52 protein-coding genes and 1 pseudogene (2 of these 53 cut by a window edge) are annotated in these 57,671 nt (G+C 53.3%); 17 read left to right on the top strand and 36 right to left on the bottom strand.

The features are described 5' to 3' along the window. The 5 genes in view from nrfF to nrfA are tightly spaced (at most 44 nt apart) and all read right to left on the bottom strand, a layout consistent with a single transcriptional unit that may run on beyond the window. On the bottom strand, positions 1-255 hold the beginning of the coding sequence (nrfF, locus tag OGX96_RS00320) for a heme lyase NrfEFG subunit NrfF (protein ID WP_008786936.1). 1,959 nt of this gene lie to the left of the window's left edge; the window shows 255 of its 2,214 coding nt (coding positions 1-255); the start codon lies at positions 253-255; its stop codon lies off the left edge, out of view. Positions 256-263: 8 nt separating this feature from the next. After that, positions 264-1,220, bottom strand: coding sequence for a cytochrome c nitrite reductase subunit NrfD (nrfD, locus tag OGX96_RS00325; protein ID WP_048236342.1), 957 nt, complete (start codon positions 1,218-1,220; stop codon positions 264-266). Then, positions 1,217-1,888 carry a cytochrome c nitrite reductase Fe-S protein gene (gene nrfC, locus OGX96_RS00330; protein ID WP_286581972.1) on the bottom strand — a complete coding sequence of 224 codons (672 nt, stop codon included), beginning with the start codon at positions 1,886-1,888 and terminating at the stop codon, positions 1,217-1,219. The genes nrfD and nrfC overlap by 4 nt, the downstream gene beginning before the upstream one ends. Then, positions 1,885-2,451: a cytochrome c nitrite reductase pentaheme subunit gene (nrfB, locus tag OGX96_RS00335; protein ID WP_003826649.1), complete on the bottom strand. Its 567-nt coding sequence runs from the start codon at positions 2,449-2,451 to the stop codon at positions 1,885-1,887. The genes nrfC and nrfB overlap by 4 nt, the downstream gene beginning before the upstream one ends. 44 nt (positions 2,452-2,495) lie before the next feature. Next, the gene (nrfA, locus tag OGX96_RS00340) at positions 2,496-3,932 is read right to left on the bottom strand and encodes an ammonia-forming nitrite reductase cytochrome c552 subunit (RefSeq protein ID WP_003826647.1); all 1,437 of its coding nucleotides are present in this window, start codon (positions 3,930-3,932) and stop codon (positions 2,496-2,498) included. Between the two features lie 434 nt (positions 3,933-4,366). Between nrfA and acs the strand changes: the two genes are divergently transcribed. The 3 genes from acs (at position 4,367) to actP (ending at position 8,528) form a co-directional block, all read left to right on the top strand. Then, positions 4,367-6,325: an acetate--CoA ligase gene (gene acs / locus OGX96_RS00345; protein WP_057068915.1), complete on the top strand. Its 1,959-nt coding sequence runs from the start codon at positions 4,367-4,369 to the stop codon at positions 6,323-6,325. A gap of 242 nt (positions 6,326-6,567) precedes the next feature. Beyond that, positions 6,568-6,882 (top strand): DUF485 domain-containing protein, encoded by a 315-nt coding sequence (locus OGX96_RS00350; protein ID WP_003031750.1) that lies wholly within the window; start codon positions 6,568-6,570, stop codon positions 6,880-6,882. After that, a complete protein-coding gene (actP, locus tag OGX96_RS00355) occupies positions 6,879-8,528 on the top strand; it encodes a cation/acetate symporter ActP (RefSeq protein ID WP_008786931.1) in 1,650 nt (549 codons plus the stop codon). Before OGX96_RS00350 ends, actP begins: the two co-directional genes overlap by 4 nt. A 45-nt stretch (positions 8,529-8,573) precedes the next feature. Here the strand turns inward: actP and OGX96_RS00360 are convergent, their stop codons facing one another. Next, a complete protein-coding gene (locus tag OGX96_RS00360) occupies positions 8,574-9,263 on the bottom strand; it encodes an LrgB family protein (protein WP_003031745.1) in 690 nt (229 codons plus the stop codon). After that, positions 9,256-9,666, bottom strand: a complete 411-nt coding sequence (locus OGX96_RS00365; protein WP_003826638.1) for a CidA/LrgA family protein — start codon at positions 9,664-9,666, stop codon at positions 9,256-9,258. Before OGX96_RS00365 ends, OGX96_RS00360 begins: the two co-directional genes overlap by 8 nt. A 101-nt stretch (positions 9,667-9,767) precedes the next feature. Here OGX96_RS00365 and OGX96_RS00370 point away from each other — a divergent pair, with 101 nt between their 5' ends. Beyond that, complete coding sequence (locus tag OGX96_RS00370; RefSeq protein WP_003826636.1) at positions 9,768-10,658, top strand: LysR family transcriptional regulator; 891 nt, start codon at positions 9,768-9,770, stop codon at positions 10,656-10,658. 75 nt (positions 10,659-10,733) lie between these two features. Here OGX96_RS00370 and OGX96_RS00375 read toward each other — a convergent pair whose 3' ends face one another. The 4 genes from OGX96_RS00375 to soxR form a co-directional block, all read right to left on the bottom strand. Then, positions 10,734-11,225: an REP-associated tyrosine transposase gene (locus tag OGX96_RS00375; RefSeq protein WP_234691936.1), complete on the bottom strand. Its 492-nt coding sequence runs from the start codon at positions 11,223-11,225 to the stop codon at positions 10,734-10,736. A 222-nt stretch (positions 11,226-11,447) separates the two neighbouring features. After that, positions 11,448-13,094, bottom strand: a complete 1,647-nt coding sequence (locus tag OGX96_RS00380) for a Na+/H+ antiporter (RefSeq protein WP_003826634.1) — start codon at positions 13,092-13,094, stop codon at positions 11,448-11,450. A 157-nt stretch (positions 13,095-13,251) separates the two neighbouring features. Further along, positions 13,252-14,601, bottom strand: a complete 1,350-nt coding sequence (gene ghxP, locus OGX96_RS00385; RefSeq protein ID WP_003826632.1) for a guanine/hypoxanthine transporter GhxP — start codon at positions 14,599-14,601, stop codon at positions 13,252-13,254. 608 nt (positions 14,602-15,209) lie between these two features. Continuing rightward, positions 15,210-15,668 (bottom strand): redox-sensitive transcriptional activator SoxR, encoded by a 459-nt coding sequence (gene soxR, locus OGX96_RS00390; protein ID WP_003826630.1) that lies wholly within the window; start codon positions 15,666-15,668, stop codon positions 15,210-15,212. A gap of 86 nt (positions 15,669-15,754) precedes the next feature. Here soxR and soxS point away from each other — a divergent pair, with 86 nt between their 5' ends. Next, positions 15,755-16,078: a superoxide response transcriptional regulator SoxS gene (gene soxS, locus OGX96_RS00395; protein ID WP_003031731.1), complete on the top strand. Its 324-nt coding sequence runs from the start codon at positions 15,755-15,757 to the stop codon at positions 16,076-16,078. A 2-nt stretch (positions 16,079-16,080) separates the two neighbouring features. On the opposite strand, the gene pdeC is transcribed toward soxS, so the two are convergent. Beyond that, a complete protein-coding gene (gene pdeC / locus OGX96_RS00400; RefSeq protein ID WP_252431278.1) occupies positions 16,081-17,667 on the bottom strand; it encodes a cyclic di-3',5'-guanosine monophosphate phosphodiesterase PdeC in 1,587 nt (528 codons plus the stop codon). Between the two features lie 552 nt (positions 17,668-18,219). On the opposite strand from pdeC, the gene OGX96_RS00405 reads away from it, so the two are divergent. Next, positions 18,220-18,501, top strand: a complete 282-nt coding sequence (locus OGX96_RS00405) for a YjcB family protein (protein ID WP_003826625.1) — start codon at positions 18,220-18,222, stop codon at positions 18,499-18,501. Between the two features lie 66 nt (positions 18,502-18,567). Here the strand turns inward: OGX96_RS00405 and ssb1 are convergent, their stop codons facing one another. Then, positions 18,568-19,092 (bottom strand): single-stranded DNA-binding protein SSB1, encoded by a 525-nt coding sequence (gene ssb1, locus OGX96_RS00410; RefSeq protein ID WP_003826621.1) that lies wholly within the window; start codon positions 19,090-19,092, stop codon positions 18,568-18,570. 251 nt (positions 19,093-19,343) lie between these two features. Here ssb1 and uvrA point away from each other — a divergent pair, with 251 nt between their 5' ends. Further along, the gene (uvrA, locus tag OGX96_RS00415) at positions 19,344-22,166 is read left to right on the top strand and encodes an excinuclease ABC subunit UvrA (protein ID WP_003826619.1); all 2,823 of its coding nucleotides are present in this window, start codon (positions 19,344-19,346) and stop codon (positions 22,164-22,166) included. 339 nt (positions 22,167-22,505) lie between these two features. On the opposite strand, the pseudogene OGX96_RS00420 reads toward uvrA, so the two are convergent. The 5 genes and pseudogenes from OGX96_RS00420 to dnaB all read right to left on the bottom strand — a co-directional run. Then, a pseudogene (locus tag OGX96_RS00420) lies at positions 22,506-22,712 on the bottom strand (MmcQ/YjbR family DNA-binding protein); the annotation flags it as partial. A 127-nt stretch (positions 22,713-22,839) separates the two neighbouring features. Beyond that, the gene (gene aphA / locus OGX96_RS00425; protein ID WP_003826615.1) at positions 22,840-23,553 is read right to left on the bottom strand and encodes an acid phosphatase AphA; all 714 of its coding nucleotides are present in this window, start codon (positions 23,551-23,553) and stop codon (positions 22,840-22,842) included. Between the two features lie 184 nt (positions 23,554-23,737). Further along, positions 23,738-24,931: an aromatic amino acid transaminase gene (gene tyrB, locus OGX96_RS00430; protein WP_048227486.1), complete on the bottom strand. Its 1,194-nt coding sequence runs from the start codon at positions 24,929-24,931 to the stop codon at positions 23,738-23,740. A gap of 128 nt (positions 24,932-25,059) precedes the next feature. Continuing rightward, on the bottom strand, positions 25,060-26,139 hold the full coding sequence (gene alr / locus OGX96_RS00435) for an alanine racemase (RefSeq protein ID WP_198803135.1): 1,080 nt from the start codon (positions 26,137-26,139) through the stop codon (positions 25,060-25,062). Between the two features lie 214 nt (positions 26,140-26,353). Then, the gene (gene dnaB, locus OGX96_RS00440) at positions 26,354-27,769 is read right to left on the bottom strand and encodes a replicative DNA helicase (protein ID WP_003826610.1); all 1,416 of its coding nucleotides are present in this window, start codon (positions 27,767-27,769) and stop codon (positions 26,354-26,356) included. A 64-nt stretch (positions 27,770-27,833) separates the two neighbouring features. On the opposite strand from dnaB, the gene OGX96_RS00445 reads away from it, so the two are divergent. Further along, positions 27,834-28,817, top strand: a complete 984-nt coding sequence (locus tag OGX96_RS00445) for a quinone oxidoreductase (RefSeq protein WP_198803133.1) — start codon at positions 27,834-27,836, stop codon at positions 28,815-28,817. Between the two features lie 179 nt (positions 28,818-28,996). Here the strand turns inward: OGX96_RS00445 and pspG are convergent, their stop codons facing one another. The 3 genes from pspG to OGX96_RS00460 form a co-directional block, all read right to left on the bottom strand. After that, a complete protein-coding gene (pspG, locus tag OGX96_RS00450) occupies positions 28,997-29,239 on the bottom strand; it encodes an envelope stress response protein PspG (RefSeq protein ID WP_003031713.1) in 243 nt (80 codons plus the stop codon). A 133-nt stretch (positions 29,240-29,372) separates the two neighbouring features. Beyond that, a complete protein-coding gene (dusA, locus tag OGX96_RS00455) occupies positions 29,373-30,371 on the bottom strand; it encodes a tRNA dihydrouridine(20/20a) synthase DusA (RefSeq protein ID WP_048236349.1) in 999 nt (332 codons plus the stop codon). A 107-nt stretch (positions 30,372-30,478) separates the two neighbouring features. Next, the gene (locus OGX96_RS00460) at positions 30,479-30,967 is read right to left on the bottom strand and encodes a cupin domain-containing protein (RefSeq protein WP_003031710.1); all 489 of its coding nucleotides are present in this window, start codon (positions 30,965-30,967) and stop codon (positions 30,479-30,481) included. Between the two features lie 115 nt (positions 30,968-31,082). Here OGX96_RS00460 and zur point away from each other — a divergent pair, with 115 nt between their 5' ends. Beyond that, a complete protein-coding gene (zur, locus tag OGX96_RS00465; RefSeq protein ID WP_003031709.1) occupies positions 31,083-31,601 on the top strand; it encodes a zinc uptake transcriptional repressor Zur in 519 nt (172 codons plus the stop codon). A gap of 49 nt (positions 31,602-31,650) precedes the next feature. On the opposite strand, the gene OGX96_RS00470 is transcribed toward zur, so the two are convergent. The 4 genes from OGX96_RS00470 to OGX96_RS00485 form a co-directional block, all read right to left on the bottom strand. Beyond that, positions 31,651-31,860 (bottom strand): CsbD family protein, encoded by a 210-nt coding sequence (locus OGX96_RS00470; RefSeq protein ID WP_003031706.1) that lies wholly within the window; start codon positions 31,858-31,860, stop codon positions 31,651-31,653. Positions 31,861-31,996: 136 nt separating this feature from the next. After that, entirely contained in the window at positions 31,997-33,316 is a 1,320-nt protein-coding gene (gene dinF, locus OGX96_RS00475; protein ID WP_191226531.1) for an MATE family efflux transporter DinF, read from the bottom strand. A gap of 131 nt (positions 33,317-33,447) precedes the next feature. Then, positions 33,448-34,056 carry a transcriptional repressor LexA gene (gene lexA, locus OGX96_RS00480; protein WP_286581976.1) on the bottom strand — a complete coding sequence of 203 codons (609 nt, stop codon included), beginning with the start codon at positions 34,054-34,056 and terminating at the stop codon, positions 33,448-33,450. Positions 34,057-34,165: 109 nt separating this feature from the next. Continuing rightward, a complete protein-coding gene (locus OGX96_RS00485; RefSeq protein ID WP_003826594.1) occupies positions 34,166-34,534 on the bottom strand; it encodes a diacylglycerol kinase in 369 nt (122 codons plus the stop codon). A gap of 170 nt (positions 34,535-34,704) precedes the next feature. On the opposite strand from OGX96_RS00485, the gene plsB reads away from it, so the two are divergent. Continuing rightward, positions 34,705-37,125, top strand: a complete 2,421-nt coding sequence (gene plsB / locus OGX96_RS00490; RefSeq protein WP_008786919.1) for a glycerol-3-phosphate 1-O-acyltransferase PlsB — start codon at positions 34,705-34,707, stop codon at positions 37,123-37,125. Positions 37,126-37,180: 55 nt separating this feature from the next. On the opposite strand, the gene ubiA is transcribed toward plsB, so the two are convergent. From ubiA to malK, 5 genes are all read right to left on the bottom strand, one after another. Beyond that, a complete protein-coding gene (ubiA, locus tag OGX96_RS00495) occupies positions 37,181-38,053 on the bottom strand; it encodes a 4-hydroxybenzoate octaprenyltransferase (RefSeq protein WP_003826589.1) in 873 nt (290 codons plus the stop codon). 13 nt (positions 38,054-38,066) lie between these two features. Continuing rightward, on the bottom strand, positions 38,067-38,564 hold the full coding sequence (ubiC, locus tag OGX96_RS00500; RefSeq protein ID WP_003826587.1) for a chorismate lyase: 498 nt from the start codon (positions 38,562-38,564) through the stop codon (positions 38,067-38,069). A 180-nt stretch (positions 38,565-38,744) separates the two neighbouring features. Beyond that, positions 38,745-39,692, bottom strand: a complete 948-nt coding sequence (gene malM, locus OGX96_RS00505; protein ID WP_220394532.1) for a maltose operon protein MalM — start codon at positions 39,690-39,692, stop codon at positions 38,745-38,747. A gap of 113 nt (positions 39,693-39,805) precedes the next feature. Further along, entirely contained in the window at positions 39,806-41,146 is a 1,341-nt protein-coding gene (locus OGX96_RS00510; protein ID WP_048215133.1) for a maltoporin, read from the bottom strand. 91 nt (positions 41,147-41,237) lie between these two features. Beyond that, a complete protein-coding gene (gene malK, locus OGX96_RS00515; protein WP_048215134.1) occupies positions 41,238-42,347 on the bottom strand; it encodes a maltose/maltodextrin ABC transporter ATP-binding protein MalK in 1,110 nt (369 codons plus the stop codon). Positions 42,348-42,707: 360 nt separating this feature from the next. Here malK and malE point away from each other — a divergent pair, with 360 nt between their 5' ends. The 4 genes from malE (at position 42,708) to xylE (ending at position 48,278) form a co-directional block, all read left to right on the top strand. Further along, complete coding sequence (malE, locus tag OGX96_RS00520; protein ID WP_286581981.1) at positions 42,708-43,898, top strand: maltose/maltodextrin ABC transporter substrate-binding protein MalE; 1,191 nt, start codon at positions 42,708-42,710, stop codon at positions 43,896-43,898. A 130-nt stretch (positions 43,899-44,028) separates the two neighbouring features. Continuing rightward, positions 44,029-45,573: a maltose ABC transporter permease MalF gene (gene malF, locus OGX96_RS00525; RefSeq protein ID WP_100271648.1), complete on the top strand. Its 1,545-nt coding sequence runs from the start codon at positions 44,029-44,031 to the stop codon at positions 45,571-45,573. A 14-nt stretch (positions 45,574-45,587) separates the two neighbouring features. Then, entirely contained in the window at positions 45,588-46,478 is an 891-nt protein-coding gene (malG, locus tag OGX96_RS00530; protein WP_003826575.1) for a maltose ABC transporter permease MalG, read from the top strand. A gap of 324 nt (positions 46,479-46,802) precedes the next feature. Then, a complete protein-coding gene (xylE, locus tag OGX96_RS00535) occupies positions 46,803-48,278 on the top strand; it encodes a D-xylose transporter XylE (RefSeq protein ID WP_286581984.1) in 1,476 nt (491 codons plus the stop codon). Between the two features lie 45 nt (positions 48,279-48,323). On the opposite strand, the gene psiE is transcribed toward xylE, so the two are convergent. Beyond that, positions 48,324-48,734: a phosphate-starvation-inducible protein PsiE gene (psiE, locus tag OGX96_RS00540; protein WP_003031674.1), complete on the bottom strand. Its 411-nt coding sequence runs from the start codon at positions 48,732-48,734 to the stop codon at positions 48,324-48,326. 138 nt (positions 48,735-48,872) lie between these two features. Between psiE and OGX96_RS00545 the strand changes: the two genes are divergently transcribed. Further along, complete coding sequence (locus OGX96_RS00545) at positions 48,873-49,325, top strand: acyltransferase (RefSeq protein WP_008786912.1); 453 nt, start codon at positions 48,873-48,875, stop codon at positions 49,323-49,325. A 97-nt stretch (positions 49,326-49,422) separates the two neighbouring features. Here the strand turns inward: OGX96_RS00545 and OGX96_RS00550 are convergent, their stop codons facing one another. The 5 genes from OGX96_RS00550 to pgi form a co-directional block, all read right to left on the bottom strand. Next, the gene (locus tag OGX96_RS00550; protein ID WP_153686841.1) at positions 49,423-51,519 is read right to left on the bottom strand and encodes a YjbH domain-containing protein; all 2,097 of its coding nucleotides are present in this window, start codon (positions 51,517-51,519) and stop codon (positions 49,423-49,425) included. Then, entirely contained in the window at positions 51,519-52,256 is a 738-nt protein-coding gene (locus OGX96_RS00555; protein WP_286581986.1) for a capsule biosynthesis GfcC family protein, read from the bottom strand. The genes OGX96_RS00550 and OGX96_RS00555 overlap by 1 nt, the downstream gene beginning before the upstream one ends. Then, entirely contained in the window at positions 52,253-52,891 is a 639-nt protein-coding gene (locus OGX96_RS00560) for a YjbF family lipoprotein (protein ID WP_286581988.1), read from the bottom strand. Before OGX96_RS00560 ends, OGX96_RS00555 begins: the two co-directional genes overlap by 4 nt. Before the next feature lie 118 nt (positions 52,892-53,009). Continuing rightward, positions 53,010-53,252, bottom strand: a complete 243-nt coding sequence (gene yjbE, locus OGX96_RS00565; RefSeq protein WP_003826562.1) for an exopolysaccharide production protein YjbE — start codon at positions 53,250-53,252, stop codon at positions 53,010-53,012. Positions 53,253-53,643: 391 nt separating this feature from the next. Further along, a complete protein-coding gene (gene pgi, locus OGX96_RS00570) occupies positions 53,644-55,293 on the bottom strand; it encodes a glucose-6-phosphate isomerase (protein ID WP_103285897.1) in 1,650 nt (549 codons plus the stop codon). 314 nt (positions 55,294-55,607) lie between these two features. Here pgi and lysC point away from each other — a divergent pair, with 314 nt between their 5' ends. Together lysC and panS are read left to right on the top strand one after the other, a co-directional pair. After that, positions 55,608-56,957 (top strand): lysine-sensitive aspartokinase 3, encoded by a 1,350-nt coding sequence (gene lysC / locus OGX96_RS00575; RefSeq protein WP_032942084.1) that lies wholly within the window; start codon positions 55,608-55,610, stop codon positions 56,955-56,957. A gap of 87 nt (positions 56,958-57,044) precedes the next feature. After that, positions 57,045-57,671 carry the 5' portion of a ketopantoate/pantoate/pantothenate transporter PanS gene (gene panS, locus OGX96_RS00580; RefSeq protein ID WP_032942083.1) on the top strand. Its footprint extends 312 nt past the window's final position, so only the first 627 of its 939 coding nucleotides appear in the window; it begins with the start codon at positions 57,045-57,047; the stop codon falls past the right edge of the window.

Here is a 57,671-nt window from a genome sequence, read left to right on the forward strand (position 1 = left end):
TCCCCACGGCAGTAGACTGTAGCTGTGCTGAGCAACGTAGACCACCGAAAAGTCGCTGGTCAAAAAGCAGAATACCAGAATGGCAAAAGCCAGCAGTAGCAGGGTAAATTGCGCCCACACGCCCACCGTTGCAAGGCGCATCACCCCTTGCCAGCGCTGGCGGACACCCACCAACACGGCAAGCGGGGTCAACACGTTGACCCCAAGGCTTAATAACAGCGCCAGAAAACCGGCTTCAGGAAGGAGAACGTCCAGATATCACCTTACGCAACGGTTAGCTGACCCGCATAGAGTATAAAAAAACGCAGCAGCAGTACGCCGGTCAGGCTGGCGCCGCAGACTGCCAGCACGCCATGAAACGTCGAACTGCGGTTGGCCCAGGGTTTTAGCAGCATCGGCAGTATCAGCCCAAGCCCAGCCACGCCAAGCCAGAACCACCAGGTCCAGAATCCACCGCCCAGTGCCGCCGCCAGCGCGCGCATTTTGCCGTCATCGCCCAGCGCCAGACCGACGAAGAACGCCGCCAGCAGGAAGATCTCCAGCCATACCACCGGGACTTCCATACGATGCACAAAGTGCGCTTCGGTACTGTGCGGGTTGCTACGATGGCGTAACGCCATGGCGATCAGCGCCACCGCGGCGCCGGAGGAGATCCCAGAGAACAGGAACAGCACCGGCAGGATCGGGTTATTCAGGAACGGGTAAGATTTCAGCGCCGACAGCAGAAAACCGGTGTACGCCCCGAGCAGGACCGCCAGCACCAGCATTAACGTCTCAAGCGCGCGATGAAACGGCGCGACCAGCGTCAATACTTTCTGCACGATACCTAACCGCGGCAGCCAGCGCTGTTGCAGAGCAATTACCTCTTTTTCAAAGATTTTTGCCAGCCACAGCACTAACACCACCATGTACAACTGGAACAGCATGACCCCCATCGACATCACCGAAGTGAAGCTGTAGTGGAACATCAGTTTCCAGAAGGTCCATGGACGCGTCAGGTGGAACACCAGAATTAACAGACCGAGGATAATCGCCCCCGGCCCTAACACCAGCGTAGTGCGCAGCAGCGTGCTGTCCGAACCGCCCGCCTCCGGATGGAAGCGACGCAGCAGAATCGCCAGCGTGACCAGTCCGGCAGAGATACCTATCAGGAACAGATAGATGGCAATGGGCCAGTCCCACACCAGTGATTCAAAATGAAATGCAGAAGCGGATGTCATTGGCTCACCTCCCCAAATTTAAAGGGAACGCGGTAGACCTTCGGTTTTGTACCCAACGCCAGCTTGTAACGGTAGGTCGTTTTCTGCTGCAACAAACGGGATACATCGCTGTTGGGATCGTCCAGATTACCAAACGTCAGCGCCTTCGTCGGACATGACTCAACGCAGGCGGGCTGTTTGCCCGCTTTCAGGTTGGTTTTCCGGCAGAAATCGCATTTATCCGCCGTTTTGCTCACCGGATGGATAAAGCGCACGCGATAAGGACACGCGGCAATGCAGTACTGGCAGCCAACGCAAAGGTCCGGGTTCACATCCACAATGCCGCTGGCGGCATCGCGATACGATGCCCCCGTCGGGCAGACGTCAACGCAGGGAGCGTGGTCGCAGTGCTGGCACGAGTGACGGAAGAAGCGATACTTCACATCAGGAAACGTTCCTTGCGGCTCACTGCGAATAATCGTCAGACGCGATACGCCTTCCGGCACGTTGTTGACTTCGCGACAAGCATCCATACAGGCCGTACAGCCGATGCATAATGACTCATCATGTACCATACCGTAACGCACGCCGTTGATGTTCAGCGTCTTCGCCACAACGCGCCCCGCCGTCCCGCTCACTGCCACCAGCGCGCCGACGCCGGTGATAAACTGGCGACGAGAGCAACTCATGGATGCTCCTTAAGCAACGGAATCGACGCCGGGTTAAAGTTCGGATTGTTACGCTGATCGCTATGGCAATCGACGCAAATCTTGATCCGTCCTTTATCGCTCAGCGTTTGCATCGTGTCTTGCTTCGGATGCAGTGAGTGACAGCTGGCACACGCCACTTTGGTTACGTGGACATCGTGCGGCCAGAACGCTTTTTGCAGCTGCTCAGGCAGGTGACAGGACATACAGACGCTGTTCTGCTGCTCCACGTTGTACATTGGCTCATTAAAGCGCATCACATCTTTCACCCCTTCACGGTGGTTCGGTGACGGCTGGCCGTGACAGTTGGTGCAGGTGACCGGCAGTTTGTTATTCGGGTTGATGACTTCCGCATGCTTACCATGCATGCCTTCGGTATCCGGCTTGTGACAGTCCAGACAGGCGGCATCCGGATTACGCTGTTGGGTAACCGTCCAGCGTTGATCCGACTCCTGCGGCGTTGGCGTGGCAGTGATTCCACTCAGGCTCCATAACAAGCCTGACGCCAGCACCCCAGCAGTTAATAACGAACGTAATACGCTCATATTCACTCCGTTGAGTTATCCGCCCCTTGCGGGGCGAAATGGGGTTATTGGCTTAACAGACCGTTTTTACGCGCCTGATCTTCCCACTGCGGAATCACCGTTTTGATGAAGTCCTGCTTCTCAGCATTGATTTGCTGCATGTTCAGACCAATCGCCGCCTGGGCTTTCTCTTTGGTCGAGATATCCGGCAACGGAATTTCATGCGTGATGCCTTTGGTCGCCAGCAGACGGACCAGTTTGGTACGCGCGTCGGCGGCTTTATCCATTGCGCTACCCAGCATCCGCAGGCCTTCTTCCGGGGCGTGCATATGAATGCCGTGTGAGGCGATAGACAGGTCCCAGCGCCATTGTGCGTGACGGATATCTTCCAGAATCGGCTTCATTTCCGCTTCAGTCGCGCCCGCATCCCATGCGGCTTTCGCTTCGAAGTGCGCACGAACCAGCTGATCTTCAACTTTGATTTTCAGGTCATGAATAGCCTGTTTACGCTCGGCGACCACTTTTTGCAGGGACGCTTTGTCCTGGGTGTGGCAGTTCGCGCAGGTCTGAGGGAAGTTGTCGAACGGGTTACCAATCTTATGGTCGGTATAGATCTTGCCTTCCGCGTTTTGCACTTTCGGCATGTGACAGTCGATACAGGTCACGTTGTTCTTGCCGTGAATGCCCGCGCTCCAGGTTTCATACTCCGGGTGCTGCGCTTTCAGCATCGGCGTTTTAGACAGGGAGTTGGTCCAGTCAGAGAAAGCAATGTTGTCGTAGTATTTCTCCATGTTCTCGACTTTCATGCCGTCGTCCCACGGGAACTTAACGGCTTTGTTTTTACCGTCGAAGTAGTATTCCACGTGACACTGGCCGCAGACCATGGATTGCTGGTCAAAGCGACCGGCTTTCTCAAACGGTTTGCCGATCGCTTCCATCGCGCGTTCTGCATAAGGACGCGACAGGGTCAGTTCTGGCTTGCCTTTGGCGAAGTCTGGTGACGCGGTATTATGGCAATCCGCACAACCGAGGTTGTTAACAATTTCCGGACCGCCGCGCGCCCATTTACCGTGGAAGTAGCCATCTTCACCGTCTTTCTGGATAAGACGCGCTACGTCCGGGCTTTTACAGCTCCAGCAGGCCATCGGCAACGGACCATCTTCTGCCGTTTTTGGTGCGCCGGTACGTAAGGTTTCACGGACATCGGTCACGGCATACGCGTGTCCCCGCGGTTTGTTGTAATCGCGCGAGAATGGGTATCCCGCCCACAGGATCACCAGACGCGGATCTTCTGCCAGTGCATCTTCACGGGCTGATTGCTCAGACGTGGCTTTCCAGGAGAGATATTGATCGGGATGCTGAGGTGCGAAGGTTTCATTCTTCGCTTCAACGGTGACGGTTTTTGCAGGTACAGAAGTTTGTTCAGCGTGAACAGCAGAAATAAATAATAAAGGTAATAACAGGCTGAAGAAACGGCGTACGCGTGATTTTATCCTTGCCATAGGGGTCTCATCCAGATGACGCCATTATCTGCAATGGCGGTTCTTTTATTGTTTTCCACAACAGCAACCACACGAATACTGTCATGACATTGCTCCACCCTATTTGTAACAAGAAACCACACTGAAAATGTTGTTTTTAATCAATTGTAAGTGTATGTAAAATACCACTTTAGAGTTATAACACCCCTCTAATCTCTCACTCTTTTGTCTAATTCAGAGACAGATCACCTTTTCAACAATCCTTTAGATAACTGCATGTTATCGCGAGATTTAATCAATTTTTGCTAGTTCCCTTCAAAATTCAGTTTGTCGCTAATTTGCACAATTCGTTTATTGCGTGATCTGCCGCGCAAATACTAAACAAAACTCTCAAAGCCCCTACATTTAACGTTTATGAGACATATTATTAACATCCTACAAGGAGAACAAAAGCCATGAGCCAAATACATAAACACGCTATTCCCGCAAACATTGCGGATCGTTGCCTGATAAATCCGGAGCAGTACGCAGAGAAATACCAGCAATCCGTTAACGAACCCGACACATTTTGGGGCGAGCAGGGAAAGATTCTTGATTGGATCAAGCCGTACAGCCAGGTGAAGAACACCTCCTTCGCACCAGGCAACGTGTCTATTAAATGGTACGAAGACGGCACCCTGAACCTGGCCGCAAACTGCCTTGACCGCCATCTGCAGGTAAACGGCGATCGTACCGCCATTATCTGGGAAGGCGATGACGCTACCCAAAGCAAAAACATTACCTATCGCGAGTTGCATCGCGATGTCTGCCGTTTCGCCAATACGCTACTGGATTTAGGCATTAAAAAAGGTGACGTGGTGGCCATTTATATGCCGATGGTGCCAGAGGCTGCGGTTGCCATGCTGGCCTGTGCCCGCATAGGGGCCGTGCATTCTGTCATCTTCGGTGGTTTCTCACCGGAAGCCGTCGCCGGACGTATCATCGACTCTAATTCACGCCTGGTGATCACCGCCGATGAAGGCGTACGCGCCGGGCGCGCTATCCCGTTGAAAAAGAACGTCGATGATGCGCTGAAAAACCCGAACGTGAAAACCGTTGAACATGTGGTCGTCCTCAAACGTACCGGTGGTAAAACGGAGTGGCAGGAAGGCCGTGACCTGTGGTGGTCCGATCTTATCGAGAAAGCCAGCTCAGAACACCAACCGGAAGAGATGAACGCGGAAGATCCGCTGTTTATCCTGTATACCTCCGGTTCAACCGGCAAGCCGAAAGGCGTGCTGCACACTACCGGCGGGTATCTGGTCTACGCTGCAACCACCTTTAAGTACGTGTTTGATTACCATCAAGGCGATATCTATTGGTGCACCGCTGACGTGGGTTGGGTAACCGGACACAGCTACCTGCTGTACGGTCCGCTGGCCTGCGGCGCAACCACGCTGATGTTCGAAGGCGTACCAAACTGGCCAACGCCTGCGCGTATGTCGCAGGTTGTGGACAAGCACCAGGTCAATATTCTGTATACCGCACCGACCGCCATTCGCGCACTGATGGCAGAAGGCGACAAAGCGATTGAAGGTACTGACCGTTCGTCGCTGCGTATCCTGGGTTCCGTTGGCGAGCCGATCAACCCGGAAGCGTGGGAGTGGTACTGGAAGAAGATCGGCAACGAAAAATGCCCGGTCGTCGATACCTGGTGGCAGACCGAAACCGGGGGATTCATGATCACCCCACTGCCGGGCGCTACCGAGCTGAAAGCTGGTTCTGCAACCCGTCCATTCTTTGGCGTACAGCCTGCGATTGTCGATAACGAAGGTAATCCACTGGAAGGCGCGACGGAAGGTAACCTGGTGATTACCGACTCATGGCCAGGCCAGGCGAGAACGCTGTTTGGCGATCACGAACGCTTTGAGCAAACCTACTTCTCTACCTTCAAGAATATGTACTTCAGCGGCGACGGCGCGCGCCGTGACGAAGATGGCTATTACTGGATCACCGGACGTGTGGACGATGTGCTGAACGTCTCTGGCCACCGTCTGGGAACGGCTGAAATCGAATCAGCGCTGGTGTCGCATCCGAAGATTGCCGAAGCCGCGGTGGTGGGAATTCCGCATAATATTAAAGGCCAGGCGATCTACGCCTACGTCACGCTGAATCACGGTGAAGAGCCGTCACCTGAGTTGTACGCCGAAGTTCGCAACTGGGTGCGTAAAGAAATTGGCCCGCTGGCAACGCCAGACGTGCTGCACTGGACCGACTCACTGCCGAAAACCCGCTCCGGCAAAATCATGCGCCGCATCCTGCGCAAAATCGCGGCGGGCGATACCAGCAATCTGGGCGATACCTCGACCCTCGCCGATCCTGGCGTCGTGGAGAAACTGCTCGAAGAGAAGCAGGCCATCGCGATGCCATCATAACAAAGTCCTGAAAATGCCGGATGGCGACGCGAAAGCATCTTATCCGGCCTACAAATCTGACCCTACCCTCTCTTCACCGGGAGGGAAATATAAAAAACCTCCCCCAAAGGATTTCGTGTTACAGGAAGGCGGCAAGCGAGCACATCCCCAGGAGCATAGTTCACTATGTGACTGGGGTGGGCGAGTGCGGCCAACGAACCTGTAGCACGAAAGACGCAGGGGGACCTCTGGAGAGCTCTGTGATGAATGACCAAATTTATCAGCGGATAGAAGACAGTGCGCGTTTCAGGGAGTTAGTAGAAAAACGGCAACGGTTTGCCACCATTCTGTCCATCATCATGCTGGCAGTTTATATCAGCTTTATTTTATTGATTGCCTTTGCGCCGGGCTGGCTGGGTACTCCGCTACACGCTGGAACCAGCGTCACCCGCGGTATTCCGATTGGAGTCGGAGTGATCCTCATCTCCTTCATCCTGACCGGGATCTACATCTGGCGGGCAAACGGTGAATTCGATCGCCTGAACAATGCGGTTCTGCACGAGGTTAAAGCATCATGAAGAGAGTCCTGACGGCGCTTGCCGCCACGCTGCCCTTCGCCGCAAACGCGGCGGATGCTATTAGCGGTGCAGTCCAACGCCAGCCAACCAACTGGCAGGCGATTATCATGTTCCTGATTTTCGTCATCTTTACGCTCGGCATTACCTACTGGGCATCTAAGCGCGTACGTTCGCGTAATGACTACTACACCGCCGGCGGTAACATCACCGGTTTCCAGAACGGGCTGGCGATTGCAGGCGACTATATGTCGGCGGCATCGTTCCTCGGGATTTCCGCGCTGGTCTTTACCTCCGGTTATGACGGGCTGATCTATTCACTCGGCTTCCTGGTCGGCTGGCCAATTATTCTGTTCCTGATTGCTGAGCGTTTGCGTAACCTGGGTCGTTACACCTTTGCAGACGTTGCGTCTTATCGTCTGAAGCAAGGGCCAATCCGTATTCTGTCCGCCTGTGGTTCCCTGGTGGTGGTTGCGCTGTATCTGATCGCGCAGATGGTTGGTGCAGGTAAGCTGATTGAGCTGCTGTTTGGTCTGAACTATCACATCGCTGTCGTACTGGTTGGCGTGCTGATGATGATGTACGTTTTGTTTGGCGGCATGTTGGCGACCACCTGGGTACAGATCATCAAAGCCGTACTGTTGCTGTTCGGTGCCAGCTTTATGGCCTTTATGGTGATGAAGCACGTCGGCTTTAGCTTCAATAATCTGTTCACCGAAGCGATGGCGGTACACCCGAAAGGTTCAGCCATTATGAGCCCGGGCGGGTTGGTAAAAGACCCAATCTCCGCACTGTCGTTAGGTCTCGGCCTGATGTTTGGTACGGCGGGCTTGCCGCACATCCTGATGCGCTTCTTCACGGTTAGCGATGCCCGTGAAGCACGTAAGAGCGTGTTCTACGCCACCGGTTTTATGGGTTATTTCTATATCCTGACCTTTATCATCGGCTTTGGCGCAATCATGCTGGTAGGTGCAAATCCGGCGTACAAAGATGCTGCGGGTGCGCTGATTGGCGGTAATAACATGGCGGCGGTTCACCTGGCGAATGCGGTGGGCGGTAACCTGTTCCTCGGCTTCATCTCAGCCGTGGCGTTTGCCACCATTCTGGCGGTGGTTGCCGGTCTGACGCTGGCGGGCGCATCGGCAGTGTCTCACGACCTGTACGCCAACGTGTTCCGCAAAGGCGCCACCGAACGTGAAGAGCTGCGGGTTTCGAAAATCACCGTGCTGGTGCTGGGCGTGATTGCCATCGTGCTCGGCGTGCTGTTCGAAAACCAGAACATCGCCTTCATGGTCGGCCTGGCGTTCGCCATCGCGGCGAGCTGTAACTTCCCCATCATTCTGCTCTCTATGTACTGGTCGAAACTGACCACGCGTGGCGCAATGTTGGGTGGCTGGTTAGGCCTGCTGACGGCAGTGGTGCTGATGATTCTTGGTCCAACGATTTGGGTCCAGATCCTGGGTCACGAAAAAGCCATTTTCCCGTATGAGTATCCGGCGCTGTTCTCCATCAGCGTAGCATTCCTCGGGATCTGGTTCTTCTCTGCCACCGACAACTCAGAAGAAGGCAACCGCGAACGCGAGCAGTTCCGTGCTCAGTTCATCCGTTCCCAGACCGGGTACGGCGTAGAACAAGGTCGCGCGCACTAACTTCCCTTCTCCTCCGGCTTTCGGGCCGGAGGAATATATCTTTCCTCAGAACATCAGCCTCGCCACCAGCGGTGCCACCAGCACCATCACCACGCCGGAAAGCATCATCACCAGGCTGGCAACGACACCCTCCTGCTGACCGAGTTCATAAGAGCGTGCCGTGCCCGCACCGTGCGATGCTGCACCAAATCCTGCGCCTTTCGCCATCCCTTCACGAATAGAAAGCCGTAAAAACAGCACATCGCCGACCGCCATACCAAATACGCCAGTCACCACCACGAACAATGCCACCAGGTCCGGCTGCCCCCCCAACGGTTCTGCCGCCGCCAGCGCAAACGGTGTGGTGACGGAGCGCACCGCCAGACTACGTTGGATCTCATCAGGCAACATAAACAGGCGCGCCAGCCATACGGAACTGGTGACGGCCACTAGCGTTGCCGTTACCACGCCCGCCGTCAGCGACATCCAGTGACGCTTAATCACGGCAAGGTTGTCATACACCGGAACGGCAAAGGCGATGGTCGCCGGGCCTAACAGCCACAGCAACCAGTGCGATTCACCAATATAGTTTTGCCAGGAGATATGGCCGAAAACCAGCATCAGCACCAGCAGGGCCGGGGTGAGAACTAATGGCATTAGGGGTAATTTACGAAAACGGCGATACAGGCGCTTATTGGCAAAGTAGATACCCAGCGTAATCACCAGACACAACACGCTTAACTGGAAATTACTCACGGTTTAGCCTGCGCATTTCATAGCGATACACTTTATCCACCACCCACGCCGTTGCGCCGAGCACCATCAGCGTACTGATCGCAATCACGGCAAATATACGCCAGCCATCAACCAGCAACAGCTGCGTGTAGTTCACAACGGCGACCACCGCCGGGACAAAAAACAGCAGCATTTCAGCCAGTAACCAGCGAGCACCTGCGCGAATCCAGTTCAGCGGGATAACCCGACAGACAATTAACGCCAGCATCAGCACCATCCCGACCAGGTTGGCAGGAAGCGGCAGATGCAGCCAGGAGACAAGATATTGAGCAAATACAAAAAGACCTGCGTACAACAGAACCTGAACAGGAATCTGGAGTCGATGAATAACGGCAGGCGTCACGCGGCTTATCGCCACAGCCATGAGGGTATGTCCTTAAAAAATAGAGAGCGCCAGTATAGAGAGCCCCCGTCCAGGACTGAAATGAATTAAACTCATTGCAGGCATAGTCTTAAGGAATAATCATGGATATCAGAACGCTGCGATATTTTGTTGAGGTGGTTCGTCAGCAGAGCTTTACCCGCGCAGCGGAGAAGCTTTTTGTCACCCAGCCCACCATCAGCAAGATGTTGAAGAACCTTGAAGACGAGCTTAACTGCACGCTGTTAATCCGCGACGGTCGGCGACTGCTGTTAACCGATACCGGGCAGGTCGTTTTCGAACGCGGCCTGGCGATCCTTGCCGAGTTTCGCCAGCTTGAAGCGGAACTCAGTGACATAAATCACCTCAACAAGGGCGTGCTGCGCCTCGGTATCCCGCCCATGGTGGGGATGTTGATGGCCGGGCCGATCGGCCTGTTTCGCCAGCGCTATCCCGGCGTTGAGCTGAAGGTCTCTGAATTTGGCGGCTTAACCGTTCAGCAGGCGGTAATGAACGGTGACCTGGATGTCGCGATGACCGCGCTGCCGGTTGAAGAAGAGAGCGGTCTGGCAACCTTACCGCTTTTTAGCCATCCACTCTGCGTGTTGGTTCCTCGCTCCGGCCAGTGGACAACGTGCGAATCCATTCCCCCCGAGGCGCTGGCGGAACATCCGCTGCTTATCTACAACGAAGATTTCGCGTTGAGCCGCCAATTGCTTGAGCTGTTTAGCCAACACAACGTCAAACCCCGCATCGCGGTGCGCAGCGGGCAGTGGGATTTTCTGGCGGCAATGGTACAAGCCGGAGTCGGGATTGCCATTTTACCGGAGCCGATTTGCCAGCGGCTGGATAAGCAAACGTTGCGCTGGATCCCTCTGGAGAGTGACTTACGCTGGCAGTTGGGCATGATTTGGCGCGAAGGCGTGTATCTGTCGCACAGCGCTCAGGCGTGGCTCAAATGCTGTGAAGGGTTTTGGCTACCGCAAGCGTCGTAAAATGCCGGATGCGGCTAACGCCTTATCCGGCCTACATCGGTATGCCGGTGTTGTAGGCCTGATAAGCATAGCGCATCAGGCACGTTCACCCGCATTAAAATCCATGATTTCACCTGCCCAATCTTGCGGGTACAAACCGTGCCTCACATCACGATGAAATGTTGAAAAAGGCCAGTCCTGTACCTGTTTTACCCAGCCGTGCTTCACAGGGTTAATGTAAATATAATCAACATGCTGGCGATAATCATGTTCATCACGGATGGTGTGCTCCCAAAAGCGAGATTGCCAGATATGTCGGGAAGACAATGAGTGGGTGAAATGCTTCTTAATTTCCCGCCAGCGAGAGGAATAATCCGCATCATTGCCAGGTAACGTCCATATACAATGCATATGCTCGGGTAAAACGCCCCACGCATTGATGCGAAAAGGCCTAACCTTTTTGACCGCAGCGATTGCACACCGAAGCGCGTGAATGTTGTCTGTCAGAAGATGGCTTCGACGGTCCTGCAGATTTACCGTAAAAAACCAGGTTCCCCCATTGATGTAATTTCGTCGATAGTTGGACATGTTTCCCCCTTTCCTCAACCGTATGGAGAAAAGAGGGAATCGACAAGAGGGATGGATTCGTTCAGGAAAGCCGCTCGCAAATTACACGATGAATAATTTCTTGCAGCCAGTTGCGCGGCATTTGGCACACCCTTCGCCGGATGCGGCTAGCGCCTTATCTGGCCTACATCGCTGTTGCCGGTCTTGTAGGCCTGATAAGCGTAGCGCATCAGGCGCTATCGTTTACTGATTCTCAATCAACAGCGCTTCCAGCAAATCCAGGTCGTGCAGTAGTTTTTGCAGCGTTTCATTGCTGATTTCACGCGTGGCGCGCAGGTGATAAAGCTCTGCGCGTTCTGAACGCAGCGCTGCCAGGCGGAAACGTCGCTCGAGGTTTTCTTCCTGCATCGAGCTTTCCACATCGTTGCGCCCGTCGGCGCGTCGGCGCAGGTTACCAATCACGCGTGAACTCACCTCGGTGAGCAACTGGTTATCGATGTTCTCTTCGGTGTCCGCGGCCAGTCGCTCCTCCATTTTCTGGATCGCGACAATCGCCACTTCTGCCGTGGCGGCGCGGGCAATACGTTCCTCTTTCTGCTGCTGCGAGTGGTCTGCCACTTCCAGATGTTGTAGCAGAATCGGCAGCATCACCACGCCAACAAACAGCGAGAACAGGATCACGCCTGCGGCAAGGAAGATCAGCTCATATCGCGCCGGGAAGCCGCTACCGTCCGGTAACAACAGTGGAATGGAGAGCACACCGGCGAGGGTAATGGCCCCGCGTACACCGGCAAAAGAGGCGATCATGATTTCACGCGTCGTCCAGGATCCAAACTCCATCGGTTTTTTCTTCAGGAAGCGCAGACTGAACTTTTTCATGGTCCACAGCCAGCCAAAACGCACCAGCATTAGCGCCACGTAAATCAGCACGACATCGGTAAACAGCATCCAGATTTCAACATTCGGATCGGCCTCGGCCGCCGCCAAAGAAGACTCCAGAATTCCCGGTAACTGTAGCCCTAACAGCAAGAAGACCATGCCGTTAAACACAAACTCCAGCATCGCCCAGGTACTGTTAGCACGTAAACGCATCGCCAGCGGCGCGCGGCGCATCACCCCGGAACGGGTGATCGTCATCCCGGCAGCGACCGCTGCGAGGATACCGGAAACGCCGATATGTTCCGCAATCAGGTAAGACGCAAACGGCAGCAGGAACAGCAGGACGATTTGCGTTGCCGGCTCGTCACCGCCCCAGCGGCTGAGGAAGCGCAGGGAGCGGCCGTACAGCCAACTGACGACAAAACCAGCCAGGATGCCGCCAATCGCCACTTTGAAGAACTCAAGCGTTGCGCCACCAACGGTGAATACCATTGTGCCCATCGCCACGGCGACGGCAAACTTCAGAGAGACCAGACCGGAGGCGTCGTTCATCAACGCTTCGCCCTGCAGGATACCCATGATTTTCTTCGGTATACGTCCCTCTCCCACAATGCCGGAAAGTGCGACGGCATCGGTTGGCGATAGCACAGCAGCCAGCGCAAAGGCTGGGATGAGAGGGATCCCCGGCACCAGCCAGTAAATCATAAATCCAATGCCGACCACCGTGACCAGCACCAGCGCCAGTGCCAGGCCGAAAATCTCTCGCCCGTGCTCGAGAAACTCACGCGTTGGCGTCTTCCAGCCATCGGCAAAGAGCAGCGGTGGGATGAACAGAACCAGGAACAGCTCAGGATCGAATTCCACATGCAAACCAAACGTCGGCCACGCCAGCAAGGCGCCGATGGCGATCTGCATAAGGGGTAAAGGAAGTTGGAAGGGCAATACGCGAGTAAATACCCCCGACAGCGAGACCACAAGGGTCATGATGAGTATGGTGAAAAAGATTTCCATGCGTTCCCTGTTTGCGATGTTTCTTATGATTGCTAATGAGAGGCGTCGTGCCTCAATTCTATCTAATTGAGAGTAACGCAAAAGACAACGAGTGTGTTCTGAAAATGAAAACGGGCGGCCAAAGCCACCCGTTTTTAGGATTGTCAGGAAATCAGAATCAGATAGCCCAACCGCCGGCGTAGAAGGCCACCAGCGCGATGGCGATCACCACGGTGCCGATGTTCAGTTTGCGCCATTCACCAGAAACGATGCGGCCAATTACCAGGGTAGCAAAGCCAATCATGATGCCGGTAACGATGTTACAGGTCAGCACGATAAATACGGCCGTAACCAGTCCTGCCATTGCGTCGACAAAGTCAGCGAAATCGATTTTCGCAACATTGCTCAGCATCAACAGACCCACATACATCAGCGCAGGTGCCGTTGCGTACACAGGTACAAGATAAGAGAGCGGAGAGAGGAACAGAATCAGCAGGAACAACACGCCAACGGTGATCGCTGTCAGGCCAGTTTTACCGCCTGCCGCCGTACCCGCTGCGGATTCAATGTAAACCGCCGCCGGAGCTGCACCCACCAGACCAGAGAACACACTGCTCAGGGAGTCAGTGGTCAGCGCCTTGCCACCGTCGATAATCTGTCCGTCTTTATCCAGCAGATTCGCCTGTCCGGCTACCGCGCGGATGGTTCCGGTTGCATCGAAGACAGCGGTCATGACCAGCGCCAGCACGCTCGGCAGGACAATCGGGTTCAGTGCCCCCATGATATCCAGGCTGCCGATCAGCGAGTTGCCGTTTTCATCACTCAGAGACGGCATGGCAAAAATGCCGGAGAAATGCACTGCCGGGTCGAAAATCAGACCAACCACTGAAATACCGATAATGGTCAGCAGAATGCCACCCGGTACTTTCAGTTTTTCGAGGCCAATAATCACCGCCAGACCAATTAACGACATAATGACCGGGAAGGTATCGAAGTCACCCAGCGCAACCGGCAGGCCGTCCAGCGGGTTCTTAATTACCAGACCGACACCGTTTGCCGCAATCAGCAGCAGGAACAGGCCGATACCAATCCCCGTACCATGCGCAACGCCCTGCGGCAGATTGCGCAGGATCCAGCTACGGATACCGGTCGCGGAAATGATGGTAAACAGGACACCCATCAGGAACACCGCACCCAGCGCAACGGGCACGCTAATATGTTGGCCCAGCACCAGGCTGAATGCGGTAAATGCGGTCAGAGAAATGGCGCAACCAATTGCCAGCGGCAGGTTTGCCCACAGGCCCATCACAATAGAACCGACGCCCGCGACCAGACAGGTCGCCACAAATACAGCAGCAGGTGGGAACCCGGCTTTACCCAGCATCCCCGGAACCACGATAACGGAGTAGACCATGGCCAGGAAGGTCGTTAATCCGGCAACGACTTCCTGACGAACGGTACTGCCGCGGAGCGAAATTTTAAACCAGGCGTCGAGTGAACCGCCGGTACGCGCTGAAGGCGTAGACATAGAAAACATCCCCTGAGAGTTTATTTTTTCGTCATTATGCGTGCTGGACAATCCACTGCCTGCTAAACGTTTTCTCCATGTGCCAGGTTTGCGTCAATAGGGGTGTCGCAAAAAAGCAAACGTTTAGCTCCGCGCATAAAAAACGGGTGGTAAAAAAAAGCAAACGATTATCTAGCGATCATACGCTGGTTTTCAACTGAACTTTGCCGCTTTTTACTCATTTCTTCTTATAACGCGCAAGAAATAACCAGTCGATGCGCAAACGTTATCGTCAATGCGCAATTTGGCAACAAATTTCGCGGAGTTATTACATCATCGGCGTGTTTATTTCGCGCAACTCGCGCAAGAAAACAGGTGAAGATGCGTAAAATTTTTTGGCTAAAAAATCACCATTTCACTGGCAAATGGAGGGAGGTGGCTTACACTTACATTATCAACACAGGCCGGAACCTCCCCTAATGTGCTCGACTGAGGGGTGTTGATGTCGGGGGAAACCCTCCCGTGAACCAGCGGGATAGAGTGAAAGACAAAGACCGGAACCAAACTAAAGCGCCCTCTGTGGCGCTTTAGTTTTATATCCTTCATACCCGTCACATATTTTAAACCAATTAATCATCTTCCAGCAGGCGCGCTCCGGTCCCCTGCTCGCCAAGCTGATCGCCAGGGTTACGCAACGGGCAATCGCTACGTGACAAGCATCCGCAACCAATACACCCATCCAGCTCATCGCGTAGCGCCACCAAAGTATGGATGCGTCGGTCCAGTTCTTCACGCCATTGCGAAGAGAGCTGCTTCCACTCTTTGGCACTAAGCGAATGCCCCTCAGGTAATACACCTAACGCGTCACCGATCGTGGCCAGCGGGATCCCGATGCGTTGAGCAATCTTGATTATCGCGACGTAACGCAACACATCACGTTTGTATCGCCGCTGATTGCCGCTGTTGCGCATGCTACTGATTAACCCTTTGCTTTCATAGAAATGCAGGGTCGATACCGCCACGCCGCTACGTTTGGCGACTTCACCTGGTGTGAGCAGCGCTTTTATCCGGGGTAATTTCTTTTCCATAAATCGCTTTACCTCAAGTTAACTTGAGGAATTATACTCGCCCACAGACAAAACGACGAATCGAATACTGAGAAAGAGGCAGCCCTATGTCCCATCAGCAGATTATTCAGACCCTTATTGAATGGATTGATGAACATATCGATCAACCGCTGAACATTGAGGCGGTGGCGAAAAAATCAGGTTACTCGAAGTGGTATTTACAAAGAATGTTCCGCACGGTGACGCGCCAGACCTTGGGTGACTACATCCGCCAGCGTCGACTTTTGCTGGCCGCCGTTGAACTACGGACAACTGAGCGACCTATTTTTGATATCGCGATGGATCTTGGTTATGTGTCGCAACAAACCTTCTCGCGTGTGTTTCGCCGCGAATTTGATCGTACTCCCAGCGACTACCGCCATCGTCTGTAAGATTATTGCCCGCTCTGCGTCAGTATGGCGGGCGACCGTTGTATCCAGTGCATGAACTCCTGCGGCGGCAGCGCCTTCGCAAAATACCAGCCCTGACAATACTGTACGCCGCGTTCAAGCAGCCATTCGATTTGCTCCTTCGTTTCCACCCCTTCCGCAATCGTCTTCAGGTGTAAGCTTTGTGCCATCTCAATAATATGTTCGGCAATCAAGTGACTGGTGCTGTTAGTGGACAACGTGCTAATAAACGATTTGTCGATCTTCAGGATATCGACATTCAGCGCTGACAAATTATGCAGATTGGAATATCCCGTGCCAAAATCATCAAATGCCACTTCATAACCCGCTTTGCGGAACGCTTGGATTACGGGGGTCATTTTATGTACATCTATGAACCCACGCTCGGTCACTTCGACTTTAATTTGCTGGGCCGCCACGGAGTACTCACGATTTTTGTCGTTAATCAGAGCAATCAATCGGGATGAATGAAAGTCAGAAGCGGAAAGGTTAATCGAGATAGAAAGCTGAGGATGCGCCGAAAGAAAATACCCCAAATCGTTGAACACCTCTTCAACGACATAATCCGTGATCCGCTCAATCATTCCCTCTTTTTCAGCCAGTGGAATAAACTCCGTCGGGCTCATCACCTCACCTTTACAGCCCGGCCAGCGCAGCAGAGCTTCAGCACCAACACATTGCCCATTCTTAATATCAATGATCGGCTGGTAATGCAGGCAAAGCTGACGTTTTTTGATCGCGCGTTTTAATAAGCGCCGGGGAGATAAGTATTCCTGGCGCGTGCGCCACCACATTAGCAGTATCAGGATGCTGCAGATAATCCCGAAGGGAATGGTTAATGCCGCCTCGTGATAGAAAATCTGACTTACGCGGTTGTCTGAGGTCGACACAATAATCGCAATTGGACGTTTTTCTGAATGCACGATGGTGTAGAAGCGATCGTCTTGTTGAAAGGTCGAGGCTTCACCGCGTATGAGCGGCGCGAATTGCGCAATATTTGCCGCTTCGCTGGCAGAGAAAAACGTATCTGTTACTGTGTCATACACGCCCCAGGAGAGATCCGGATCATCTGACATGACTTCGCTGTAGGACAATGGATTGATGACTGCGACGTAGTTCCCGCGTTGCATGTACGTCATTCTGTAGCCAGCGAAAAAAGGGGTATCGCGGTAGTAATAGATGGCGATATCCGGCGTACGTTTATAGTCAGGTGTCGGCATAATATAAGTAACAGGCGGCGCCATAGACGTAGAGCACAAAAAATGATCGCCCTGCGCATAAATTAGCTCACTGATATATAAACGACCGCGAATAATATTTAGCATACTTTTCTGATGTGCCGGGGTACACATCTTACCCTGATACAACTGGGCCATATCACGCGCCAAATCAGCTTGTAGGATCACCAATTCTGTTTTATTTAACACCAGTTGAGCAAAAGAGCGGAGTTGGCTATGGGTTTCGGTCATCGCCCGGATGTGCGCAAACCATATCGCCAGCACCACGGGGAACAATACCACCATGAATGTTCCCAGGAACTTCAGCATCTTGCGTCGCACACTGTGATTCATGTCAGCCCTATTTCCCTGTTTCGTATATGCCAGAACCCATCAAGGCAGGATGCTATAAACACCGACTGATTAAGTTGCATGAATCTATCAGTATTAGCAACAGACTTCTCTATGTAAAAGTCTGATAATAGTTGATGATGATATTATTTTTCCGTAAGGCAAACTTAAAGTTATGCTTATTTCATAACGTTATTATCCCCACGGAGTAATTTTTTATGAGCATTATCCTGGCTGCATTTAAGAAATTCATTAATTTTTTTTAACGTTTAATTTAGGATAAATATAACAAGTAGACTAAATACATGTTTAAAACATGGTTATTTATTATCAACTCTTCATTAAACAAAACCACACACTTGGAGTGGTTATAAGCCTACAAAAATAACGGCCAATACTGGTGAACAAACGACCAGATGTGATATAGTTCACAAAAATCATGTAACAGAAACAATGTTTCATTCATGTTATTGCCCGTCGATAGCCAGAGTATCACACCCTCGGTGAACACCCCCGCGCTGTCCTGGGCATCCAGACTTTCTGAGGACGTTTTTCATGGCGACAATAACAACTGGCGTGGTTCTTCTGCGGTGGCAACTACTCAGCGCGGTGCTGATGTTTTTAGCCAGTACGCTCAATATCCGTTTTCGTAAATCAGATTATATTGGCCTGGCCGTCATTAGCAGCGGTTTAGGGCTGGTTTTTGCCTGCTGGTTTGCGACTGGATTGCTCGGCATAACCCTGGTGGATATGTCCGCTATCTGGAAGAACATTGAAACCGTAATGGTTGACGTGATGAGCCACACACCGCCAGATTGGCCGATGGTGTTGAACTGATAACAAAATTGCATATGGCTACCCCAGTCTTGAGGTAGCCATTATTTTCAGCGTAACGCAGTGGGATTAGAACGGAATATCGTCGTCGAAATCCATCGGCGGCTCGTTAGACGGCGCTGCCGGCGCTGACTGTTGCGGGCGAGACTGTGCGCCGCCGCTGAACTGGTTGCCACCCTGCGGCTGCTGAGGTTGACCCCAACCGCCCTGCTGCTGACCGCCACCTGCCGGAGCACCACCACCCTGACGACCACCCAGCATTTGCATGGTGCCGCCAACGTTAACCACAACTTCTGTGGTGTACTTTTCTACACCGGACTGATCGGTCCATTTGCGGGTACGCAGCTGACCTTCGATATAGACCTGAGAACCTTTACGCAGATATTCGCTGGCCACTTCCGCCAGTTTGCCAAACAGCACAACACGGTGCCATTCAGTCTGCTCTTTCATTTCACCGGTCGCTTTATCACGCCAGGATTCGGAAGTAGCCAGCGTAATGTTGGCAACTGCGCCACCATTCGGCATATAGCGTACTTCCGGGTCCTGGCCCAGATTACCGACGAGAATCACCTTGTTTACGCCTCTGCTGGCCATGATCGTGTCTCCTGAAAAACGTTACTGAATAAGTGTAAGCGCGGGATTGTAGCATTTCCAATAGCGCTTTTACTACGTTGCGAAGTTGATTCCAGTAAACAACCCCAGCCAGACATTGTTGCACAGACGTCTGCGTTTTGCATTCCAATACTGTATATCCATTCAGGTCAGGTTGTGTCATAATTAACCGTTTGTGATCGCCGGTAGCACCATGCAGCCAGGCAAAAAAGCGTTTAATCCGGGAAAGATGAATGGATAAGATCGAAGTTCGGGGCGCCCGCACCCATAATCTCAAAAACATCAACCTCGTCATCCCGCGCGACAAGCTGATTGTCGTCACCGGGCTTTCGGGCTCAGGCAAATCTTCGCTCGCTTTCGACACCTTATATGCCGAAGGGCAGCGTCGTTACGTTGAATCCCTTTCCGCGTACGCGCGTCAATTTCTGTCGCTGATGGAAAAACCGGACGTCGACCACATTGAGGGGCTCTCTCCTGCCATCTCAATTGAACAAAAATCGACGTCCCATAACCCGCGATCCACGGTAGGTACAATTACCGAAATTCACGACTATCTGCGTCTGCTGTTTGCCCGCGTTGGCGAGCCGCGCTGTCCGGATCACGACGTCCCCCTGGCAGCGCAGACCGTAAGCCAGATGGTGGATAACGTCCTGTCGCAGCCGGAAGGTAAGCGTCTGATGCTGCTGGCGCCGGTGATCAAAGAGCGTAAAGGCGAGCACACCAAAACGCTGGAAAACCTGGCAGGCCAGGGCTATATCCGCGCCCGTATCGACGGTGAAGTCTGTGACCTTTCCGATCCGCCCAAGCTTGAGCTGCAAAAGAAACACACCATTGAAGTGGTGATTGACCGCTTTAAAGTCCGTGACGATCTCACCCAACGACTGGCGGAATCCTTTGAAACCGCGCTGGAACTGTCCGGCGGTACGGCGGTCGTTGCCGATATGGACGACCCGAAAGCGGAGGAGCTGCTGTTCTCCGCCAACTTCGCCTGCCCTATCTGCGGCTATAGCATGCGCGAACTGGAACCGCGGCTGTTCTCGTTTAACAACCCGGCGGGCGCGTGTCCAACCTGTGACGGTCTCGGCGTGCAGCAATATTTCGATCCTGATCGGGTGATCCAAAACCCGGAACTGTCGCTGGCCGGTGGTGCTATCCGCGGTTGGGATCGCCGTAACTTCTATTACTTCCAGATGCTTAAGTCTCTGGCGGAACACTATAAATTCGACGTTGAAGCCCCGTGGGCCAGCCTGAACCCTGCTGTGCATAAAGTGGTACTGTACGGTTCCGGTAAAGAGAATATCGAATTTAAATACATGAACGATCGCGGTGATACGTCCGTACGTCGCCATCCGTTCGAAGGCGTATTGCACAATATGGAGCGCCGCTATAAAGAGACGGAATCCAGCGCTGTACGTGAAGAATTAGCCAAGTTCATCAGTAACCGTCCTTGCGCCAGCTGTGAAGGGACGCGTTTACGCCGGGAAGCCCGTCACGTATTTGTTGAAAATACGCCGCTGCCTGCGATTTCTGACATGAGCATCGGTCATGCAATGGATTTCTTCAACAATCTGAAGCTTGCGGGTCAGCGGGCGAAGATTGCCGAGAAAATTCTTAAAGAGATTGGCGATCGTCTGAAGTTCCTGGTCAACGTCGGCCTCAACTACCTGACGCTATCGCGTTCAGCAGAAACACTCTCCGGTGGTGAGGCCCAGCGTATTCGCCTGGCAAGCCAGATCGGCGCGGGTCTGGTCGGTGTAATGTACGTACTGGATGAACCGTCTATCGGTTTGCATCAACGCGATAACGAGCGTCTGCTGGGTACGCTTATCCACCTGCGTAATCTGGGAAATACCGTCATTGTGGTCGAGCACGATGAAGATGCGATTCGCGCCGCTGACCACGTTATCGATATCGGCCCGGGCGCGGGTGTTCACGGCGGTCAGGTCGTCGCCGAAGGGACGCTCGACGACATCATGGCAGTGCCTGAGTCGCTGACCGGCCAGTACATGAGCGGTAAACGCAAGATTGAAGTGCCTAAACAGCGCGTTGCGGCTGACCCAGAGAAAGTACTGAAGCTCACCGGCGCACGCGGTAACAACCTGAAAGATGTCACCCTGACGCTGCCGGTAGGTTTATTTACCTGCATTACCGGTGTTTCCGGTTCGGGTAAATCGACGCTGATTAACGACACACTGTTCCCGATTGCACAGACGGCGCTAAACGGTGCGACGCTGGCTGAACCTGCGCCGTATCGCGACGTTCAAGGCCTGGAGCATTTCGACAAAGTGATCGACATTGACCAAAGCCCGATTGGCCGTACGCCGCGCTCTAACCCGGCAACCTACACCGGGGTGTTTACGCCAGTGCGCGAACTGTTTGCCGGTGTACCGGAGTCACGAGCACGCGGTTACACGCCGGGGCGTTTCAGCTTTAACGTCCGTGGCGGACGCTGTGAAGCCTGTCAGGGCGACGGCGTGATCAAAGTCGAAATGCACTTCCTGCCGGATATCTACGTGCCGTGCGATCAGTGCAAAGGCAAGCGCTATAACCGCGAAACGTTAGAAATTAAGTACAAAGGCAAGACTATCCACGAAGTGCTGGATATGACGATTGAAGAAGCACGTGAGTTCTTCGATGCCGTTCCGGCGCTGGCACGTAAGCTGCAAACGCTGATGGACGTTGGCCTGACGTACATTCGGCTGGGTCAGTCCGCTACCACGCTCTCAGGCGGTGAAGCACAGCGCGTGAAGCTGGCGCGCGAGCTGTCCAAACGCGGTACCGGGCAAACGCTGTATATTCTCGATGAGCCGACCACCGGTCTGCATTTTGCGGATATTCAGCAACTGTTGGACGTGCTGCATCAACTCCGGGATCAGGGCAACACCATCGTGGTGATTGAGCACAATCTGGACGTGATTAAGACCGCAGACTGGATTGTCGATCTCGGTCCGGAAGGCGGTAGCGGCGGCGGCGAAATCCTTGTCTCCGGCACACCAGAAACTGTCGCTGAGTGTGAAGCCTCACACACGGCCCGCTTCCTCAAACCGCTGTTGTAATTACGCAACACTTGTCTGGCCTACAGAATATGCATAAAGCTTGTAGGCCGGATAAGGTGCTTGCGCCGCATCCGGCAACAGTTGTGCCTGATGGCGCTACGCTTATCAGGCCTACGAAACTACAGAATATGCATAAAGCCTGTAGGCCGGATAAGGCGCTTGCGCCGCATCCGGCAACCGTTGTGCCTGATGGCACTGCACTTATCAGCAACTACGAAACTACAGAATACGCATAAAGCCTGTAGGCCGGATAAGGCGCTTGCGCCGCATCCGGCAACCGTTGTGCCTGATGGCGCTACGCTTATCAGGCCTACGAAACTACAGACTAGGTATAAAGCTTGTAGGCCGGATAAGGCGCTTGCGCCGCATCCGGCGAAACGGATCAGGGCTGGTTTTCAGAGACACCGCCGGGCGTTCTTCCACCTCTTTTACCATGGCAAAAAGCACATCTTCGACTTTGATTTGCGTGGCCTTCCAGTCACTGTGAACGCTCTGCTCCGCGCCCGTTTTTGCCATGCAGTATTGCAGCAACTCCGAATTCGTCATCTTTATTCCCCTTACCAGCATATTGCCTCATGAGAACATCTTTTATTCAGTGTGCAGCAAGTCCGCAAAAGGTAAAAGCCAGCAATGTAAATTTGTTTAAAAAAACAGCAATCCGCAGCCAGCGTCCTCAATATTCCGAGTTGACGATCACCTCTTCACCAAACGCACCGGCCTGTGGCAGCGGCTTATAAGTGGAGTTAGAGGCGCGCAAAATGCGAATACCGCGAATACCCACGTCGCGAGCGGCAGTGATGTCATTATCGGAGTCACCGTAGAACATGCGGATATTTTTATCCTGCAGCCACTGCGTTTTGGTGTTCTGACCCGGCTTGTCGCCGGCAAAAATGACCGGATTCATATTTCCAGCTGGGATGTGAAAGTTATCAGACAACGTTTTCGACACCGTTTCAGTCTTCGTCTGGCTACGCCCGGTCACGAAAAAGATGCTGTCACCGCGACGCACGTGCATATCAATCAGTTGGCGCGCGACTTCTTTTGGAATACTGAACTCGTCCCAGCCATTGTTCATTTTTTCCCAGAAGGCCGGATTCTTCAGGTAATCCTCACTGTCCGGAGAATACGTTTTTTTACCGCGCCAGAAGCCTGGGCTGGAAAAGAGGACAGTGTCATCGATATCAAACCCGACGGCCATCGGCGGACGTCCGGTCAGGCTGTTTTCAATTTGTGCCACGGAGACCCAGTGAATGGGAGCCTGCTCAGCGAGCTTTGCAACGTTAGTGCCTGGATTGAGCTGAGAGGGAGAAGAAACGAGTGCCTGGGCTGGCTGATTTAGCGTGAATAATAAACAAACGGCACTCAGTGCCAACGTAAACTTGCGCATATTTTTCCCTAAGTAGTCAGTTAGTTATCATTTTTTTATTAACAACTGGTCAAAAAACTATCTGACCTTACCCCTTAGGGGGAGGGAAAGGAAGGATTTTCTCTGGTTTTGTCCTGGAAAAGGAGCACGATCACATTGGAAAACAGGCCTGATGGCGCGACGCTTATCAGGCCTGCAAAGTCGGTTACATGACGGCGGCAAATGCCTTCGCCACGCGCTGCACGTTACCGTGATTCAACCCGGCCACGCACATGCGACCGCTGGCGATCAGGTATACACCGAACTCATCGCGCAGACGATCAACCTGGGCTGCGCTAAGCCCGGTATAGCTGAACATCCCGCGCTGTTGCAGCAGGTAGTCAAAGTTACGGCCTGGGATCTCCGTATTCAATACGTTAACCAACTCCTGGCGCATCGCCAGAATGCGGGTACGCATCTCTTCAACTTCCGCCAGCCAATTGGCTTTCAGCGCGTCATCACCCAGTACCGCGGCAACTACCTGCGCACCAAAGTTTGGCGGGCTGGAGTAGTTTCGACGCACCGTCGCTTTTAGCTGCCCCAGCACGCGGCTGGCGGTATCAGCGTCTTCACATACCACTGACAGTCCGCCGACACGCTCGCCGTACAAGGAGAAAATCTTCGAGAATGAGTTGCTGACAAGAGCGGGCAATCCGGCGCTGGCAATGGCGCGAATCGCATAGGCGTCGTCTTCCATTCCACCACCAAAGCCCTGGTAAGCAATATCCAGGAACGGGATCAGATCGCGTGCTTTCAGGATCTCAATAACGCTATCCCACTGCGTAGGCCTTAAATCCGCCCCTGTCGGGTTATGGCAGCACGGATGTAGCAGCACGATGCTGCGCGCCGGTAGGGTATTCAGCGTTGCCAGCAGGTCGTTAAAACGCACGCCGTTGGTCGTGTCGTCATACCATGGGTAAGTGCTTACTTCAAATCCGGCACCTTCAAAAATCGCTATATGGTTTTCCCAGGTCGGATCGCTGACCCACACGCCAGAATCAGGGAAATAACGTTTCAGGAAGTCTGCGCCAACCTTTAACGCACCGGAGCCGCCCAGCGTCTGAATGGTTGCGACGCGCTGCTGCTGGAGAACCGGATGTTCTGCGCCAAACAGCAGCGGCGCAATAGTATGGCGATACGTGTTCAGACCTTCCATCGGCAGATACAGCGAAGCGCCATGCGGTTTGGCATTGAGGCGGGCTTCCGCTTCCGCCACAGCTTTAAGCTGAGGAATAATGCCGTCTTCGTTGTAATACAGGCCGATGCTGAGATTCACCTTGTCGCTACGTGAATCTTCTTTGAAGCGCTCCATGAGCGATAAAATCGGGTCGCCGGCGTAGGCGTCAACTTTTTGAAACACGTGTGGTTCTCCGGGTTTACAGGCAGGGGTTAAGAACACAATAAACCGGAAGTGGGAGAAGATCGAGAGGATGTTGAGAGGAATATTGCCGGAAGGCGGCGTAACCACCTGTCCGGCACATCATGCTGCTAATCGATATACTTCATCGCTACCCTTGAGGTCAGGCGCGTAATAAGTTCGTAAGCACTTACTTTCGTCATTTCAGCAATGTGTTCAACGGGCAAGCCCTCGCCCCACAGAATCACCGAATCGCCGGCTTTATCCTGCGCTTCGGGGCCTAAATCGACGCAGATCATATCCATCGCGACGCGACCGACGATCGGCACTTCACGGCCATTGACCAGTACCGGCGTCCCCGAAGGCGCTGCGCGCGGGTAACCATCGCCATAGCCCATCGCTACCACGCCAAGACGCGTGTCGCGCTCACTCAGCCAGGTTCCACCATAACCAACCGGCTCGCCCGCTTTGTGCTCACGCACCGCAATCAGGCTTGAGGTCAGCGACATTACCGGCTGGCAGCCAAAATCAGCGCCGATGGAGTGATTTTCCAGTGGCGATACGCCATACAGAATCAGCCCCGGACGCGCCCAGTCGAAGTGAGACTGCGGCCACAGCAAAATACCACCCGACGCGGCAATCGAACGCTGCCCCGGTTTGCCTTCACAAAAACTGTTGAAGATATCGAGCTGTTTTTCGGTCGCGCCACACTCAGGCTCGTCCGCACGAGCAAAGTGGCTGACGATATTGACCGGCTGGCGCACGTTTTCACACTGTGTTAAGCGCTGATAAAACGCCTCGGCCTGCTCAGGGCGTACGCCCAGGCGATGCATACCGGTATCGAGCTTCATCCAGACGGTAACGGGTTCAGCCAGTTTAGCGGCTTCCAGAGCTTCGAGCTGCTCCTGGTTGTGGACGGCAGTATGCAGGCGCTGCGCGGAAATAGTCGGCAGATCGGAGGCATCAAAAAATCCCTCCAGCAGCAGGATGGGCTGCGTGATCCCTCCCGCTCGCAAGCGCAGGGCTTCTTCAAGACGAGCAACACCAAAAGCGTCCGCATCGGGGAGCGTTCGCGCGGTCTCTAACAGACCATGGCCGTAGGCGTTCGCTTTCACGACCGCAACCAGTTTGCTGGCTGGAGCCAGTTCACGCAGACGTTGCAGGTTGTGTCGCAGAGCGCGGCGGTTAATAACTACAGTTGCCGCTTGCATTTGTATTCCTTAATAAAAGAATTTCCTAAATCATTCGTGTTGCAGGACAAAAACGCTTTGGCGTTTTTGAACAGCGCCTGCGCTGGCCCCGAAGGGGCGAGGACGCAGTCCAAGTCACGCGACAAGCCAGAGAATCCCCGGGAGCTTAGTAAACTAAGTGACTGGGGTGAACGGGCGTAGTCAACGCATCTGCAGCATGAAGGATGACGGAGATTTATTCGTCGTCGTATTGTGGACCCGCATAGTTATCGAAGCGCGACCACTGACCGTTAAACGTCAGGCGCACCGTACCGATCGGGCCGTTACGTTGCTTACCAATAATGATTTCTGCGATCCCTTTCAGGTCGCTGTTTTCGTGATAAACCTCATCACGATAGATAAACATGATTAAGTCGGCATCCTGCTCGATGGAGCCGGACTCACGCAGATCCGAGTTGACCGGACGCTTGTCGGCACGTTGTTCCAGAGAGCGGTTAAGCTGCGACAGCGCCACCACCGGTACATGCAGTTCTTTCGCTAACGCTTTCAGCGAGCGGGAAATTTCAGCAATTTCCAGCGTACGGTTGTCGGAAAGCGACGGCACGCGCATCAGCTGCAGGTAGTCGATCATGATAAGTCCGATACCGCCGTGTTCACGGGCGATACGACGGGCACGCGAACGCACTTCCGTTGGCGTCAGGCCGGAAGAGTCATCAATATAGATGTTTCGTTTCTCCAGCAAAATACCCATTGTTCCGGAAATTCGCGCCCAGTCCTCATCATCCAGTTGACCGGTACGGATTTTAGTTTGGTCTACGCGTGAGAGCGAGGCCAGGGAACGCATCATGATCTGTTCTGAGGGCATTTCAAGACTAAAGATAAGAACCGGCTTATCCTGCAGCATCGCCGCGTTTTCCACGAGGTTCATTGCAAATGTCGTTTTACCCATCGACGGACGCGCGGCGACAATAATTAAGTCTGACGGCTGCAAACCAGCAGTCTTTTTATTGAGGTCGTCATAACCGGTGTTCACCCCGGTGACGCCGTCGTGCGGTTGCTGGAACAACTGCTCGATACGCGCGACGGTGGCGTCGAGCACGTCAGTAATATTTTTCGGGCCTTCGTCTTTATTAGCGCGGCTTTCCGCGATTTTAAAGACACGGGATTCTGCAAGGTCCAACAGATCTTCACTGGAGCGTCCTTGCGGATCAAAACCGGCTTCCGCGATTTCGTTTGCAACTGAAATCATGTCACGAACAACGGCGCGTTCGCGGACGATATCCGCATAAGCGCTAATGTTCGCCGCACTTGGCGTGTTTTTAGACAACTCAGCCAGGTAAGCAAAACCGCCGACGCTGTCCAGTTGTCCCTGAACTTCCAGCGACTCTGCCAGTGTGATCAGATCGATGGGTTTTCCCATCTCCTGCAGGCGATGCATTTCCGTGAAGATATGCCGGTGCGGACGGGTATAAAAATCTTCCGCCACCACACGCTCGGCGACATCGTCCCAGCGTTCGTTATCCAGCATTAAACCGCCCAACACCGACTGTTCCGCTTCAATCGAGTGCGGCGGTACTTTCAGCCCGGCGACCTGGGGATCGCGCTCACGAGCATCAGTCTGTTGTTTGTTGAAGGGTTTATTTCCTGCCATAGTGAATGGAGTTACCGAGATAATGATTGGGTCGAAAGATTACCACATTTCTTTTGGAGGAAGCATGGCAACACGTATTGAATTTCACAAGCATGGTGGCCCTGATGTACTCAAGGCGGTGGAGTTTACGCCCGTAGACCCGGCGGAAAACGAAATCCAGGTCGAGAACAAAGCGATTGGGATCAACTATATCGACACCTACATCCGCAGTGGTCTTTATCCACCGCCTTCCCTGCCCAGCGGGCTGGGTACCGAAGCCGCCGGCGTAGTCAGCAAAGTTGGCAGCAAAGTGACACACATTAAAGCTGGCGATCGCGTGGTGTACGCCCAGTCTGCTCTTGGCGCCTACAGCTCAGTGCATAACGTTCCGGCCGATAAAGCCGCCATCCTGCCTAACGCTATCTCGTTTGAACAAGCTGCCGCCTCGTTTCTTAAAGGGCTAACCGTTTTTTATCTGTTACGTAAAACCTATGAAATTCAACCTGATGAGCCGTTTTTGTTCCATGCGGCTGCGGGCGGCGTCGGCATGATTGCCTGCCAGTGGGCAAAAGCATTGGGTGCGAAGCTGATAGGTACCGTCGGCAGTGCGCAAAAAGCGCAAATTGCGCTGCAGGCTGGCGCATGGCAGGTCATTAACTATCGTGAAGAGAGCATTGTTGAGCGAGTGAAAGAGGTAACTGGCGGTAAAAAAGTGCGGGTGGTGTATGACTCGGTGGGGAAAGATACCTGGGAAGCCTCGCTGGATTGTTTGCAGCGCCGGGGACTAATGGTCAGCTTTGGTAATGCTTCCGGGCCGGTTACTGGCGTGAACTTAGGCATTCTGAACCAGAAAGGTTCGCTATACGTGACCCGTCCTTCTCTACAGGGTTACATCACCAATCACAGCGAATTAACCGAAGCCAGCAATGAGCTTTTCTCGCTGATTGCCAGCGGAGTGATCAAAGTGGATGTCGCGCCTGGTCAAACGTTCGCACTGCACGATGCACAGCGTGCTCATGAAGTACTGGAAAGCCGTGCCACGCAGGGATCGAGTTTGCTAATTCCTTAAGATGACGGGGAAAGAAAGAATTAGGGCTTCCCGCAGGAAGCCCTTTCTTTTTTTAGTTCGGCTGTATGTAGGGTACAGCTCGATGAATTCGTTAACCTGGCAATAGTGACAGATTTGATAATCAATTCCTATTTGGTTCTAAAGGCAATGTTGCAGGTTGTGACGTACCGCTCAATACCTTAGTAAAACCGGCGGTTATTGCGCTGATACTGTGGGACTTTTGGCGCTTTTATCGCCTTGATCACCCACACCACGGCAACAGCCAGTAGCAGCCAGGGCAACAGTTTAATCATCAAGGCAAATAGTCCGCCCAGAAACATCACGGCGGTGGCTACGACCAATGCAGCCAGAACGCCCAGCAAAGATACGCCGGTGACCATCAGCATGATAAAAAATCCAATCACAAAAAGTAGTTCCAGCATGGCTCTCTCCCGAAATGAAATTCTCTCCATTGCTTTACAAGAAACATGCCAAAATTAATGCGTTGATTTATAAAGAAAACGCCCCGCGACAAAGCGCAGGGCGTGGTGAAATTAACTAACTTTTGGTGAAAACTTAACGCTTGTCTGCCACCAGCTTCAGCGCGTGCTCCAGAACGTTAATATCTGCCCCGGCTTTATGTGCATTCTCGCTCAGATAGCGACGCCACTGGCGCGCACCGGGAATACCCTGAAACAGCCCCAACATATGGCGTGTCACATGTCCCAAATAGGTTCCCTTACTCAGTTCACGCTCAATATACGGGTACATGGCACGCACCACGGCGACTGGATCGGTATCTTCGGTGGTAGCTGCAAAAATCTCGCGGTCAACGGACGCCAGAATGCCTGGGTTTTGATACGCCTCACGCCCCACCATCACGCCATCCATATGTTGCAGATGAATTTTCGCTTCTTCCAACGATTTAATGCCGCCGTTGATCGACATCGTCAGATGCGGAAAATCACGCTTTAACTGATAAACACGGTCATAATCCAGCGGTGGAATTTCGCGGTTTTCTTTCGGGCTTAACCCGGACAGCCAGGCCTTGCGGGCGTGAATGATAAACATCTCACATTCGCCTTTGCCAGATACCGTGTTGATGAAATCGCAGAGGAATTCGTAGCTGTCCTGGTCATCAATGCCGATACGAGTTTTCACCGTTACCGGAATCGACACCACGTCGCGCATTGCTTTGATGCAATCGGCGACCAGTTGCGCATTCCCCATCAGGCAGGCGCCAAACATACCATTCTGTACGCGGTCGGAAGGACAACCCACGTTGAGATTGATTTCGTCATAGCCCCGCTGTTCAGCGAGCTTAGCACACTGCGCCAGCGCAGCCGGATCGCTCCCGCCCAGTTGCAACGCGACCGGATGTTCTTCTTCGCTATACGCCAGATAATCGCCTTTACCATGAATGATTGCCCCAGTGGTTACCATCTCCGTATAGAGCAGCGTCTGGCTGGACAGTAAGCGCAAAAAGTAGCGGCAGTGTCTGTCCGTCCAGTCGAGCATCGGCGCGATAGAAAAACGATGAGCGGGAAAAGCGGTAGACTGAGATTCAGGCAGCATGGCGAATATTCAAGCATCCGGTTAAAAAAGGGGCGCTACTATAGCATAGACCGTTACGATAGTGAGCCACATCCTCGCGGCTCACTCCCCCTGACCCTAAACAAAAGCTATTTACGCCCCGGTTTTCCGTCGTGAGATCCAAAAAACTGCGGCGGATGGTCGACCCAGCGATCCTCACGTGTAGCGGCATAGACCGGGTTAAGCGGATAATAAATGCGGTTGTATTTTTTGTTCGCCTCACCCACGACTAACAGGCGCACCTCTTCACTGGTGTTATTGATAAAGGTATGGCACACGCCTGTACCTGCCGGGAAACCGACGCTGTCACCCGGTTCCAGCTTCCATAAATACCCGTTAATCCAGGCCTCAGGATAACCTTCCAGCACGTAGATAAATTCTTCCTCATCGCTTTCGGCGTGCGGGTACGAGGTACGCCGACCCGGCGGCAGGCGTTCATGATGAATGCCGAGTCGTCCTAACCCCAACTTGCGGGCAAGCGGCGCGCCAATAGCAAATAGCTCATCGCTGTCAGGATAAGTGGAGTCATCAGCCCCCTCAACCTCACGCCAGTGGCGAATACAATCGGGTCTTTTCATGGTTTTTTTCCAGTATTGCGATGCGTCAGGTATAGCACACCGCGGTGGATCTCGGTGTTTTAAGCAGAACATGTTAAAGTAAGGGATTAACCTTCCACGCAAATCGAGGCGCCAAATGGACAAAACCACTACGCAAGAGTTATTGGCTCAAGCTGAAAAACTCTGCGCGCAACGCAACGTGCGGCTTACGCCACAACGCCTCGAAGTACTGCGCCTGATGAGCCTGCAGGAAGGTGCGATCAGCGCCTATGACCTGCTCGACCTGTTGCGGGAAACTGAGCCGCAGGCTAAGCCACCTACCGTATATCGTGCGCTCGATTTTCTGCTGGAACAAGGTTTCGTGCACAAGGTGGAATCCACCAACAGCTATGTGCTTTGTCATCTGTTCGATCAGCCAACCCACAGTTCAGCAATGTTCATTTGCGACCGCTGTGGCGTGGTAAAAGAAGAGTGTGCGGAAGGCGTGGAAGACATCATGCATACACTAGCAGCAAAAATGGGCTTTGCACTGCGGCATAACGTTATTGAAGCCCACGGGCTGTGTCCGGCCTGTGTGGAAGTTGAATCTTGCCGCCATCCTGGCGAGTGCCAGCATGACCATACGATTCAGGTGAAGAAGAAAGTTGGGCGCTAGGTAAGCGGGAAGAGCGTACATCCTTGTACTCTCAGGAGGGAAGGGTTAATTACCAGCGGTAATCATTACGTTTTTCCCAATCGTTAACTTCTTTCTCCGCCTGATCTTTCGCGTAACCGTAACGCTCCTGGACTTTACCGACCAGTTGGTCACGTTTACCTTCAATGACCGTCATATCATCATCGGTCAGTTTGCCCCATTGCTCTTTCACTTTACCTTTAAACTGCTTCCAGTTGCCGCCGACTTCGTCTTTATTCATCATCAAGTCCTCATCGTTAGGTTGTGAATAGCGAGAGTGCCATGTCCAGACACATGCTGTTTTTGCTGGACGTGAGAATAAGTGTAGTCAGTGATTCTGGGTTTTATTTACTATTCGGAATTTTTAACCATCCCGCTCAGGCAAACCAGGTTCCATTACGCCAGTGACGTCGCCAGATAAAGGCCAGTGAAAGCCCGCGCAACGCCAGGAAAACGGTTAACGCCAACCACAAGCCATGATTTCCCAGCCACGGCAAAGTCAGCAGCGTTAATGCGAATCCTGTGGCGGCAACGGCCATACTGTTGCGCATTTCTGCCGCGCGCGTCGCGCCAATAAACATTCCGTCGAGCAGATAACACCAGACACCCACCAGCGGTAACACCACCTGCCAGAAAAGATAGCGATCGGCCAGCTGTTGGATCTGCGGCAGCGAGGTCAGCAGCGCAACAATCTGCTCGCCAAACAGGGCATAAACAAACGAAAACAAAATAGCCACAATACCGGACTGTCGGCAGGCCGCCCGCCAGACGTCCAGCAACTGGCTACCATCTCGCGCCCCATAGGCCTGGCCCGAATGCGCTTCCACGGCATAGGCAAATCCATCCAGCGCGTAGGCGGTAAAGGTTAGCAGGGTCATCAGAACGGCATTAACCGCAATGATATCGCCTCCCAGACGCGCACCCAGCACCGTGATAGCGCCAAAACAGAGCTGCAGCAGCAGCGAGCGCAACATGATGTCACGGTTAAGTGCCAACAAACGGCGGAAGTTGCCACGCCACGCCTGCTTCAGCATTGCCAGCGAAATTCCGCGCATATGCAGGACTTTGCGCACCATCATCAGGCCGATCAGCAAGGTGGCATATTCAGCAATCACCGTTGCCAGTGCCGCACCTTGCACGTTCATATGCAGGCCCATCACCAGCCATATATCGAGCACAATGTTGAGAATATTACCGACAATCAACAAGATAACCGGCGCACGCGCATACTGAACGCCAAGCAGCCAGCCGAGCAGCACCAGATTCGCCAGCGAGGCGGGTGCGCTTAACCAGCGAATTTCGAGGAAACGTCGGGCCTGCTCCAGTACCGCTTCACTTCCGCCAACAATGTGCAGAGCCAGATCGATAATCGGCGTACGAAAAAGTGCGATAAGCAACCCTGCTCCCAGCGCCAGCATGAGCGGCTGCACCAGTGCGCGCGCCAGCGCCTGCGGATTTTTCGCACCAAATGCCTGGGCGGTAAGACCGGTGGTGCTCATGCGCAAAAAAAGCAGCAGCATAAAAAGAAAACTGGTTGCCGTAGCACCAACCGCAACACCGCCAAGATAGACCGGACTATCCAGATGACCAATCACCGCGGTATCCACCAGTCCCAGCAGGGGAACAGTGATATTGGAGAAGATCATCGGTAAGGCGAGGTGCCAGAGTGCTTTATCAGAAGAGGTAAAGAAAGGCATACAGGAGGGCCTGAGAAGAAGTTAGACGTACTGGATAATGTGATGCAGGCCCGGCAAGCGCAGCGCTACCGGGCACGTTGCCGGATGGCGACGTCATCGTCTTATCCGGCCTACAGGGATTCAACAGAAAATTACAGCCATTCACCGTTACGGATGACGCCTACTGCCAGCCCTTCAATAGTGAAGTTTTGTTCGCGCAGGTCGACAACGATAGGTTTGAATTCGCTGTTTTCTGGCAGGAGTTCAACCTTGTTTCCCTGCTTTTTCAGGCGCTTAACCGTGACTTCATCATCAATACGGGCAACAACAACCTGGCCGTTACGCACGTCCTGGGTTTTATGCACAGCGAGTAAATCACCGTCCATAATCCCGATATCTCTCATCGACATACCGCTAACGCGCAGCAGAAAATCGGCGTTCGGTTTGAACAGTGAAGGATCGACCTGATAGTGGCCTTCAATGTGCTGCTGCGCCAAAAGTGGCTCACCGGCTGCCACGCGACCAACAAGCGGTAACCCTTCTTCTTCTTCCTGCAACAGTCGAATACCGCGCGATGCGCCGGATACAATTTCCAGCACACCTTTACGCGCCAGCGCTTTCAGGTGTTCTTCAGCTGCGTTTGGGGAACGGAACCCCAAACGCTGCGCGATCTCCGCACGCGTCGGTGGCATACCTGTCTGGCTGATGTGATCTCTAATGAGATCAAACACCTCTTGTTGCCTGGCCGTTAACGCTTTCATTCCGCCCCCTGGGTGTATATACAGTTATGCTGTGAGTATATACAGCTAAAGGCGATTTTGGAACCGCAAACTGCACAAAAAACAGGAGATTTATGCAGTTGTGGAAGCCTTATCGCAAATGCGACCACAACAGGATGCCCCAGGTGATTAGAGCGACAAAAATAGACAGCAATACCGCAGCCGACCCCATATCTTTCGCCCGACCGGAAAGTTCGTGGTACTCAGAACCAATACGATCAACTACCGCTTCAATCGCACTGTTGAGGATTTCAACGATCATCACCAGCATCACAGAACCGATCAACAACACGCGGGTAATTGCATCAACATCCAGCCAGCAGGCGATGGCGACGCCCAGCAGGACGGCAACACTTTCCTGACGGAATGCCGCCTCATTAATCCATGCGGCGCGAAAACCTTTCCAGGAATAACCTGCAGCTTTGATAATTCGGGTGAATCCAGTGGTATTATTGGCCATCAAAAAGAACCTTTTTACATTATTAGCGTCAATGTCATTGTAACGTTACCCCGTTTGTTCAGGGTGTGGCAAAGCAGCGCGAAGTATGACCGGATACCACAGAAATTCACTAAACTTTCTGATATCCTTGCAGCGCATTTGCATTATTAACCAGAGGCTTTACATCGTTTATGTCCGGCTGGCCACGAATTTACTACAAATTACTGAATTTACCATTAAGCGTCCTGGTAAAAAGCAAGTCTATTCCAGCAGAACCTGCTCCGGAATTGGGACTCGATACTTCGCGTCCCATTATGTACGTCCTACCGTACAATTCGAAAGCAGACTTGCTGACGCTGCGTGCCCAATGTCTGGTGCACGACCTCCCCGATCCCCTGGAACCACTAGAGATAGACGGAACGCTGTTACCGCGCTACGTGTTTATTCACGGCGGTCCGCGTGTATTCACCTATTACACGCCGAAAGAAGAGTCCATCAAGCTGTTCCACAACTATCTCGACTTGCATCGCAGCAATCCGGATCTGGATGTGCAGATGGTGCCAGTTTCGGTGATGTTTGGCCGTGCGCCAGGGCGTGAAAAAGGCGAGGTCAATCCGCCGTTACGTATGCTAAACGGCGTACAGAAATTTTTTGCGGTGTCCTGGCTGGGTCGCGACAGTTTTGTCCGCTTCTCTCCGTCGGTCTCTCTGCGCCGTATGGCGGATGAACATGGTACGGATAAGATCATTGCTCAGAAGCTGGCACGCGTGGCGCGTATGCACTTTGCTCGCCAGCGTCTGGCCGCTGTCGGCCCGCGCCTCCCTGCCCGCCAGGATCTGTTTAATAAGCTGTTAGCTTCAAAAGCGATCGCTCGTGCAGTAGAAGATGAAGCGCGCAGTAAAAAAATCTCCCACGAAAAAGCGCAGCAAAATGCCATTGCGCTGATGGAAGAGATTGCCGCCAACTTCTCCTACGAAATGATTCGCTTGACGGACCGTATTCTGGGCTTTACCTGGAACCGTCTGTATCAGGGGATTAACGTTCACAATGCTGAACGTGTACGCCAGTTGGCGCACGATGGGCATGAAATCGTGTACGTTCCGTGCCACCGCAGCCATATGGACTATATGCTGCTGTCGTACGTTCTGTACCACCAGGGTCTGGTGCCGCCGCACATCGCAGCCGGTATCAACCTGAACTTCTGGCCCGCGGGTCCGATTTTCCGCCGTCTGGGCGCGTTCTTTATTCGTCGTACCTTCAAGGGCAACAAGCTCTATTCCACCGTATTCCGTGAATACCTGGGCGAGCTGTTCAGCCGTGGTTACTCGGTTGAGTACTTTGTCGAAGGGGGCCGTTCACGTACCGGTCGTCTGCTCGACCCGAAAACCGGCACGCTGTCGATGACTATTCAGGCGATGCTGCGCGGCGGTACGCGCCCGATTACCCTCGTTCCTATTTACATCGGCTATGAGCACGTAATGGAAGTGGGCACCTACGCAAAAGAGCTGCGTGGCGCGACGAAAGAGAAAGAAAGTCTGCCGCAAATGCTGCGTGGCTTAAGCAAGCTGCGTAACCTGGGTCAGGGCTACGTCAACTTTGGTGAACCAATGCCATTGATGACTTACCTCAACCAGCATGTGCCGGAGTGGCGTGAATCTATTGACCCTATCGAGTCTATCCGCCCGGCCTGGCTGACGCCGACGGTGAATAACATTGCCGCCGATTTGATGGTGCGCATTAACAACGCAGGCGCGGCCAACGCCATGAACCTGTGCTGTACTGCTTTACTGGCCTCCCGCCAGCGCTCTCTGACCCGTGAACAGCTGACCGAACAACTCGACTGCTACCTGAGCCTGCTGCGCAACGTGCCGTATGCTGCGGATTCGACTGTGCCGGCGCAGAGCGCCAGTGAACTGATCGACCACGCCTTGCAGATGAACAAGTTTGAGGTCGAGAAAGACACCATCGGTGACATCATTATTCTGCCGCGCGAGCAGGCGGTCTTGATGACTTACTACCGCAATAACATTGCGCATATGCTGGTTCTGCCTTCGTTGATGGCAGCCATTGTGACTCAGCATCGTCGTATTTCACGCGCCGCGTTGCAGCAGCATATTGATGCGCTGTACCCGATGTTAAAAGCGGAGCTGTTCTTACGCTGGGAGCGTGATGAGCTTGCCGGAGTGATTGACGAACTGGCCAGCGAAATGCAGCGCCAGGGACTCATCACCCTGACCGATGACGAACTGCATATCAATCCAGCCCGCTCCCGCACGCTACAGCTGTTGGCGGCAGGTGCTCGCGAGACGTTGCAGCGCTACGCCATTACCTTCTGGCTGCTGAGCGCGAACCCGTCCATCAACCGTGGCACGCTGGAGAAAGAAAGCCGCACCGTGGCGCAACGCCTCTCAGTGTTGCACGGCATTAACGCGCCGGAATTCTTCGATAAAGCCGTGTTCAGCTCTCTGGTGCTGACGCTGCGTGACGAGGGATTCATCAGCGATACCGGAGATGCCGAACCGGAAGAGACGATGAAGATCTATCAGATGCTGGCCGAACTGGTCACGTCAGATGTGCGTCTGACCATCGAGAGCGCCACTCAGGGCGAGTAAGCATAAAAAAACCGGTCGGAATGACCGGTTTTTTATTTTGCAGGCGAAGCCAAAATCAAAAATGCCAGTAGCTCATTGCCAGGCCTAAGAACAGCACCAGACCGACGTAGTTATTGTTCATAAACGCTTTAAAGCAGGCATCACGTTCACGGTTGACGATCAGTTTCTGCTGATAGACAAACAGCGCGCCCGCCACCAGCAGAGACCAGTAATAGCCCAGTCCCAACCCGTTTAACCAGCCCACCAGCGCCATCAGCACCAGCACGCCTACCTGCAAAATACCAATAATCAGCTTGTCGTTCTGACCGAACAGGATCGCGGTCGATTTAATGCCGATCTTCAGGTCATCATCCCGGTCAACCATGGCATACTGCGTATCATAAGCCACCGCCCAGAGAATATTCGCAAGGAACATCAGCCAGCAGCTCAGCGGTACGGATTCACTCACGGCGGCGAACGCCATCGGGATCGACCAGCCAAACGCCGCCCCCAGCACCACCTGCGGCAGATGCGTATAGCGCTTCATAAACGGGTAAACCCACGCTAATGCTAATGCCGCAACGGACAACAAAATGGTCATCGTGTTGAGGGTCAAAACCAGCAGGAAGGCCAGCAGCACCAGTACCACAAACAGCGTTCGGGCTTCTTTCTCGGTGACAGCCCCACTCGGCAGCGGTCGATTCGCGGTGCGTTTGACGTGCCCGTCAAATTTCCTGTCGGCATAATCATTCACCACGCATCCGGCGGCGCGCATTAACCAAACGCCAGCGACAAAAACCGCCAGGATCCACAGTTGCGGCATGCCTGGGGTCGCCACCCACAGAGCCCACAGCGTAGGCCAGAGCAGCAGTAAGGCGCCGATTGGCTTATCCGTACGCATCAAGCGGTGAAACGCCAGCAGCTTATTCTGCGTCAGACTCCACTCCATCTTTATCTTCCTCTCAGTACAACGGCGACGCAGGCAGAAAAAGCTCGGTAAGCATCAGTGGCTTACCGCTCAGCCGCAGGCGGGAACGACGCCCCCACAGCGCTGCATCGCGGCCAATCTCAATAAAATCTCGGGTCAATGTCGATGACGTAAACAGGTAGCGTCCGAGCGGGGTTTTCCCCAGGTTCTGTAAGGCCAGTTCAGGGCCGCACAAGGTTGATTCAGGCACCACAGTCCGTCCGGCAAGCCAGGGTTCACCATCCGCGCATAACAGGATTTCACGTAACCAATAACGAGACTCTTTAGGCAGCAGCGTCAGTTCTTCAGCCACCTCATTTTGCCCAACGAATTCTTCGCGAATCAACGTTACGGTGACCTTTTTCCCCTGCTGCTCAAAACGTTTGGTCATGGAATCTTCCAGTAACAACCAGTCGAGCAGTTGGGCGTCCAGCGCCGGGATCGCATCAAAATAACGCAGCGCACGCAGTTGCGTTAACGCAGGGTGTGGCATGCCTTACTCTCCGATTTATAACCTAAAGGCATTGTATCGCAGAAAAGGCATTACGGGGTGAGCAAACACGATTAAGTGATCGGTAGGGCAACATAAGTGTAACAATTCGCACCGAAGGATAAAAAAAGGTGCGCCAGGAGACGCACCAGTTGTTGCAAAATCAACAATGTGGGGAGATGTTTACCCCTTGCCTTTTACACTGCTGATAAAGGTGGATCGGGCAGATTTGGATCCCAGACGTTCCGCTTCATCAAGCAGCTTCAGCGCTTTATCAACATCGCCTTTTGCAACTGCATCCTTAATCGCCTGATTAAAATAGCTTTCCGTGTCGTTCAGCATTGGCTCGCTTTTCTTCACCGGCTGCGGCGCTGGAGCGGCAACGGCTGCCGCCGGAGCCGCATAAGTCACTGCAGGCGCTGCGGTATTGCCGACAGTGACAGGGCCAGGGCCGGAAGAACCGAACAGCGGCCCGACCAGCACGCTGGAGGAGGAGCTGGTTTTGACTTTCAGTTTCAGCAGACCATCGGTGGTATGACGCGCGATCGGGTCAGGGATATCAGGAACAGCGTTACCTACCCCCTTGGCATAGGCTTTTGCCGGGTCGAGCAGGGTCGTGGTCTGCTGGAGATCTTTATCTGTGGTAAAGACCAGAACATACAGTTTTTGCTGGCCCAGCGCTGGCGTCAAACGCATTACGCCTTCCAGACGATCGGCACTCATCACGCCGGGTTCCTGGTAGGTGAAGTAGCTGCTGGGAAAGAACGCAGATGGCGTCATGTTTTGGTCAAGAATTAAGACGTTTGGCGCAAATACGCTGGTTTGTTTGTTCACTTCACTGGCCAGCGTCAGCGTCAACTCGCCAATATTCGCCGGTACGCTATAGGCCGCGACCGGGCCAGTAATACCAGCAACATCTAAACGCTGACCTGCATTGGCAAGCTGCGTGGACTGAGTTTTAGATTGATCAACGGGCGTCCAGGTTAACTGTTGCAGCGCCGCAGTGGGAATGGTTGGGGCCGCGGTAGTATTCTGCGGAACAATATTTACATCGGCCAGGCTGATGCCAGGCGCGCTGGCAAATAACCCTGCAGATAAACAAAGGGCAACGAGACTTTTCTTCATTTTCATTGTTATCACCTCAGATAGCATGGGTTCAGCGGTGGCCAGGCAATAGCGCGCTAAACCGTAATCAAGAGGGGCTTGCGCCCCTCTTTCGGTCTTTACGTCAGGTTAGTGCTGAATTACCACCAGATTTCCATCTGAGCACCGAAGGACCACTCATCGCTGTCGCCACGGCTGGTTGTGCTGATACCAGAGTTCGTTGCAGCTGCGTATTTAGATACGTTGTTACCATTTTTGATGTAACCCCACTCTTCATCCCATTTTGCATAGGTTGCGAAAACACGGATTGCCGGACGAGACCAGATGCTGTCGCCAGCCTGCCATTGTTGCGCCAGGGTGATTTTGTACTGGCTGTTGCGATCGCTGGTCTGCTGAGATTTGACGTTGTCGTAGCCGACTTCCAGCAGGGTGCTCATGATTGGCGTCCATTTATACATCGGGCGAATACCGACGGTGTACCATTCGGTCCCCAGGTCGTTATCCATATCGAGGTTCTGGTACATACCGACGTACATCAGGTCCCATTTGTCGCCAAGGGAAATTGCACCGTGGTCAAGCACGCGGAACAGGCTACCGTTGTTATTCACAACATTGTTGGCATAGTTCACGCCATCAATAGTAATGCTAGATGAGCCGTAGGAACCTTGAGACAGGCCTTTGCCCTGAGTGGTCATGGAATCTGTCGCGTACTGAACCACAAACTTGTTGTAGCCCTTCAGCATGCTCTGGGTATGTTCAGCGGTGAACATCCAACCGTCTTTAGATGCGCCGTCTGCCAGGCTGTAGTCGTCGGTGGTGTTAGCACGACCGTAGTCGACGCCCAGCTCCAACATACCATCCGGGTTAGTAGCCATCTGCGCTAAACGAACGTCAAATACATCGTTCGCGGTGTCTTTGGTACGGTCATAGATATTCTGGCTGCTGAACGCGTATGAACCGCCCGCTTCCTGAGAACGGGTTGCTGCCAGAGATAGTTTACCGAAGCCCAGATCGATGTTTTCAATACCAGCACCAGGACCTGAAATATCCCAGTAGTAGAAGTCGATCATGTGGACGTCATGACGCTGATAGAAGCGCTTACCGGCCCAGATAGTGGAGCCTGGCAGCCATTCAATCAGGTTTTTACCCTGCACGTTGGCTTCACGGAAGGCCGGGTCAGTCCCTTCCCAGTCATTTTGCTGTGCAACGGAGTAGGCAACGTTAGTGTCGAAGTAGAAGCTCTTATCGCCCTCTTTCCACACTTCCTGACCTAATTTAATTTCCGCATAGGTTTCACATTCGTTACCAAGACGGTATTTACTTTGTGCACCTGTTGCCTGGAAACATTGTTGTTCACCGCCGCTACCTGTCCAGCCAATGCCGGAACGAGCATAACCATGGAAATCCACAGCCATTGCCTGAACAGACATAATGCCTGCTGCTACAGCAACCGCCAGAGGGAGTTTGCGCAGAGTAATCATCGTTCTATCTCCTGAGATCATTGCTTTTCTTTAAACGCTGCCACCTTCTAAAACTGCGAATGGTTTTGCGTTTCGTTTTTTTATGGGGGCCTTAAACGCCCGGCTCTTGGTGCAACCGACGACATGCAGTGCCATCCTCACGGAACAGATGGCAACGCTCTGGCGGCAGGCCGATAGCGAATGTGGCACCCTCTTCTACCAACACCACGTCGTTCTGGCGGTAAACCAGGTTTTGACGGATGGCGGGGATCTGGATATGAATTTGTGTTTCGTGACCAAGCTGCTCGACCACCTGCACTTCACCTTCGAGGGTGACATCGGCGATATCGCTGGGCAGCAGATGTTCCGGGCGGATACCTAAAGACATGTTGGCGCCAACCTGTACCGCATGGCTGTCTACCGGGAGCCATATTTGCTGGCGGTTGGGCAGTTCAACCTGCACCTGATCGATGGCCGTTGCCGTGACTTTCACCGGCAGGAAGTTCATCTTCGGGGAACCAATGAAGCCCGCCACAAAGCGGTCAGCCGGGTAGTGATACAGTTCCAGAGGCTTGCCAACCTGCGCTACGCGACCGGCATCCAGCACCACAATTTTGTCGGCCAGCGTCATCGCTTCGACCTGATCGTGGGTGACGTAAATCATCGTGCGGCCAAGACGTTTATGCAGGCGGGAGATTTCAATACGCATCTGCACGCGCAGAGCGGCGTCGAGGTTCGACAGTGGTTCGTCCAGCAGGAATACGCGCGGTTCGGCGACCAGCGTACGGCCAATCGCCACACGCTGACGTTGTCCACCGGAAAGCGCTTTCGGTTTACGCTCCAGCAGGTGTGCCAGTTGCAGAACTTCCGCAACCTGATTCACGCGCTGGTTCATCACCTCTTTTTTCGCCCCGGCCAGTTTGAGGCCGAACGACATGTTCTCCGCGACAGACAAATGGGGATACAACGCGTAGGACTGAAAGACCATGCCCACACCGCGTTCGGCGGGCGGAATGTCGTTCATCCGGGTCTCCCCGATAAACAGGTCACCACTGGTGATGGTTTCAAGTCCGGCGATCATACGCAGCAAGGTCGACTTACCGCAGCCTGACGGTCCGACAAACACCACGAATTCCCCTTCGTGAATGTCGAGATTGATATCTTTCGATACCACCACGTCACCCCAGGCTTTCGTTACATTTCGTAGCTGTACGCTCGCCATGCCCTTCTCCCTTCGTTACAACCTGTCATCGACAGCAACATTCATGATGGGCTGACTATGCGCGATCCCTTGACTGCGTGAATCCTCCACCCCCCGGCTTTTTTATGGGGGAGGAGGCGGGAGGATGAGAGAGCAGCGTCTGAGACCCGGGCCACCAGCCTCAGAGGAATTTCGTGATGCAGCCTGCAAAAATCGGTGGGTTTTTATGTGCGCCAGTACGCAATACTCACATTTATGTAACACAGATCACATAAAGAGCGGGTGGGGCGTAGGGGTAAGGAGGATGGAAAGAGGTTGTCGTATAAAGAAACTAGTAACCGTTAAGCCACCTCTGCAAAATCACCAAACAGGATGGGAACTATGAAAATCAAAACTGGCGCACGCATCCTCGCATTGTCTGCATTAACGACGATGATGTTTTCCGCCTCGGCTCTCGCCAAGATTGAAGAAGGTAAGCTGGTTATCTGGATTAACGGCGACAAAGGCTATAACGGCCTCGCTGAAGTGGGCAAAAAATTCGAGAAAGACACCGGGATCAAAGTCACCATTGAGCACCCGGACAAACTGGAAGAGAAGTTCCCGCAGGTTGCCGCGACCGGCGACGGCCCGGACATCATCTTCTGGGCGCATGACCGTTTTGGCGGCTACGCTCAGTCTGGCCTGCTGGCTGAAATCACGCCTGACAAAGCGTTCCAGGACAAGCTCTATCCGTTCACCTGGGATGCCGTACGCTATAACGGCAAACTGATTGCCTACCCGATCGCGGTTGAAGCGCTGTCGCTGATTTACAACAAAGACCTCGTTCCAAATCCACCAAAAACCTGGGAAGAAATTCCTGCACTGGATAAAGAGCTGAAGGCGAAAGGTAAATCCGCGCTGATGTTTAACCTGCAAGAACCGTACTTCACCTGGCCGCTGGTTGCCGCCGACGGTGGTTACGCGTTCAAGTTTGAGAACGGTAAGTACGATGTGAAAGACGTGGGCGTGGATAACGCTGGCGCGAAAGCGGGTCTGACCTTCCTGGTTGATCTGATCAAGAACAAACACATGAACGCGGATACCGATTACTCCATCGCCGAAGCGGCCTTTAACAAAGGCGATACCGCGATGACCATCAACGGTCCGTGGGCGTGGTCCAACATCGATAAGAGCAAAATCAACTACGGCGTCACGCTACTGCCAACCTTCAAAGGCAAAGCGTCTAAACCGTTTGTTGGCGTTCTGAGCGCCGGTATCAACGCCGCCAGCCCGAACAAAGAACTGGCGAAAGAGTTCCTCGAAAACTACCTGCTGACCGATCAAGGTCTGGATGAAGTGAACAAGGACAAACCGCTGGGTGCCGTTGCGCTGAAATCCTTCCAGGATCAGTTAGCGAAAGACCCACGTATCGCCGCCACCATGGATAACGCCCAGAAAGGCGAAATCATGCCGAACATCCCACAGATGTCCGCATTCTGGTATGCCGTTCGTACCGCAGTGATCAACGCAGCCAGCGGCCGTCAGACCGTCGATGCCGCACTGAAGGACGCACAGGGTCGTATCACCAAGTAATGCAGTTGTGAACGTGCCGGATGGCGGCATAAATGCCTTATCAGGCCTACAGGGTATGTAGGCCTGATAAGCGCAGCGTCATCAGGCACGCTGACCAACAGGTTTTCATTGTTGTTGAGGATTGAACCCCATGGATGTCATTAAAAAGAAACACTGGTGGCAAAGCGACACGCTGAAATGGTCAGTGATGGGTCTGCTTGGTCTGCTGGTCGGTTACCTTGTTGTTTTGATGTACGCTCAGGGGGAGTACCTGTTTGCCATCATGACGCTGATTTTAAGCTCTGCTGGCCTGTATATTTTCGCTAACCGTAAAGCCTATGCCTGGCGCTATGTTTACCCGGGCGTTGCCGGTATGGGGCTGTTTGTCCTGTTTCCGCTGGTTTGTACGATCGCCATTGCTTTTACCAACTACAGCAGTACCAACCAGCTGACATTTGAACGTGCTCAGGAAGTCCTGATGGATCGTTCGTACCAGGCTGGGAAAACCTACAACTTTGGCCTATATCCGGCGGGTGATGAGTGGCAACTGGCCCTCACCGACGGTGAAACCGGCAAGAATTACCTTTCTGACGCCTTTAAATTTGGCGGCGAGCAGAAACTGCAACTGAAAGAAGCCGAGGCGCTACCGGCAGGCGAACGTGCAACGCTGCGTATCATCACGCAGAATCGCCAGGCGCTTACCCAATTGACCGCCATCCTGCCGGATGAAAGCAAAGTTACCATGAGTTCGCTGCGCCAGTTTTCCGGCACGCAGCCACTCTATACGCTCGCTGAAGACGGTACGCTCACCAACAGCCAGAGCGGCGTAAAATACCGCGCCAACAACGATATTGGTTATTATCAGGCGATTAACGCTGACGGTAGCTGGGGTAGCGAAAAACTCAGCCCGGGCTACACCGTTGCCATCGGCTGGGATAACTTCACCCGCGTGTTTACCGACGAAGGCATCCAGAAACCGTTCTTCGCCATCTTCGTCTGGACGGTGGTCTTCTCGGTACTGACCGTTATTTTGACCGTTGCCGTGGGCATGGTGCTGGCCTGCCTCGTACAGTGGGAGTCTCTCAAAGGCAAAGCGATTTACCGCGTCCTGCTGATTCTTCCGTATGCCGTACCGTCGTTTATCTCGATTCTGATTTTCAAGGGCTTATTCAACCAGAGCTTTGGTGAAATCAACATGATGCTGAGCGCGCTGTTTGGCATCAAACCGGCCTGGTTCAGCGACCCAACCACCGCGCGTTCGATGATTATTATCGTCAACACCTGGCTCGGTTATCCATACATGATGATCCTGTGCATGGGTCTGCTGAAAGCGATTCCTGACGACCTGTATGAAGCCTCGGCGATGGATGGCGCAGGTCCGTTCCAGAACTTCTTTAAGATAACGCTACCGCTGTTGATTAAGCCGCTGACGCCGCTGATGATCGCCAGCTTCGCCTTTAACTTTAACAACTTCGTGCTGATTCAGTTGTTGACCAACGGTGGTCCGGACCGTCTTGGTACCACCACACCAGCCGGTTATACCGACCTGCTCGTAAGCTACACCTACCGTATCGCCTTTGAAGGCGGCGGTGGTCAGGACTTCGGTCTGGCGGCGGCGATTGCCACGCTGATCTTCCTGCTGGTTGGTGCGCTGGCGATTGTGAACCTGAAAGCCACACGTATGAAGTTTGATTAAGGGAGATAACGACAATGGCAATGGTCCAACCGAAATCACAAAAGTTACGTTTATTCGCAACGCACTTAGGGCTGCTGATTTTTATCGCGGCGATCATGTTCCCGCTGCTGATGGTTATCGCTATCTCGCTGCGCGAAGGTAACTTTGCCACCGGCAGCCTGATCCCGGAAAACATCTCCTGGGAACACTGGAAACTGGCGCTGGGCTTTAGCGTTGAACACGCGGATGGCCGTGTGACGCCACCGCCGTTCCCGGTACTGTTATGGCTGTGGAACTCGGTGAAAGTGGCCAGCATTACCGCGATCGGTATCGTGACGCTTTCCACTACCTGTGCTTACGCCTTTGCCCGTATGCGTTTCCCGGGCAAAGCAACCCTGCTGAAAGGGATGCTGATTTTCCAGATGTTCCCGGCGGTGCTGTCTCTGGTCGCGTTGTATGCTTTGTTTGATCGCCTGGGCCAGTACATTCCGTTTATCGGCCTGAACACGCACGGCGGCGTGATCTTCGCCTACCTCGGCGGTATTGCGCTGCATGTATGGACGATTAAGGGCTATTTCGAAACTATCGACGGCTCACTGGAAGAAGCGGCCGCGCTGGATGGCGCTACGCCGTGGCAGGCATTCCGCCTGGTGCTGTTGCCGCTTTCCGTTCCGATTCTGGCGGTCGTGTTTATTCTGTCTTTCATTGCCGCTATTACCGAAGTACCGGTCGCGTCACTGCTGCTGCGTGATGTGAACAGCTATACCCTTGCGGTAGGTATGCAGCAGTACCTCAACCCACAGAACTATTTGTGGGGCGACTTTGCCGCCGCGGCTGTACTTTCAGCCATTCCGATCACTCTGGTGTTCTTGCTGGCGCAGCGCTGGCTAGTCAACGGTCTGACCGCGGGTGGTGTGAAAGGTTAAGTTTTACCGAAGTACCTGCCCGGCAACGGGCAATGCCACTGCAACCCTCAACTTATGTTATCCCAACCTGTGACTGTTATTCGGCGCTCTACGGAGCGCCCTTTTTTTATGTTATTTTGCATCACTGTTACGATTATTTCCTTTCGTGCTCTCCATCACTGCAATTCTATTTCCTGTCTGAATATAGATAAATTAAACAGAATTAAGATCACAGAAAAGACAAAACGTAATTGCAATGTAAAAAATGATAATTGTCTTCCCTGCCTGTTAAATTCAACATCACGGCACTGATCAAAAGAGCTGTATCCTCTAAGGCAGGTCTGAATGAACTCTCAATATAATTCCAGTTATATTTTTTCGATTACATTAGTGGCAACGTTAGGAGGGCTATTATTCGGCTACGACACTGCGGTCATATCCGGAACGGTAGAATCCCTGAATACCGTGTTTGTCGCGCCACAACATTTAAGTGAATCCGCCGCCAACTCGCTGTTGGGCTTTTGCGTCGCCAGTGCGTTGATAGGCTGCATCATCGGCGGTGCACTGGGCGGCTATTGCAGTAACCGGTTTGGCCGCCGGGACTCGCTGAAAATCGCGGCTCTGCTGTTCTTTATTTCCGGTATTGGTTCCGCCTGGCCGGAATTAGGCTTTACGACGATTAATCCTGATAATTCCGTACCTGTTTATTTGGCCGGATACGTTCCCGAATTTGTTATTTATCGTATCATTGGTGGTATTGGCGTAGGTTTAGCCTCAATGCTCTCACCAATGTATATTGCTGAACTGGCACCCGCACATATTCGTGGCAAACTGGTGTCATTTAACCAATTCGCCATTATTTTTGGTCAACTGTTGGTGTATTGCGTTAACTATTTTATCGCCCGTTCTGGCGACGCTAACTGGTTGAATACCGATGGCTGGCGCTATATGTTTGCGTCCGAAAGTATTCCCGCCCTACTGTTTTTACTGCTGCTGTACACCGTGCCAGAAAGCCCGCGCTGGCTGATGGCGCGTGGCAGACACGAGCAGGCGGAAGGTATTCTGCGCAAAATTATGGGCAGCACCCTCGCCACCCAGGCCATGCAGGAGATCAATCAGTCTCTGGACCATGGTCGTAAAACCGGTGGTCGCCTGCTGATGTTTGGCGCAGGCGTTATCGTCATCGGCGTAATGCTGTCTATCTTCCAGCAATTCGTCGGTATTAACGTCGTACTCTACTACGCCCCAGAGGTGTTTAAAACGCTGGGAGCCAGCGCCGATGTGGCACTGTTACAGACCATCATTGTTGGCGTGATCAACCTGAGCTTTACCGTGCTGGCAATCATGACGGTGGATAAATTTGGTCGCAAACCGCTGCAGATTATTGGCGCTCTGGGCATGGCCATTGGTATGTTCAGCCTCGGTACCGCGTTTTATACCCAGGCTTCCGGGCTGGTTGCACTGCTGTCGATGCTGTTTTACGTCGCCGCATTCGCCATGTCCTGGGGACCGGTTTGCTGGGTGCTGCTGGCAGAAATCTTCCCCAATGCGATTCGCGGCAAAGCGCTCGCCATTGCGGTGGCCGCACAATGGCTGGCGAACTATTTCGTCTCCTGGACCTTCCCGATGATGGACAAAAATTCGTGGCTGGTTTCCCATTTCCACAACGGTTTCTCCTACTGGATTTACGGTTGTATGGGGATTCTGGCGGCGCTGTTTATGTGGAAGTTTGTACCGGAAACCAAAGGCAAAACGCTGGAAGAACTTGAAGAACTGTGGGAACCCGCCGCAGAGAAAACCCAGCCTGCGTCTGCGCAGTAATCCTGACCTGCAACACGCCGCAGCCCGATTGCGGCGTGTTGTCTTTTACTCTCGCTTCAGCCGTTTTGAATTACACAGCCACAAGGTGATCACCAGCAGCAGGATCGCCGCGGAATAGATCAGCACATCCATCGGTGCTTTATGATCGACAATGATCAACCGCACAATCGCGGTGATCCCGATATAAACAAAATAGCGCAACGGAAAGTGAAACCCCGACTGAAAGTACTTCACAATCAGCGCGATAAATTCAAAATAGAGGAAGTAAACCACCAGCCCTTCCACCAGCTCATACTTGCTGGTTTGTTCCGGCGCGAACAGCACATCCGCCAGATGCAGCGTTTCTTTCCCGAGGAATACAACCAGGATCAGGCCCAGACTCAGCAGTCCCAGATTCAACACGGTCTGTAAGATGGTGGAGATAAACTCCACGCGCGGACGAGATAGCGACGTCATAACAGCACCTCTTACTCAGTGGCGAGGTTCCTGTATAACGCAAAAATGTGACAGAGATCTACATTTTTTGTTTATGTTTTGTGCAAGAAAGGTCAGCGGGGAATGATGAATGTCACGACACATTTCACAGGATGAAGTATGCAGCTAAGACAATCCGCTGTACGCAACGTTACCTGCGGTGAAAACGTGGTGATTTATGAACCCGCAAATCTCTACAACTGCACATTGGGTGACAACGTTTTTGTCGGGCCATTTGTTGAAATCCAGGGTAATACGCAAATTGGCGCAGACAGCAAAATTCAGTCGCACACTTTCATCTGCGAATATGTCACCCTGGGCGCCCGCTGTTTTATCGGTCATGGCGTGATGTTCGCCAACGATATGTTTCGCGAAGGAAAACCCAACGCCGACCGCAACAGTTGGGGAAGAATTTCGATTGGCAACGATGTCTCAATCGGCAGTGGAGCGACCATTCTGGCGGTCACCATCTGCGATGGCGCGGTCATCGGTGCGGGGAGCGTGGTGACCAAATCGATCACCGAGAAAGGCGTGTATGCAGGAAACCCGGCAAAATTATTGCGTCGCCTGTAACTTGCCTGCTGACGGCGCAAATGCCTTATCCGGCCTGCAGTACAGGCAGTTTGTAGGCCGGATAAGCGTAGCGCCATTCGGCTGGCAAACGGCTCGATTACCGGAAGTTCTCACTTCTGTCGCTGGTCATGTCGTACAGACCAAACTTACGTCCAAGCTGCTGGCCGCCATCACGCGTTAACGGCGTCCAGCCAATCGCCGCACGGCTGCGGGTCGGGCCTGACGAGAACAGATCCAGCGGCACGGATACGTACACCCCTTTGGTAAAATCACCCTCTCCGTACTCATCCGGCGAGGCGTCGGTGATGGTCGCATAGCCGCCTACCACAACGCCACTGTCAAAGCGCTTCGCCACTTCCAGCGTTCCGCCCTTATCTCCCGCCAGATACTGACCCACGCTGGCTTTCACCAGTACATCCTGAGCGAATGACGGATTCCAGTACGCCGTCAAATGCCCGGTCTTCACGCTGTAGTCGGTGAATTTCATCATGTCCTGCGCGCTACGCCAGTCACGCTGTTTCACGTAGTTGGCATCAACACCAAACGCCCAGTTGCTGTCCAGCGGACGATACAGCACTTCTGCCCCCGCTCCGCCGTACATGGTTTCCAGATAGCCACCGTAAACCTGTCCGTAGAACCCGTTTCCGAGTGACTGGAAGTAGTTGGCCTGTAGGTTATTCACGTAGACATCGTTTTGCACATACTCGCGCACATGGGTACGCACTCGTGGCAAATGCGAATCCTGCGGCGGGTTGGTGTAGTTAAATTTGTCATAGTTATTGGCGAGGTTGGCGAACAAACTCCCGGTGGTCAGCAGGTGATCGGTAACCCACCAATCCGCCGTTCCCATCACGCCCAACTGATACATATAGAAGTTTTCCGGGCCGCCCACCGACTGGTTAAGCACCGGATCGATGTGGAAATCGAAGCGTGACTTATCGATATACCAGCCCTGCTCGGTCGTTTTCGGCACCACGGGCTCAACGCGTTTTTGCGCCAGCTGGGTTTCATGGCCCAACGGTTCGCCTTCCAGATGACGCTTGAGGCTGGAAACCTCCGTTTCGGTCGTCACCTGCGGCAAGTTAAGACGATTTTCCGTAATACGGATCGTGCGGATCCCGTCGGGAAGATCGTTCATCACGATCCGGTTGGCACGTTCGATCCCTTCGCGCGAATCACGATATTTCACCTGTTCACCGGTCACATACAGCGTATCGCCCTGCACCTGAATTTTAGGATCGGCGAGTCCGGCGTTATATTTCAGCAGCGTTAGCTGATTCGCCACCACCGAGTGTTGCAGGATGGCATCCTGCGGCTGTGGCTGATATTTCGGGCGGTCGTTGTCGTTATAGTTTGGCCGCAGATCGTTGAAGTTTGTCCGCAGCGTGACCCCAAACATAAAGGTGTTCCCGCGCTCATAGCTGAGGTTAACGTCGGCCCAATCGGTGACGCGATAAATAGCGCCGACGTTAAACTTGCTCTTCTGATCCAGCTTGCCCGCAAAATCCTGCTGGTAATTGTTTCCCTCATACTCCAGTTTCAGACGCAACGGCTGCCAGGGCGTCTGATACTCGACGCCGCCAAACAGCGATGCCGGGCCGTGGAACATCTGGCTGCCGTCAATAGAACCGGCCTGCTTATAACTGTTATCGCGATAGCAGAATTTATCGCTGTATGAGCAAAACGGATTGCTGACGTTGCCACTGGTCCCGAGATAACCCCAGCCCAGGCCAAGCGAGAAATCAAACGGCCCCCAGGCTTTATTCGCCACAATATACTCCGCATCGAACAGACCAGTTCCGCCAATATCTCGCGCGCCAACCGCCACCTGCGGCATCCAGTAGCTCTCTTCCCACAGCCGCAGTTTGAGATCAAAAGCTTTATCCTTGTAAGTCTGATCGCCAGAAAACGACTCCACGCTACTGTATTTTTTGGTACGCACATCGGTGTAGCGCAGCGTGGTTTCCAGCCACGGGAAGAGCTGCACCGACGCAGAGTAGTAGCGGTACTGATCGTTATCACGGTAATTGAGGCTCATTTCGCCCTCGCGCGCCATGCGTGCGGTTGGGGTTTGCAGCAGCCCCACGCCGCCAAAATCGGACTGCGAAGGTCCAATGGGCGCGGGCCAGGTTTCACCGTGGCAGGCAACGCTTACGCCCAGCGCCAGTAAGCTGAGCAGGTAAGTTTTTCTCATTATTCGGGTATCCGCTGGGTCAGGGTGCGAAGAATGTCGGCATTAATTTCATCCGGGGTGCTGCTCCAGACAGCATCAGAGAGTCCGACATAAATGATGCTGCCGGGCATCGGCTCAACGTGACGTTGGTTCCAGTAAGCGACCGGTACTTTTTGCGTGCGCCCGTCAGGATAGATAACCCAGGCGAAGCTACGATCCGCGCCGCTGAGCCGACTTTGCCCATCGAGATAACTGGCAACATCGCGCCCGGGCATAAACGGTTGTTTACCCGGATGGCTTAGCAGACCAAACAGCGTGATATGCGTTGGCTGTGCTCCGACCCACAGCGTGTAACTGCCCTGCAACGGCGGGTTGCCTCGCTCGCTGACGCGCACAACATCCGGGTCAAGATTAATCATCTGCCTGCCGGTCACCTTCAGCGCCTGAATCCGCTGGCGTAATGTGTTGATAGCGGCAGCATCGTCACCGCTTTCTTCAGCGCCCAGCGTCGCCAGGCGAGCCAGTAATGCCTGCTGCTGACGTTCCGCCTCCGTCGTTGCCCGCTCTTCGCTGATAACCGCGCCTGGCCACCAGCTATTGCTCAACCGCGGCTGTCCAACCAGGTCGAGCAGATGTTCGGCCCCGGTCAGCGTTTTTGGCTCTTCGCTAGCGGAGGTAAAGACCTTAACGCTGCCCGCAGCAAAAACAGACGCTGCGCTCAGGCCCATCAGCAGCGCCATAACGGTTCGTTTGATCATGATTTTGCCGCCTTAATCAGCGTGGTTTTCACCGGGAAGTAATGCGCGCCAAGATACTGTTCCGACTGGCGAATCTGCCCTTCACTATCGATCCAGTAGCGGTTATGCCAGCGCGTTTGATCGGTCGATATCTCTTCATCGAGGATCCGTACCGGCGTGTCATCGCTGCCGATCTTGATGGTGTCTGCGCCATCCCATTTGAAAACCGATCGCGCAGTGGCATAGCGTACCTGCTGATGTTCAGTCCAGCCCATTGTGCGGGTCCACGTTGCGCCATCGACTATCTGATTGGGTTTGATGAGTGGGTCTGCCGCCAGATTATTCACCTCAATTAGGTTGTCCCCGCCGAGATGTGTTTTCACAATGCGCCCATGCTGCGTGACGAGAATAGCCCGATCCTGAGTCACCCATTTCTGCTGTCCGTTTTCCGCAAACGCGAGTACCACAAACAACTGGGGACCGCCGTTTAGCTGCATATACTGGCTGGCGTAGGGCATATTTTGGATTTCATCGTCCGTCATCTGTACGCCGGGAGTACCAAACACGCTATCCCACAGCGAATGCCCCAGCCCTTCGGTGGTGGCTGAGCACGCCTGCAGTAACAGGCAAACCATTATGAGCGCTGGTCGCTTCACGACGTTTCTCCGCATTATTGCCGGGTGGCGCGACGCTTATCCGGCCTACAAATCCCACATACTTTTGGCAATTCAAAATAACCACACCGAAGTGTGGTTAGAATTAAACGTACCTTTATTACTGGGTACTGGTGGTTGTAGTGGTTGTGGTTCCGGTATTAGAACCATCGCCGCCACCGGTCGCCGCCAGGGCGACCCCCACTGCAGAACTTACGGTGCTCACGCTGGTTGCGGAGGAACTTCCTGCCGAAACCGACGCGGCAGCCGACCCTGCTGCCTCACCCACCTGAACGGGGGCGGCATAGACAGAAGTCGCCGCAAGCGCAGATATAGCCCACAGGCCATACAGAACTTTTTTCATCACAAATTCCCTTCATTGTATGAATGGAGATTTACCCAAAAGAATTTCGGGCGAGATCGAGTATACACAAGCCAAAGTGTGCAAATTACGCCACGCGGGAATTTAGGATAATTAGATAACGAAATGAAAAATGATTAAAAAATACAACAAAGACAATCAAATCAATAAATTAAAATATAAAAATTAAAATGCAATATCCGGTAAATCCGAAAACATCAGAAATTGAATAACATTAATAAAATTATTTTAGGATTAAGCTCAATTAAGGTATGAAGTTAGAACGTAGATATCCTGGAGCATTCTTATAAAAAAGCCGATATTAATATCGGCTTTTTATTTCATTAATGCCGGATGCGGCTAAACGCCTTATCCGGCCTACAAGTGTGTGCTATCAAGCACGCCAGGACTTATAACGGTTAATCAAACCGTTGGTAGAACTGTCGTGGCTGCTCACTTCGGAACCATCTTTCAGCTCTGGCAGAATGCGGTTCGCCAGCTGTTTGCCCAGCTCAACGCCCCACTGGTCAAAGGTGAAGATGTTCAGGATAGCGCCCTGAGTGAAGATTTTGTGTTCGTACAGTGCAATCAGCGCACCCAGGCTGAACGGCGTGATTTCGCGCAGCAGGATGGAGTTCGTTGGGCGGTTACCTTCGAACACTTTGAACGGCACAACGTGGTCCAACGTTGCCGGATCTTTACCCTGGTCGCGGTATTCCTGCTCAACCACTTCACGAGATTTACCGAATGCCAGTGCTTCGGTTTGCGCGAAGAAGTTAGACAGCAGTTTCGGATGGTGATCCGACAGCGGGTTGTGGGTGATGGCCGGCGCGATGAAATCGCATGGAACCATTTTGGTGCCCTGGTGGATCAGTTGGTAGAACGCATGCTGGCCGTTAGTACCCGGCTCACCCCAGATGATTGGGCCAGTCTGGTAATCCACCGCATTGCCGTTACGGTCAACGTATTTACCGTTGGATTCCATGTTGCCCTGCTGGAAGTAAGCCGCGAAACGGTGCATATACTGGTCATACGGCAGAATTGCTTCGGTTTCGGCACCGAAGAAGTTGTTGTACCAGATACCGATCAGCGCCAGCAGCACCGGCAGGTTTTTCTCAGCCGGAGTGGTGGAGAAGTGTTTGTCCATCGCATGCGCGCCGGAGAGCAGCTCAACAAAGTTGTCGAAGCCTACGGACAGGATGATGGACAGACCGATTGCAGACCACAGGGAGTAACGACCGCCAACCCAGTCCCAGAACTCGAACATATTGGCAGTATCAATACCAAACTCGCCAACCGCTTTACCGTTAGTGGAGAGCGCTGCGAAGTGTTTGGCAACGTGCTTGTTGTCGCCTGCGGTCGCCAGGAACCAGTCGCGCGCGCTGTGGGCGTTGGTCATGGTTTCCTGGGTGGTGAAGGTTTTGGAAGCGACCAGGAACAGCGTGGTTTCCGGGTTCACTTTCTTCAGCACTTCGGCAATGTGCGTACCATCGACGTTAGACACAAAGTGCATGTTCAGGTGATTTTTGTAAGGACGCAGCGCTTCAGTCACCATGAACGGGCCGAGGTCAGAACCGCCGATACCGATGTTTACTACATCAGTGATGGCTTTATCGGTATAGCCTTTCCAGCTTCCGGAGATGATCGCTTCAGAGAAGGATTTCATCTTCTCCAGCACAGCATTCACTTCCGGCATGACATCTTTGCCGTCAACGATGATAGGCGTATTGCTACGGTTGCGTAGCGCCACGTGGAGCACGGCACGGTCTTCAGTGCGGTTGATTTTCTCACCGGAGAACATGGACTTGATGGCACCCGCCAAATCGGTTTCTTTCGCCAGATCCTGCAGTTTAGCCAGCGTCTCTTCAGTGATGCGGTTTTTGGAGAAATCCACCAGCATCAAATCGTCAAACGTCGCGGAAAACTTAGTGAAACGATCGCTATCTTTCGCGAAAAGATCCGCGATAGTAACGTCTTTCATTTCTTCAAAGTGTTTTTGTAGTGCCTGCCAGGCTGAGGTCTGCGTTGGATTGATGTTTTTCATTAGCAATACTCTTCTGATTTTGAGAATTGTGACTGAGATCGATTGTAACGCCAGTCACAGAAAAGTGTGATTGTTTTAATGCCATTGCCAGGGCATCCGCCAAACGTGGCTAAAAAGTATAGCGGTTATCAGCGTTGTTATTAGTACCGTTACTCAACGCAGTTGCAGCATGAAAAATCCGCATAATCCCAGCGTTGACAGTGCAAGCTACACATTTTATTTATAAATACGGTATTTGCATTTGCGCCTGCACCGGTTTCTGTTCTGCCTTATGTGCCATGGTCGCTCTATTCATTCCCTGACACGAGGTAGTTATGACTGATGTAGTTGTCTCCAAATTTGGCGGTACCAGCGTGGCGGATTTTGATGCCATGAATCGCAGCGCTGATGTAGTACTTTCTGATGCTAACGTCCGTGTAGTGGTACTTTCCGCTTCTGCGGGAATCACCAACCTGCTGGTCGCACTGGCTGAAGGGCTGGAGCCAACCGCGCGCTTCGAAAAACTCGATGCCATTCGTCAAATTCAGTTCAATATTCTGGAACGCCTGCGTTATCCAAACGTGATCCGTGAAGAGATCGACCGTCTGCTGGAAAACATCACCACGCTGGCTGAAGCGGCGTCACTGGCGACCTCAACTGCGCTGACCGACGAACTGGTCAGCCACGGCGAACTGATGTCTACCTTGCTGTTCGTCGAGATCCTGCGTGAGCGCAACGTGCAGGCGCAGTGGTTTGACGTACGTAAAGTGATGCGCACCAACGATCGTTTTGGCCGCGCAGAACCTGACGTCGCGGCGCTGGCCGAACTGGCAACGCTCCAGTTGGCCCCGCGTCTGAGCGAAGGTCTGGTGATTACTCAGGGCTTTATCGGCAGTGAAGGTAAAGGCCGCACCACCACGTTGGGGCGCGGCGGGAGCGATTATACGGCTGCCCTGCTGGCCGAAGCGCTGCACGCCACGCGCGTCGATATCTGGACCGATGTTCCTGGCATTTACACGACCGATCCGCGCGTTGTTCCGGCGGCGCAGCGTATTGATGAAATCGCCTTTGAAGAGGCCGCAGAAATGGCGACCTTTGGCGCGAAAGTGCTACACCCGGCAACGTTGTTACCTGCCGTACGTAGCGATATCCCGGTGTTTGTTGGCTCCAGTAAGGATCCAAAAGCAGGCGGTACGCTGGTATGCAATAAAACCGCGAATCCACCGCTGTTCCGGGCGCTGGCACTGCGTCGTAAGCAAACGCTGCTGACGCTGCATAGCCTGAATATGCTGCACTCTCGCGGCTTTTTGGCGGAAGTGTTCGGCATCCTCGCACGCCATAACATTTCGGTCGATTTAATTACCACATCCGAAGTCAGCGTGGCGCTGACGCTGGATACCACCGGTTCGACCTCCACCGGCGATACACTGTTAACACAGTCTCTGCTGATGGAACTGTCTGCCCTGTGTCGGGTTGAAGTGGAAGAAGGCCTGGCGCTGGTGGCACTGATTGGCAACGACCTGTCCAAAGCCTGTGGCGTGGGTAAAGAGGTGTTCGGCGTACTGGAGCCATTCAACATCCGCATGATTTGCTACGGCGCGTCCAGCCATAACCTGTGCTTCCTGGTGCCCGGTACTGAAGCCGAACAGGTGGTACAGAAGCTGCACCATAATTTGTTTGAATAAAATTTCATCACGCAATAAACAATAACGATAGCCGGGCTCGAACCCGGCTTTTTTATAACAACACATTTCAATCGCAAGGAATATAACATGCTCGCTACTCTCACGCGGCTGTTCCCGTTATGGGCACTGCTGCTCTCTGTTGTTGCGTATTACACGCCCACCACCTTTACGCCTGTAGGGCCATTCGTGCCGTCGTTACTGATGCTGATCATGTTCGGTATGGGCGTTCACCTGAAGGTAGACGACTTTAAACGCGTACTCTCACGTCCTGCACCAGTCGCGGCGGGTATTTTCCTGCACTATCTGGTAATGCCGCTCGCCGCATGGATTTTAGCGCTGGCATTTAATATGCCGCCGGAATTGTCCGCAGGGATGGTGCTGGTCGGTAGCGTCGCCAGCGGAACAGCATCAAACGTAATGATCTATCTGGCAAAAGGCGATGTGGCGCTCTCTGTGACTATTTCATCGGTTTCAACGTTGGTCGGCGTTGTCGCCACACCGCTGCTGACACGGCTGTATGTCGACGCGCATATCCAGGTGGATGTGATGGGTATGCTGCTGAGTATCCTGCAGATCGTGGTCATTCCAATTGCGTTGGGGTTGGTCATTCACCACCTGTTCCCACGCGTCGTAAAAGTCGTGGAACCGTATCTGCCCGCATTTTCAATGGTGTGTATTCTGGCAATCATCAGCGCCGTCGTGGCGGGTTCTGCC

Source organism: Citrobacter sp. Cpo100, from assembly GCF_030332595.1.
GTDB lineage: Bacteria > Pseudomonadota > Gammaproteobacteria > Enterobacterales > Enterobacteriaceae > Citrobacter > Citrobacter portucalensis.

Coding starts and splice junctions, on each gene's coding strand:
- OGX96_RS00350 (WP_003031750.1), top strand. CDS start 6,568: ATGAATGACCAAATTTATCAGCGGATAGAAGACAGTGCGCGTTTCAGG.
- pgi (WP_103285897.1), bottom strand. CDS start 55,293: ATGAAAAACATCAATCCAACGCAGACCTCAGCCTGGCAGGCACTACAA.
- lexA (WP_286581976.1), bottom strand. CDS start 34,056: ATGAAAGCGTTAACGGCCAGGCAACAAGAGGTGTTTGATCTCATTAGA.
- soxR (WP_003826630.1), bottom strand. CDS start 15,668: ATGGAAAAGAAATTACCCCGGATAAAAGCGCTGCTCACACCAGGTGAA.
- yjbE (WP_003826562.1), bottom strand. CDS start 53,252: ATGAAAAAAGTTCTGTATGGCCTGTGGGCTATATCTGCGCTTGCGGCG.
- OGX96_RS00370 (WP_003826636.1), top strand. CDS start 9,768: ATGGATATCAGAACGCTGCGATATTTTGTTGAGGTGGTTCGTCAGCAG.
- OGX96_RS00550 (WP_153686841.1), bottom strand. CDS start 51,519: ATGAGAAAAACTTACCTGCTCAGCTTACTGGCGCTGGGCGTAAGCGTT.
- nrfC (WP_286581972.1), bottom strand. CDS start 1,888: ATGAGTTGCTCTCGTCGCCAGTTTATCACCGGCGTCGGCGCGCTGGTG.
- malK (WP_048215134.1), bottom strand. CDS start 42,347: ATGGCGAGCGTACAGCTACGAAATGTAACGAAAGCCTGGGGTGACGTG.
- OGX96_RS00405 (WP_003826625.1), top strand. CDS start 18,220: ATGGCGACAATAACAACTGGCGTGGTTCTTCTGCGGTGGCAACTACTC.
- alr (WP_198803135.1), bottom strand. CDS start 26,139: ATGCAAGCGGCAACTGTAGTTATTAACCGCCGCGCTCTGCGACACAAC.
- nrfD (WP_048236342.1), bottom strand. CDS start 1,220: ATGACATCCGCTTCTGCATTTCATTTTGAATCACTGGTGTGGGACTGG.
- dinF (WP_191226531.1), bottom strand. CDS start 33,316: ATGCCTTTCTTTACCTCTTCTGATAAAGCACTCTGGCACCTCGCCTTA.
- malE (WP_286581981.1), top strand. CDS start 42,708: ATGAAAATCAAAACTGGCGCACGCATCCTCGCATTGTCTGCATTAACG.
- OGX96_RS00545 (WP_008786912.1), top strand. CDS start 48,873: ATGCAGCTAAGACAATCCGCTGTACGCAACGTTACCTGCGGTGAAAAC.
- ubiA (WP_003826589.1), bottom strand. CDS start 38,053: ATGGAGTGGAGTCTGACGCAGAATAAGCTGCTGGCGTTTCACCGCTTG.
- zur (WP_003031709.1), top strand. CDS start 31,083: ATGGACAAAACCACTACGCAAGAGTTATTGGCTCAAGCTGAAAAACTC.
- malM (WP_220394532.1), bottom strand. CDS start 39,692: ATGAAAATGAAGAAAAGTCTCGTTGCCCTTTGTTTATCTGCAGGGTTA.
- OGX96_RS00365 (WP_003826638.1), bottom strand. CDS start 9,666: ATGGCTGTGGCGATAAGCCGCGTGACGCCTGCCGTTATTCATCGACTC.
- xylE (WP_286581984.1), top strand. CDS start 46,803: ATGAACTCTCAATATAATTCCAGTTATATTTTTTCGATTACATTAGTG.
- OGX96_RS00445 (WP_198803133.1), top strand. CDS start 27,834: ATGGCAACACGTATTGAATTTCACAAGCATGGTGGCCCTGATGTACTC.
- soxS (WP_003031731.1), top strand. CDS start 15,755: ATGTCCCATCAGCAGATTATTCAGACCCTTATTGAATGGATTGATGAA.
- psiE (WP_003031674.1), bottom strand. CDS start 48,734: ATGACGTCGCTATCTCGTCCGCGCGTGGAGTTTATCTCCACCATCTTA.
- OGX96_RS00485 (WP_003826594.1), bottom strand. CDS start 34,534: ATGGCCAATAATACCACTGGATTCACCCGAATTATCAAAGCTGCAGGT.
- malF (WP_100271648.1), top strand. CDS start 44,029: ATGGATGTCATTAAAAAGAAACACTGGTGGCAAAGCGACACGCTGAAA.
- acs (WP_057068915.1), top strand. CDS start 4,367: ATGAGCCAAATACATAAACACGCTATTCCCGCAAACATTGCGGATCGT.
- ghxP (WP_003826632.1), bottom strand. CDS start 14,601: ATGTCTACGCCTTCAGCGCGTACCGGCGGTTCACTCGACGCCTGGTTT.
- actP (WP_008786931.1), top strand. CDS start 6,879: ATGAAGAGAGTCCTGACGGCGCTTGCCGCCACGCTGCCCTTCGCCGCA.
- lysC (WP_032942084.1), top strand. CDS start 55,608: ATGACTGATGTAGTTGTCTCCAAATTTGGCGGTACCAGCGTGGCGGAT.
- uvrA (WP_003826619.1), top strand. CDS start 19,344: ATGGATAAGATCGAAGTTCGGGGCGCCCGCACCCATAATCTCAAAAAC.
- malG (WP_003826575.1), top strand. CDS start 45,588: ATGGCAATGGTCCAACCGAAATCACAAAAGTTACGTTTATTCGCAACG.
- OGX96_RS00555 (WP_286581986.1), bottom strand. CDS start 52,256: ATGATCAAACGAACCGTTATGGCGCTGCTGATGGGCCTGAGCGCAGCG.
- OGX96_RS00460 (WP_003031710.1), bottom strand. CDS start 30,967: ATGAAAAGACCCGATTGTATTCGCCACTGGCGTGAGGTTGAGGGGGCT.
- ssb1 (WP_003826621.1), bottom strand. CDS start 19,092: ATGGCCAGCAGAGGCGTAAACAAGGTGATTCTCGTCGGTAATCTGGGC.
- OGX96_RS00470 (WP_003031706.1), bottom strand. CDS start 31,860: ATGAATAAAGACGAAGTCGGCGGCAACTGGAAGCAGTTTAAAGGTAAA.
- OGX96_RS00380 (WP_003826634.1), bottom strand. CDS start 13,094: ATGGAAATCTTTTTCACCATACTCATCATGACCCTTGTGGTCTCGCTG.
- pspG (WP_003031713.1), bottom strand. CDS start 29,239: ATGCTGGAACTACTTTTTGTGATTGGATTTTTTATCATGCTGATGGTC.
- dnaB (WP_003826610.1), bottom strand. CDS start 27,769: ATGGCAGGAAATAAACCCTTCAACAAACAACAGACTGATGCTCGTGAG.
- OGX96_RS00510 (WP_048215133.1), bottom strand. CDS start 41,146: ATGATTACTCTGCGCAAACTCCCTCTGGCGGTTGCTGTAGCAGCAGGC.
- nrfA (WP_003826647.1), bottom strand. CDS start 3,932: ATGGCAAGGATAAAATCACGCGTACGCCGTTTCTTCAGCCTGTTATTA.
- dusA (WP_048236349.1), bottom strand. CDS start 30,371: ATGCTGCCTGAATCTCAGTCTACCGCTTTTCCCGCTCATCGTTTTTCT.
- ubiC (WP_003826587.1), bottom strand. CDS start 38,564: ATGCCACACCCTGCGTTAACGCAACTGCGTGCGCTGCGTTATTTTGAT.
- aphA (WP_003826615.1), bottom strand. CDS start 23,553: ATGCGCAAGTTTACGTTGGCACTGAGTGCCGTTTGTTTATTATTCACG.
- pdeC (WP_252431278.1), bottom strand. CDS start 17,667: ATGAATCACAGTGTGCGACGCAAGATGCTGAAGTTCCTGGGAACATTC.
- plsB (WP_008786919.1), top strand. CDS start 34,705: ATGTCCGGCTGGCCACGAATTTACTACAAATTACTGAATTTACCATTA.
- OGX96_RS00375 (WP_234691936.1), bottom strand. CDS start 11,225: ATGTCCAACTATCGACGAAATTACATCAATGGGGGAACCTGGTTTTTT.
- nrfB (WP_003826649.1), bottom strand. CDS start 2,451: ATGAGCGTATTACGTTCGTTATTAACTGCTGGGGTGCTGGCGTCAGGC.